Origin of the sequence: Pseudoalteromonas fuliginea (assembly GCF_000690055.1) — a bacterium.
Classification (GTDB): Bacteria; Pseudomonadota; Gammaproteobacteria; order Enterobacterales; family Alteromonadaceae; genus Pseudoalteromonas; species Pseudoalteromonas fuliginea.
Genome location: NZ_JJNZ01000028.1, coordinates 1 through 57,671, shown reverse-complemented (window position 1 = coordinate 57,671; position 57,671 = coordinate 1). Strand labels below are relative to the sequence as shown.

Genomic DNA, 57,671 nt, shown 5'->3' with positions numbered 1-57,671 from the left:
TTGAAATGATTGGCTCGGGTGCTTTTGGTTTTGTGTTTGCAGGTGATGACGATAACGGCTTACCTTGGGTATTTAAGTTTTCGCGTATTACACTTGCCCAAAGTGTACGTGACCGCCTAGAAGACGAAGCGTATATGCTTTCGCAAATTAATAACCCCTTAGTCCCTACCTTTTATGCATTTGAGCGAATTAAAAAACAAGGGATTTTAATGATGGCGCGCGCCATTGGAGAGGACCTTGAAAAAGTATCGCTTAAAACAGGGCGCTTTAGTGCAGCGCAAATAATGGCGTTAGCTGTTAGGTTACGTAATGTATTAATTGATTTACGCAACCACAAAAATGGCATTAGCCCACAACCTATAGTGCATGGCGATATAAAACCTTCAAACCTTGTTTGGGATGCAAACACTGACGCGCTTTCGTTAGTTGATTGGGGCAGCTCTGTGTATGCACAGCTCGATAGTGATGGTAACCCTGTTGCGAGTAACTTTATGGATTTAATGTCGGGCGATTTAAGCACAACGAATGCCCGTATGGGCGATGTGTACTTTATTGGTGAAGCGCAAATGTCGGGGGAGCAATCATCCCCACGATTTGACGAACAAGGTGTAGCCGCTACGTTGTATGCGCTTGCGTCGGCGCAGTCGTGTCGCTTTGGTGCACAAGCCATTCCTGCAAGCAGCTTAGGGCTCCCAAAAGAGCTGGCTAAGGTGATTGATGGCATGCTGTCTAAAAGTAAGGCCATACGTGATGGTGCTGGTGATTACTTTATGCGTAACATTACAACTATGGCCAAAATGTATTTACCTGAGCTTGATAAAAAACAAAGAAAAGCAGATATCCCTTTTTGGTATGGCAACGACGAGCAGCCCGACACGGTTGTATATAGTTCACGAAAACAGTTTTTACGCCAAGCCGATCATAACCAGCAATTACTAGATATAAACGACGCGCAACTTGACCGCTATTATAAAGAGTTTTTGTTTGATACAGGCGATACCGAAAAAGCATTTTTGGCATCAATAAGCCGATTAGCTAAGTACCCTGTAGTAGGTGGGCTTAGTTTTCATTGGAAGGATGAGTCAATGTTTGTCGAATCGTCTTTAATTATGCATGACGAATCATTGGGTGATGCGTTTAGTGATGCGATTAATAACATAGTGATGCTTGCGCAAGCGATTAATCAAAAAGGGTTATTTAAGTGTTGTTTGTTTGATGCCCGTAAAACTATTCAGTTAGAGCGAGATGGCACCGGTGCATTTAAGTTTGATAGCCTACCAGAGCTTGAATACGAAGTTGTAAGCATGAAAGCAAACGACATAACCCGCCCGCATTCATACTTTGAAGACGGTAAAGACCCTGATGAGCAACTACAGCTACCTAAAAAAGTTATTAAATGCGTATTTGAGCTTAACCAAATTCATCATACTGGGTGTATTATTTTTGAAGCGCTGCCCGACAGAATGAAGATTCACCATTACTACCGCTTACTCGATTCGAGCAAAGAGATTGAGTTTAAACGTTTGCTAAATAAACTTATGCAATACGCGGTAAATATTACGGACGTGGGTGTTGCGGGCTTTATGAAACTCCCATATAAAAACACCCGTGAGTTTAGTTTATGTGAGCAGCAACAAGAGCATTACTTTCCTAAAAACCCCAAGCTTGTATCTTTATAGAAAGAACCCTTCACTAAAGAGTGTTAAATAAGAAGACAAAGATAAAAAAGAGCACAAATTGGTTTAACTTGTACTCTTTGCCACTTAATTATTTAGGTAAGTATTACTAATTATTAAACACCTTACTAAAGGGCGACGTTGGTGATAGCTCAAATTGATGAGTTAGCTTTTGCGTTTTATTAGTCGCTGTAATTTGATAATGCTGCTTGTGCTCATTGTTACTAAATAGCTTAACGTTAAAGTTAACTTTGGTTAGTTTACTTGGCAAAGAGTAGCGCCCAGTAATGCTTACTTGGTCTATATTGTCGCTTTTATGTTTATGCGACGCTTCTGGGTTTAGCAAAAGTCCGTCAATAGTAAATTTATACTGATGATCCGCTAAATAAACGTTCTTTTTAACTCGTTTAGTTATTAGCTTTTTATGAGCGTAAAACTCAATTATTGACACTTTGCCATCCTTGTTTTCATCAACCCATTTAAAAGCCGACATAGGGATTGAAAGTACAATAAACACGTTATTATCAACAAAATTCAGCGTACCGTGCTCTGCAACCATTAAATGCGCGTTTGCTAATGTTGATGTGCTCAATAAGCCCAATGTGGTCACACTTAACAGATAATTTTTCATATAAGGCATAACTTACTCCTAATTAAACTTCGCCTTTAACGCAGCGTTGAAAAAACGGGTAAGTGTCTGTTGCGTAGTAGTGGTATATCCCTTGAGGAAACTCAGGTGTTACGCCAACGCGGCCATTACATTCATCTAAATCACCAGAGTCTGCTACGTATTCCCAATCTTGTGCAAATGTACCTAATGGGTATATATCGGTAGAAGGGCGGTTTGCGCTTACAGATGTTATGTGTTGGTAGCTGCCGGTCATTACGGTTAGCGCTGAAGACGCATCATTTGAGTCTGCATAGCCGTAACGTGCATAAATAGGAAAGCCGTCTGCTGCCCAGCCTATTAGAGTCATAGTGGAGCTATTGCCACCTCGCAGTGTTACAAAGCCTTCAGGCATACCATGATAATGATATGTGCCATCGGGTTGTACGTGTGCATTGTTGTCGTCTGTTCCAAAACTAAACGTGTCTTGGCTTAAGGCTTCTATATTCCAATTACCGCTGTTGTCGCCTAAATCACAATCGGTGCCTGAATCATCGCAACTTCCGCCTGTGCCGGCGTCTATTTTAATGCCGTTAAGTACAACGCCTATCATTCCACGAGGCCCCCCAAGCATGGTTGCTTGTGTTGTTTCTACAGGCTCAAGTGTGTAGCTTTCATTTACTGATTGTTCAGAAATAGTATTTGGGTTATCGGCATTAGGGAATGTACCTACTTCGTGATCAGGTATGCCATTAGCGACTAAGTCGCGTGTAGTTCCTGTGCATGACCAATCTGCAGCGCTGGTGGCTTGTACTGATTCTGACTCGTTATATTCACTGTAGCTATATTCACAAAGCACGCCTTCGGTTGAGCTACTCGTACTTGTTCCGTTATCTGTGATACTTTGAGATGAATCTGTAGTTGTTGAGGTATCAACTATGCCTTCTCCACCTCCACAAGCAACTAACGATGAAACAACTAGAGCCAAGGTGCTTAGCTTTATAGCATTTACCCGATTTGAGTTTTTAATATTAACTGCGTGTAGTTTCATTGCTGCTTACCTGATCAATTAAGTTACTCAAACAATAATCAGCAATTGTGCAAATAGTGTGTAAACAATGATGACAAATTAGCAATGATGTAAATAGGCGAAGTATTAAAGCTAAGTTGAGATTTAACTTTATTGGATTGTGTTTTATTTTAAAATTTCAAAAAGTTAAACTAATGCAAAAATAGCTAATATAAAAGGTTACCTTAATGGCTAAAACAAAACCTGAAGTGACGTTACAAAGTCACGGTATTTACTCTAAGTGGGACAGCGAAAGTAAAGCATTGCCACAAATAGAGCAATTTACAACAAATGTAATAGCTGAGGTAGATGTTGAGTTTGGCTTAATCGTAAATATTAAAAAGGGTAAAGGCGAAAAGCTTCACTATTGTATATACCATCCAGATATACCAGACAGTAAAGGTGATGTAATGGACCCCTTTGAAGGCGATGTATACGTTAAAAACAGTGATTGGAACTTTTATTTAGGCGACACGCTTTGGTTGCCAATAGAGAATAAATTGGGTGATTGGCGTATGACTATTGAGCTAAATGGGAAAATTATTGCTGATAAAACTTTTAAGGTGGCATTAGAGGCAGAGCGTACTGAAACAGATTTTTGGAAAAACCGAGGGTATTGATTTCTATTTGTTAGCTATATGGTGTGGATGTAATAAAAATTAATAAAAGAGAATTGTAGAGCCATTTAAAATAGCTCTACAAAATTAAATTAGCGTGTTTAGTTACCCCAAGGGTTACTAGAGTTAGAGCGTTGTTTACGATCGCGAGCACGTTGCTTTGATGCTTTTTTTTCTATAATACGTTTAGCATCAACAAAACTAAGTTCACACGGCTCCCCCGGTTTATGATCAGCTGGGATCACGCGATCACGTGGCGGTAATTCGTATTGAACATCATCAGGCTTAGGTAAGTTTTTAAGGCGATAAAGGTAAAAGTTATCTACTTTTTCTTGTGCCCATTGTGTTTTACGTAAAAATTTAACCGCTGACTTTATATCAGGATTGTTTTTAAAGCAGTTAAGTTGTAAATAAGCGTGTAGGAGCTCCCACCCGTATTGTTCAACCAGCTCTTCAACCACTTGTTCTAATTTAACGCCTTGCAGTGGGTTATTACTGAAAAGTTCTTGGTTGCTCATAGGTGTTGCCTCGTTATTAAAATACAAATTGCATTATAAATTTAATAACGAGGCTTTAACAGAGTAAATAGCTTAACTTTGACAATTAACTACAACACGACCGCGAATTTTGCCTTGCATTAGTAGCTCTGCGTTATCAATTACGTGTTCTAGTGAAATTTCAGTCGAAATTTTATCTAAGTAATCAGCGTTTACTAATTTAGCTAAACGATCCCACGCTTCAATTCTGTCGGCTTTAGGGCGCATTACGCTATCAATGCCTATTAGTGACACACCACGTAGTATAAATGGGGCAACTGAGGCAGGTAAATCCATGCCTTGGGCAAGTCCGCAGGCCGTTACTACACCCCCATACTTTAATGATGCACAAATATTAGCAAGTGTATGGCTACCTACAGAATCTATTGCCGCTGCAAAGCGCTCTTTTTGCAAAGGCTTACCCGGGCTTGAAAGCTCGTTTCTGTCAATTACTTGTTTAGCACCTAACTCTTTTAAATATTCACTTTGATCTAATCGACCCGTAGCTGCTGTTACGTTGTAGCCAAGCTGGTTTAATAAATAAATAGCAAAGCTGCCTACGCCACCATTGGCACCAGTTACCAGTATTTCGCCAGATTCAGGCGTAATGCCTTGTTTTTGAAGTGCTATAACACTTAGCATAGCGGTATAACCAGCTGTACCTATTTGCATCGCTTGTTTTGGAGAGATACCTGCAGGCAAGGGGATTAGCCAATCGCTATTAAGTGCCGTTTTTTGAGCAAGCCCGCCCCAATATTTTTCGCCTACACCAAAGCCATTTAATATTACGTTATCGCCATTTTTAAATTCATCGCTGGTGGAATTTGTAACCGTACCCACTAAATCGATACCTGGCACCATAGGAAAACTGCGTACAACGGGGCCTTTCCCCGTAATTGCTAAACCATCTTTATAGTTAAGTGTACTGTATAGCACGTCGATAGAGACGTTTTCGTTTGGTAAATCACTATTTTCGATAGTCGATAATGAGGCGCTGTAGTTATTATCTTCTTTATTAATAACAATGGCTTTAATTGGGTTACTCATGGGATATCCTTTTAGACCGATCGTCTTTTAATTGGTAAATAAAAACGCATTAGGTTAATAATGCGCGTAAAAACATTTCTGTATATAAAGTAAGTGGAGTATTTGATTTTGTGAGCTTGGCGCGCATTACCGCACCTTCCCAACCAATCCAAAAGTACTCACTCATAAGTTTTGTATTTACATGGCTTGCAATTGTGCCTTGTTGTTTAGCTTGATTTAAGCAAACCTCTACCTGGTTTTGCCAAGCGGTGTAGCTTTGCATTAACCTGATTTTAAACTCTTCACTTAAATGGTTAAGCTCTTGATTTAAGTTACCTACTAAACACCCACGTTTGTAATCGTATTTTTTCATCCCTTTAATTGCGCTTTGGGTAAAATTAACGATCCGCTCAAGTGGGGGAACATCTTCTTGTTGCAGGTAGTGGGTAAGCTTGGCAATAAAGTAACTGTCGTATGCATCAACTAACGCAATGCCGTAGGCTTCTTTACTTTTAAAGTAATGATAAAAGGAGCCTTTAGGTACAGCCGCTTTTTTTAAAATAGTATCGAGCCCCGTGGCGCTAAAGCCAAATTCAGTTAATGTTTCTAGACCTGTGCGAATAAGTAACGCTTTGGTATCGGCGTTCTCTCTGGCTATTTTAGGTGGGCGACCACGGCGTATTGGTGTTGATGTATTTTTGTTCATGCACACATATTAGACCGGTCGACTTTAAATAATCAAGTATAAATTCAAATTGTTTAAAAATACTTCAAGTTAGGGGCGTGCTACTAATTTAAGATTAATGAAATAAAAGTGTCACGATTACATTTTTGTTTGGAACTTAGTCTATATTAGTCGGTCACAATTAAAGCACATAAGTGCTTTTTAGCGATTATTGAGTCGCATTTTATTTAGCATAAAACCGGTCAAATTGAATGTTGTATGACCACTTACTTTTTTAAATGTTAATTCATTTTTGCATCAGCAGCTTAGTTAAAGTCAAACAATTTAATTGCTTTTATGATTTGAATTTTACATTTTTATTAACTATTCATTAAATGTAGATTTCACTAATGCTACACAATATATAAATAAAAAAGGTGAGGATATTACCGATGAAGAGACAGAAAAGAGATCGTTTAGAAAGAGCTCATTCTCAAGGTTTTAAAGCAGGTTTAGCAGGTCGCTCAAAAGAGCTATGCCCTTATCAACAAGTAGATCCCAAATCAGAGTGGTTAGGAGGTTGGCGTGAAGCGATTGAAAACCGCAACATGTACAAAACCTAAAATCAATAATCGAATTTAAGCAAAAAGGCCTCCACGTTGGAGGCCTTTTTGTACGCATTTAAAAATTAAAACGCGCTAGTGTCTTGGAACAAGCCCACTTTTAAATCTTTAGCTTCGTAAATTACTCGGCCATCTACTTCTACAGTGCCATCTGCAACACCCATGAACAATTTACGTTTAATTACGCGTTTCATTACAAGGCGGTAAGTTACTTTTTTATTAGTTGGTAAAATTTGGCCAGTAAATTTAACTTCACCCACACCTAGCGCACGGCCAAGACCAGGGCCACCAGACCAACCTAAGTAAAAACCAACTAGTTGCCACATAGCATCTAAGCCTAAACAACCTGGCATTACTGGGTCGCCTTTAAAATGACAATCGAAAAACCAAAGGCTAGGGTCAATATCAAGCTCAGCAACAATTTCGCCTTTCCCATGAATACCGCCATCAGCAGTAATAGAGGTAATGCGATCCATCATTAACATGTTGTCACTTGGTAAACGGCAGTTACCTTCACCAAACATTTCACCTTGACCACACAGGATCAACTCTTCTTTTGTATAGCTATTTTTAGGTTCCATAACACTTATCTTCGCTTAGAAATTGCCAAGTACTTTAGCGTACACTTGTACGCTAAACAACTCGGAGCAGTTAAAAAATCAAAATATTGCATATTAAATCATCAATCAATCAGCGCGATTGGTTTTTGCACTATAAAACCGCGCAATTACAATCAGAAATCATTATAATTAACGCTGTCTTATAACCAGTCTAAAGGAAGTTTATGATCCTTTTTGTTAACTCACTAACTGTGATTGATTTTTCTTACTTATGTAACAAACGCGGCGCCGTTGGCGAGAGCTGGATTGTTGATTTAACTTTGCACGGTAAACTTAACGAAGAGTCTATGGTTTTAGACTTTGGTTTAGTTAAAAAGCAAATTAAAGGCATTATAGATGAGTGTATTGATCACCGTTTAGCAATTCCTACAGGGCTTAATGGCACTGTATCTGAATTTGACGAGCATAAAACACTCGACTGTACATTTGGTGAAAATAATCACTTAGCTATGAGCGCTCCTCATCAAGCTTATTGCATGATTAACGCAGACGAAGTAACTGTTGAATCGGTTACCGAATTTTTAATTGCGACTATTTTACCGAAGCTACCAGATAACATTGAAAAAATTGAGCTGTCTCTTAAGCCTGAACATAGCCAAAGTTTTTACTATCATTACAGCCATGGCCTTAAAAAGCATGACGGTAATTGCCAGCGTATTATTCATGGGCATCGTTCTCAAATTGGTATTAGCCTAGATGGTATCTCTATGCCGCGCTTGCAAAAAGAATGGTCTCAAAAGTGGGAAGATATTTACTTAGCCACCAGTGAAGATCAAATTAACGCAGCTGATTTAAAACACATACCAGCCAAAGCTGGTGATGTATGTTTTGCTTATACATCGGCACAAGGCTATTTTGAAATGGCTATTAGCGAGTCTCGTTGCGACATTTTGCCAGTAGATACTACTGTAGAATGTATTGCTGAACATGTAGCTGGCCAAATTAAAGCCCAATACCCAGAAAAAGCAGTGAAAGTGACCGCTTATGAAGGTGTTGGAAAAGGATCGATTAGTTATGTTTAAAACACTTTTAGCAACAGCGCTTGTTGCCTCTGCTAGCTTTAGTGCTATGGCGCTTGAGTTAAAAGGACATTTAACACAAGGCGGTTTAGTTACTGGAAAGCTAGAAAACGCTAAATCAGTAAGCTTAGATGGCAAAAGCTTAAAACTTTCACCAAAGGGTGATTTTGTATTTGGTTTTGGGCGTGACGCTGAAACTACTCATACTTTAAAATGGGTAGATAACAATGGTAAATCGCATTCACAATCAATAGCTATCACTAAGCGCGAATATAAAATTGATAAAATTACCGGCGTAGCTAAAAAGTATGTATCTCCACCAAAAGAGGTTAGTGCGCGTATAAGCCGCGAAGCAGTTGCTGTGCGAAAAGCGAGAGAAGTAGAGTCTGATTTATTGTACTTTTTAGACCCTGTTTTAAAGCCTGCAGAAGGGCGCATATCGGGTGTTTACGGCAGTCAGCGCTATTTTAATGGCGAGCCACGTCGTCCGCACTTTGGCTTAGACATTGCCAATAAAACAGGCTCTCCTGTTTACGCGCCTATTAGTGGTGCCGTGGTATTTGCTGAACCTGATTTATACTACTCAGGCGGTACATTAATTATTGATCATGGCCATGGTATTACCTCAACTTACATTCACTTAAGTAAGCTTGATGTAAAAGTGGGTGATAAAATTGAGCAAGGTAACAAAGTGGCTGAAATTGGTGCAACAGGGCGTGTAACGGGTCCTCACCTAGATTGGCGTTTTAACTGGAAAGGCGAACGCCTTGATCCAGCATTACTAATGCAAGATACATTAGCAAACAAAAAGTAGAGATTATGACTGACGTAAATCGCGATGCAATAATTGCTCAGCGTATTGAAGACTCAACCACATCGGTAACTAAAACCGTGTTTCCAGGGCGTACTAATCATCACAATACTTTATTTGGTGGTGATGCACTGGCGTGGATGGATGAAGTGGCATTTATAGCAGCGACTCGTTTTTGCCGTAAGCCTTTGGTAACTATATCTTCTGATAGAGTCGACTTTAAAGAGGCCATACCAGCAGGTACTTTTGCAGAGTTAATAGCTAAAGTAGTGCATGTAGGTAACACCAGCTTAAAAGTTGATGTAGATATATTATTAGAAACTATGCACAAAGACGATAAGCATTCAGCCATTAGTGGCAGCTTTACGTTTGTTGCAGTTGATGATAACCACAGACCGACTCCGGTAGTATGCGACAAAATGATTTATGGTTTTGATTAACTTAAAGCTTTGAATATACGCTAAAGTAAATTTATATAAGCACCTTAATTGGTGCTTATATAAAACCATTAAAAGAACACATCATACTAAATATTCATTAAGTATAACCTCAACAACAGAGCTAGTATTAACTAAGAGAAAGTAATCAAACTGGGGGGAATTGATAGGGGTGTGAGTTGCTGGATTTGGATACTAAAAAGGTATGCTTTTAATATACCTTTTTAGTTATATTTAGCTTTTAATCACATTTATTAACACTTATATAAATACATCTTAAAGCACCATTGCTGCAATCCAGCCAAATATTAGCAGCGGAATGTTAAAGTGAATAAACGTTGGAATAACAGAGTCTCTAATATGGTCGTGCTGGCCATCGGCATTTAAACCCGATGTTGGGCCAAGCGTTGAATCTGAAGCAGGGGAGCCTGCATCACCTAAAGCGCCCGCAGTACCAACAAGTGCAGCGGTAGCCATAACAGAAAAGCCAAGGTCTAAACATAAAGGAACAAACAAAGTTGCAATAATAGGCACTGTTGAAAACGAACTGCCAATTCCCATTGTAATTAATAACCCGACTAACAAAATAACACCGGCAGCAAGGGGTTTATTACCATCAAAAAGGGCGGCTGCGCTGTGTACTAAGCTTGCTACATCGCCAGTGGCTTGCATAACCGATGCAAAACCTTGTGCCGATATCATAATAAAGCCAATCATGGCCATCATCGCAACGCCTTTACTAAATACGTCGCCGTTTTCTTCCCACTTAACTACACCGAAAACACTAAATATCATTACACCTACTAAGCCACCTAAAATCATTGAGCCACTTAGGTTTTGTGCAACAAGGGAGGCAAGTACTGCAAAAAGCCCGACAATCATTACTTTTCTAGGGTTTTCGACTTCAGCTGATTTACTCACAGTTGTTAATGGGAGCTCGGTGTATTCACGACGTTTTCTGTAGGTAATAAATACCGCAATAAGTAATCCAACAAACATACCTAATGCAGGAATTATCATCGCCATAGGAACTTGTGTATTTACAATCTCTAAGCCGTTATCGACCAGGTTTTTGTGCAAAATAGAGTATAAATAAATACCGCCAAAACCATAAGGTAGCACCATGTAAGACGTTGCTAACCCAAATGTTAAAATACACGCTATAGCACGCCTGTCTAATCTTAACTGATTAAAAACAACGAGTAACGGCGGGATTAAAATAGGAATAAACGCTATGTGTACGGGTACTAAGTTTTGCGAAGAAATCGCACAACCTAAAATAATTAATAAAATGAAGTAACTTAAAAACGTTTCATTCCCGCTGCCTTTAGTATTTACTTTAGCAAGTAACTTATCAGCGAGAATGCGTGTTAAACCCGACTTAGAAATCGCAACGGCAAACGCGCCGAGCATGGCATAACTTAGTGCAATTTCAGCTCCGGCAGAAAGGCCAGAGTTAAATGCATCAACACTTTCTTTTATACCCAAGCCTGCAGTAAGACCTGCAACTAACGCGCTTATTATCATGGCAACAATGACGTTAACGCGAGCCAGAGATAGCCCGAGCATTAAAATAACGCCTATAACAACAGCATTCATAGTATTCTCTATTTGGAAATTTTAATTAATTTTATCAGATCTTTAGCCTGAGTTTTACGCTCTTTCGTAAAAGGTTTTTTACCATAGCGTACTTGGTTAAATAACTGCCTAAAAGTGTTTATAGATTGTGCAGAATGAGGAAGTTGACCAGCAAAAAAGTCTAACTGCTGACTCGGTGTTAAATTATCGGGTGTATTTATTTTTTGTTTTTTAGCCCATGCTTTTACTTCATAAAACTCTTTAACCATAGGCGCTAATTTAGCTGGGCGTTTTGGTAAGTTTAAATAAATAAAATAACCTATAAAACAAAAACCAGCTGTTAGTAAAACCATTAATGGTACAAGCCAAATGTTTTTACTACCAAAAATTGATTTTAAAAAATCATTTTGTTTTTCTTCGTCAAAACCAAGTACCCAGCTAGACCATTGATAATCGAGATTTTCAAGTTCTAACCTTAACCAATTAATAGCGGGGAAACTACTTAAACTCACGAAACCAAAATCAAGGTTACTTTTAAATTCGTCATTCAGCTCTTCGTTTTGCGAAAGTGAACCATTTAAACGCTCTGGTGCGACAACAGCAGTTGCATCAAAAATAACCCAACCTTCGTTTTGTAAATATACTTCTACCCATGCATGTGCGTCGTACTGGCGAACAGTGAGCGTATTATTATCTTGGTTTAATTCACCGCCTAAATAGCCACTTACTAGTCGAGCGGGTATACCTGCGGTTCTAAAAATGTACGCGGCGGCACTGGCATAGTGGCCACAAAAGCCACGTTGGTTTTCAAATAAAAATTGATCTATGGTGTTATCGCCGCTCATAGGCGTGGGAGTTAATGTGTAAGTAAATCCCGTACCTGCAAAGTATTGTAATAAGCGGTTATAAAAATCGCGATCAGAGTGTGTATTTTGCTTTAAGGTTTTAGCAAGTGATGATGTTTTTACATTCTTTTTATAAGCGAGGTATTTGTAGCGTTTTTCTTCAAATTCGCCAAGCGGTAAAGTTGTGAAGTTAAAGCTATTTACATCGTATTGTAAGTTTTTAGCTTGGCGACTTTTTTTACGCAATAAACCTAGCGAATTACCTTCAACATTTTGTGAGTTACTACTGGAATAGGCTAAACCATAGAGCCATTTTTGTGTAGCAGGCTCTGTAATAACTGAGTAGCTTGCAATAAGTTGCTCATCATTTTCGCTCTGCGTATTTGTTTTTACATTATTATATTTTAAAAAGTCAGACGTAAGCCACGCATTGCCATTAAACTCATCATGGACTATTGCTCGCCAATAATAAGGCGCTACAGGTTTTTCTTCATTAAATTTAGCTCTAAACACAAGTTCATCTGAGTTTGAAAGCTTTGCAATATCGAATGGATCGACTTGTTCAGAAAGCCCTGTTTTAGCAAGCTTAGGCCCAGGAAGCTGCCAAAAGGCGGACATTTTTGGTAAAAAAAGCAGTAAAAATATAGCTAAAGGAAGCGCTAAAAGTAGCAGTTTACCGCTTTGTTTAGAGGCTATTTTTAAATTATGTTTGGACTCGAGTAGGCCAAGTACTGCAAAGTTTAATATGTATAAACTACTTACAGTTAAAGTCGTTAAAATGCTTTGGTTAAATAAATACACCGATGAGAGTGAAAAAAACGTAAGCGTTGTAATTACATGATAGTGTTTTTTGGTTTTAGCCTGCAGCAGCTTAAATAAACTAGCAAGTAGCAGCATGGCCACAAATAAAATAACCGTATCCGACATGCCTACTGTGTAGAGCATTAAACCTAATGACACACCTGCGAGTATATTTGCCAGCCAAGTATTTGGCTTTGGTTTATTACACAGCGTTATGTAAAAATTCCAGGCACAAATAAGTGAAAGTACACCAACAAAAACAAGCGGTAAATGTGATACAAAAAATACAATCAAACATGCATATATAAAAGACAGCGAATAATTTATTACTTTTTCGTTTTTAAGTATGTCCATTACACATCACCATTAAATGAGCATAATAATTCTAAGCATTGCTGCTTATGTTGCTGTCCGGTATTTGTATTTATTGTTTTATTCGGTAGCTTTAACATAAAAGGGGTGTTTTTTTCGGTTGCTTCACACACTAAAAAGCATAACTGGCTTAAGCGCTGCTCTGTATCTCCATTCATTAACGTAAAATCGAGAAGCGCATTTGCTGTTTTAAAGTCTACAAACTCTTTAACTAACAACTGCTGTGTTTTTGCGTAATGCTTCCACGACACTCTTTGCAAGCCCATCTCTGGTAAATGTGGGATAAGAGACTCAAACTCTTCGCTACCAGATTGTGTAGAAATACCTTTATCGGCTTGCTCATCAAGCATAGAAACATGCGCATCACTGTGTACTTGTTCAAGCGACGGATATACAAATACACCTTCTTGTAATTGAATGTAGCTCCAAACAGTTATTAAGCCAAAGGGATAGTTACTCGCTATTTTAATACGTTGCACTGAGTACTTACCGCGTGAGCTGTAGGGTAAGTTGAGTGTAAGTAACTGAGGTTTACTATCAACTTGGCCGGTATGTTTGTGAGTTTGCTCACTACCTTGATATGTTAAATTAATAGATTGGGTAACAGAAGGGCTTTGTAATTCAAATACAATACTCGGTTTTTGAGGAGCGTAGCTACTAAATGCATCTTTAAATTTAACTGTTAAGCCTTTAGCGTTACTGTAGCCCATTAATACAGCAATAATCATCACCACAAACATAAGATAAGACATTATTAAAATTAAATTATTTTGATAATTAATGCCCATCACAAAGTTTAAAATTGCCACAATTACAAAGTACCAACCTAGGGATGATGGCAATACATAAATTGTTCTGTGTTCAAGTGTAATTGAGTTTTTTAAATGTTTATTTTTTAATAACTTATTAAATACACTTTGCTTAAATGACTTAAATAAAGAAGGGCGCTTAGCTGTTTTTTTTGGCATAAAAATTTATACCGGAACTAATATGTTTTTTAAAATATCGTTTACTTGCGCTTCACCTGACTCATTATGCAAACCTAATCGATGCTGACACACACTTGCAAATACGGCTTGAACATCTTCTGGCATTACAAAATCACGACCATCAATAAAGGCCCACGACCTAGCCGCTTTAGCCAGAGCCATACTGGCTCGAGGTGATAACGATGCAGCAAAAGCGTTGCTTGTGCGTGTGTAATTAACAAGCTCTATAATGTAGTCAATAACCGGGCTACTTAAAGTAATTTGGCTTATCTGGCTTTGAATTGCCGCTAACTCTTGTTGGTCAATACGCTTAGGTAACTGACTGTAATCTCGTTTTTGCATATTCAAAATTAAGCGTTTTTCGGCTTCTTTAGGAGGAAAACCTAAGCTAATGCGCATTAAAAATCGGTCTAATTGCGACTCAGGTAACGGGTAGGTACCTGATTGATAAAGCGGGTTTTGTGTTGCAATCACAAAAAATGGATTTGGCAGCGTATATTTTTTTCCATCAACTGTTACTTGTTGTTCTTCCATTGCTTCAAGCAACGCACTTTGTGTTTTAGGGCCAGCACGGTTTATTTCATCAGCTAAAACAACTTGGCTAAAAATAGGGCCTTTATGAAACGTAAAACTGTGCTCGGTAGAGTTAAATACATTAGTACCCAGAATATCAGCAGGCAGAAGATCACTGGTAAATTGTATACGCTGATACGATAAACCTAACACAGCTGACAATGCATGAGAAAGAGTGGTTTTCCCCATACCTGGCAAATCTTCAATGAGTAAATGCCCTTCGCTAAATAAGCATGTAAGTGCCAGTTTTATTTGTTGTTGTTTACCAAATATAACACTCGAAAGATCTTCTATAATCGCAGTAACAGTACTTTGCATGCTAACCTTATTATTATTCTATTAGTTCGAGGCGCTTCATTACGGTGTCTACTTTTTTTGCATTAAATGGTTTCGCAATAAACCCTTTAGCACCTAGCTCCCACGTGTTTTGCACATTTTCAAAACTGTTATGACCAGAGCACATTACAACGTGTGCGTGAGGGTAGGTAATATTAATAAACTCTAGGATATCTGTGCCATCAGAGTCAGGTAAATCTACATCTAAAAATATTACATTAGGCGATTTTTCATCAATAACCGGTTTAGCTGAACTAAAGTCTACACTTTCTAAAATATCTTCATAACCTAGTTCGGTTAAAATCTGGTTTAGGTAATCACGTATTTCTTTAACATCGTCAATGATGAGGATGGGCTCTAGCGGGCGAACAAATTCCATATGTAGGTTACTTCTATTTTGAATACATCTAAGTGCTTTAATACTAAGCTAACCCCTTCATAAGCTCAAGAACGTTACTTAAAAAACACTAATAAATAAACAGTTTATAGGTCTGACCAACAGCCTATTTTAAAAGGATCACCTGCTTTTATATTTTCTACTAACTTATGTTTACATGAATTGTATTGAGCAATAATGATGTATCTACAACAAATTCCTTAATCCAGAACCTTATTTCCTCAAAATTTGATGTAACAAATTTGCTACTTAACTTATTGATTCAAAAATATTTACATATAAATTCGATTTTTTGTAAACGTTTTGTAATAAAAAATCGTTGACCTTCTAAATTCATTCTGTGATTATGCTCACCAGATGAGCTTATGCCCACAAGTGCAATTTCATTAACTATTTAATGTTTTGCTCAATTGGCCTCATCTATACACACTGAATTAATACCAATTTCATTAAATGAATATGCAATTTAATAAAGTTGGCATCACACACCACACTCAATAAAGAGCTTATTATGTTGAATAATAAAAAGACTAAATTTGCAATTTCTCTCATAGCGGCAGCTATGGCTACATCGGCTCCAGCACAGGCTGATATTTCTGAATATTTAGATCGCGTTGACGTAGACTTTTTACTAATGCAAAACTTTCAGTCAATTCAGGCTAAAGACGGTGCATTTCGTCCAGAAGATGAAGAACAAGAATCAGGATTTGGCCGTATTAGAGCAAATCTAATGCTTAAATTTCATATTAACGAGTTCATTACTGCCGATATAGATATTGCAGAAGAGCCTAATGACTTTGGTGGTGAAGATCGTGACTTTTCATTTCACAACGATTTTGCAGGTGTTGAATTTGACTTACTAGGCCTTTATGGCACACCAAAAGAAAACGCAAATTTAACACTGCGTTTAGGTAACATTGGTGGATCGCCTTTTCAATTTAAAGGTTTTCAAGACGGCGCAGATAACCAAAGTAATGCTCTTATTGGTAATGGTATTACCGATTACGCAACCGCAGAAAACGGTGCACAGCTAAGTTACAGCGAAACTTTCGATAGTGGTGTAGTACGTGCGTATAATGTCACAGGTCACATTACGACTTCAAGTTTCGGTGAAGCATTTCAAGAAGACAGAGGTTATAACTACCGACTTCAAGGTACTTTAGAATTTGAAGGTGGCTTTAAAGCAGGTTTAAACTTATTAAAAGCGAATCAAGGCGACCAGTTACGTTTTGAAAATGGCGTAGCAAGTCTTGATGGTGTAACCACAACAAACTATCGCTTTGGCGATGGTGAAAACTATAATTTCTCAGCGTCACCTTCGAATGAGCGTGACACTCACGTTGGCGCAATGCCAGGGCTTGAGCAATCAATCATCCAGCTTAACTTAGCTTATCAACCATCTGACGAAACTAGCTTAATTTTTATGGTTGGTAAATCATCTGATGACTACACGTTTGCAGATGCCGCTGGTAATGCAGTTGCCGGTATTACCTACTTTGGTACAAACGGCATAGCTGATGAAAATGGCACTACTTTTGATTCAAACAGTGTAATAGAAGGCGACTCATCGGTTGAGTACTTCGTGTTTGAAGCACAACAATATCTAATCCCTAAAAAACTATATGTAGCGGCTCGTTATGCAGAAGCCGAAAACACTTCCGACTTAATTGAACAAACAGACAACACAGTAGAGCGTATTCAAGTAGCCGCAGGTTACTGGTTTAACGATAAAACGCTTTTAAAAGTTGAGTATGTTAACCAAGAAGAAGGTGTTAATTCGGGCGGACAAATCGGTAAAGGATTTGACGGCTTCACTTCTGAAATATCTGTTAAATTTTAAATCATTATCCAACTAGTCTAACTATTTAAACAAAGGACCTAAAAAGGCACTTTGCGGGCAGTTTTATGCGTTAAAACTGCCATAAATAGAATTGGTAATAGATTGAAATTTAATAGCACTTGTTAAAACATAACGTGTATGGGGAATACCCGATGAAAAATAAATTAATTATGCTCGCGTGTGGCTTTATAAGCATGGGCGCTGCGGCAAAAGAAACAATTACAATAGCGACTGTTAACAATGGTGACATGATCACCATGAAAGAATTAAGCAGTGACTTTACCAGCCAAAACCCGGATATAGATCTAAAATGGGTCACTCTAGAGGAAAACATTCTTCGCCAACGTGTCACAACCGATGTTGCAACAAAAGGCGGCCAATACGATGTTATGACCATAGGTACTTATGAAGTACCAATTTGGGGCAAGCAAAATTGGCTAAAAGAGCTGGATAATTTAGGTGAAAACTACGATTTAGACGATTTAATTCCGGCAATTCGAAGCGGTTTAACGATTAATGACAAACTTTATGCTGCGCCATTTTATGGCGAAAGCTCAATGGTTATGTACCGCACTGACTTAATGGAAAAAGCAGGGCTGACTATGCCTAAAGCCCCAACATGGGACTTTATACGCAAAGCTGCTAAAGCGATGACAGATAAAAAAGAAGGTGTTTATGGCCTTTGTCTACGTGGTAAAGCAGGTTGGGGCGAAAACGTTGCGCTTATTACATCCATGGCTAATTCGTTTGGTGCGCGTTGGTTTGATGAAAATTGGAAACCTCAGTTTAATACCCCAGAGTGGGAAAATACCCTTCAGTATTATGTCGATGTGATGAAAGAATCTGGTCCTGCTGGTTCATCTGCAAACGGTTTTAATGAAAACCTTGCACTATTTCAAACCGGAAAATGTGGTATTTGGATTGATGCAACCGTTGCAGGCGCATTTGTTACTAACAAAAAAGATTCAGAAGTTGCCGATAAAGTAGGGTTTGCACTTGCGCCAGATAATGGCCTAGGTAAACGCGGTAACTGGTTATGGTCTTGGACTTTAGCCGTACCGGCAAGCAGCAAAAAACCAGATGCCGCAATGAAATTTATTAGCTGGGCAACATCTAAAGAATACACTCAACTTGTAGCCGACAAAAAAGGTTGGGCAAAAGTACCGCCAGGTACACGTAAATCACTTTACAGTAATCAAAAGTACATGGACGCAGCACCGTTTGCGCAAATTACCTTAGATTCTATTCAATCTGCAGATCCTAAAAATCCAACCGTTAAACCGGTGCCTTATGTAGGTATTCAGTTTGTTGCTATTCCTGAGTTTCAAGGAATTGGTACAGCTGTTGGGCAACAATTTTCAGCAGCATTAACTGGCCAAATGACCGTTAAGCAAGCACTTAGTACGTCTCAGCACCTCGTTGAGCGAACAATGCGTAAAGCTCGCTATCCTAAATAGCATGTAATGGGCGGGTAAGTACTCAAACTTACCCAATATTTTATGTCAATTCTATTTACTTGTTAGTTATAAACACTATCAAGGGTTTCTGATTTTCACTTGATAGTTAACAAGTAAATAGAATTGGCTTTTTTAAGGTCACCTTTATGGCAACAACTAACTCGCGCACGCTTGCTCGGTTTATGCTTCTTCCTAGTGTAATTTTATTACTTGCTTGGATGATAGTTCCGCTGTGTATGACACTGTATTTTTCATTTATTGATTACAACTTACTCGTTCCTGGGGATAAAGAGTTTGTAGGCTTTTTAAACTATGAATTTTTCCTAACTGATCCGGCTTTTTTTGAATCATTTTTTAACACGCTTTATCTAGTAACTGGGGTTTTACTTATCACTATATGTGGTGGTATTGGCTTAGCTATTTTACTAGACCAAGCAATATGGGGACGAAATTACGTTCGCATTATGGTACTAGCCCCATTTTTTGTAATGCCAACTGTGTCGGCATTGGTATGGAAAAATATGCTAATGAACCCAGTTAATGGCTTATTTGCACACTTTGCAATTTGGCTTGGCTTTGAACCTATCGACTTTTTTGCTCAAATGCCGTTATTTTCAATCATCATAATTGTGTCTTGGCAGTGGTTACCATTTGCAGCATTAATACTGCTAACAGCAATACAATCATTAGACCGTGAACAATTAGAAGCGGCTGATTTAGATGGAGCTGGGCCATTTAGTAAGTTTTTTTACATCGTTTTGCCGCACTTATCGCGCGCTATAACCGCTGTTATTTTAATCGAAACTATATTTTTACTGTCAATCTTTGCTGAAATATTAGTTACAACTAGTGGCGGCCCTGGTTATTCGTCGACCAATATTACGTACTTAATTTACACGCAATCACTACTTCAATTTGATGTAGGTGGCGGTTCGGCAGGGGGCATAGTTGCAGTTATTATTGCAAATATAGTCGCTATATTTTTAATGCGCTTAATTGGCAAAAACTTGGAGGGTTAATTATGACTATAAAAGATAGCCGTCGTTCCAAACTAATTTATACCATTGCTGCATGGACAATAAGCGGCATGATTTTCTTTCCAATTTTATGGACGTTAATCACCAGCTTTAAGACGGAAGCTGAAGCAATTTCAGCAAGCCCAAGCTTATATGCGTTTGATTGGACGCTCGAAAATTACCGCGATGTACTGTCACGTTCGCCATACTTTAACCATTTTTGGAACTCTGTGGTTATATCGTTAGGTTCAAGTTTGCTGGGTTTATTAATTGCTGTACCTGCAGCTTGGTCTATGGCTTTTGTACAAACTAAAAAAACAAAGCATTTATTAATGTGGATGCTTTCAACCAAAATGTTACCGCCAGTAGGGGTACTTATTCCGATTTATTTATTGTTTCGAGACTTTGCGCTACTCGATACAAAATTAGGTTTAGTGATTGTAATGACACTCATTAACTTACCAATAATGGTATGGATGCTGTACACCTACTTTAGAGAAATACCAAACGAAATACTTGAAGCTTCACGTATGGATGGCGCAACAATTGGTGAAGAAATATTCCATGTTCTATTACCAATAGCCTTACCGGGTATAGCCTCAACGCTATTGTTAAATGTAATTTTGTCGTGGAACGAAGCATTTTGGACACTTATTTTAACCGCTGCAAATGCTGCACCTTTAACGGCATTTATTGCCAGTTACTCAAGCCCTGAGGGGTTATTTTACGCTAAGTTATCGGCAGCATCTGCCATGGCCATTGTGCCAATTTTAATACTTGGTTGGTTTAGTCAAAAACAATTAGTGCGTGGATTAAGTTTCGGCGCAGTAAAATAGGAGAATACACATGGGCAGCATCACACTAAAACAAGTCACTAAAAACTTTGATGAAGTTAACGTAATTAAACCACTCGATCTAGAAATTAAAGACGGTGAGTTTATCGTATTTGTTGGGCCATCAGGCTGTGGTAAATCAACATTACTTCGTATGATCGCAGGGCTTGAAGATACCACCAGTGGTAATATAGAAATTGACGGCATTGACGCTACAAAAACACCGCCTGCAAAAAGAGGCTTAGCAATGGTGTTTCAATCCTACGCGTTGTATCCGCATATGACAGTGCGTAACAATATTGCTTTCCCTTTAAAAAGAGCCAAAGTTAGCCCAGCAGAAATCGAAAGTAAAATTGCTAACGCCGCTAAAATTCTTAATTTGACCGATTATTTAGACCGAAAGCCTGGGCAATTATCGGGTGGTCAGCGCCAGCGTGTAGCGATAGGGCGCGCAATTGTTCGTCAGCCTTCGGCATTTTTATTTGATGAACCGCTTTCAAACCTTGATGCGTCACTACGTGTAAATATGCGTTTAGAAATATCTGAATTACATAAAAGTTTAGCTACAACAATGACTTATGTTACGCACGATCAGGTTGAAGCTATGACAATGGCAGATAGAATCGCGGTATTTAATGCCGGTATTATTGAACAGGTAGGCACACCTTTAGAGCTTTATAAAAACCCAGTAAACAAATTTGTAGCTGGTTTTATTGGCTCTCCAAAAATGAACTTTATAGATGCTCCACAAAATGAAGATGCGAATGTTAGTTGTATTGGTATACGACCAGAGCATATAACACTCTCTACTGAGCAAGGAACGTGGGCTGGTACTGTCGGTGTAATTGAGCATTTAGGATCGGAGAGCTTTTTACATATAAATATTGAAGGCAAAGGGACCGTAACAGTAAAAGCAGATGGTGATTGTCCGTTAAAATATGGCGACAGTATTTACCTAAGCGCACCGGCTGATAAAGTATTAAAGTTTGATAATAACGGTTTAACAATTCGCTAGAGCCAATCTTTAATTACCTTAAATAGCACCTTTATAATGGTGCTATTAACTAAATTCTAATTACATAATCCTATGAAACCTAGGTATTTTTTATTAAGGAATGGTATATTTATAACTATAAATAACAAAAACGTTATTAATAAATAGATACTCCAAAATTAATAAAATAATTTATATAGCAGCACATATAATTGAAATTATGTAATGAAAATAAGGACTTAGTTTTCCTTCTATTTTAAGAGGTTTACGTGGTAAAGCTATCAAATACAGAAATTAGAAAGCTAGATGATGCAGCCAGAGCAGGGTGGTTATATTATGTTGGCGGTAACACACAAGATGAAATTGCTAAAAAGCTAAATATATCTCGCCAATCTGCACAAAGAATGGTCGCATTATCTGTGAGCCAAGGATTAATTAAAGTTAGACTTGACCACCCGATTGCTAAATGTATGGATTTGGCCGAAAAATTAAAAAGCCGTTTTGGGTTAGATTCGTGTGAAGTTGTACCGAGCGATCCATCTGAACCATCATCTACATTAGGTTTGGCTCAAGCTGGCGCGGCAGAAATAGAACGTCATTTAAAATCAGAACAACCCAAAGTACTTGCTATGGGAACCGGTCGAGTTTTACGTTCATGTGTAGATGAACTAAGAACCGTCGATTGTCCGCAACATAAAATTGTAGCCATGCTAGGTAATATGGCTTTGGATGGATCGGCTTCACCTTATGATGTTGTAGTAAGAATGGCCGAACACACCAATGCAAAACATTACCCAATGCCATTGCCAGTTTTACCCAGAAGCATTGAAGAAAAAGAACAGTTACACGCACAACAAAATATTACCGGTAATTTAAAACTCGCTAAAGATGCCGATGTAACATTTGTGGGTATTGGTAGCTTAGGTGAAAAGTCGCCATTACATATAGATGGTTTTATTGATGCGCAAGAACTTAAAGAGTTACAAGATCTTGGTGCTGTTGGTGAAATGATTAGTTGGGTGTTTGATAAAAACGGTAAGCTTTTAGATTGCACAGTTAATCAGCGTGTAGCAAGTACGCCATTAAAAACAAATGCTAACAAACAGATTTATGCGATAGCTGCTGGTGAAGAAAAAGTGTTAGCCATTTTGGGCGCAGTAAGGTCAAACATGATCAGTGGATTAATCACTAACGAATATACAGCTGAGCGTTTATTAAGTATTGATTAAACAAATTGAGAAATAAATTATCTGTATTAATAATACCTGTTATTGTAATAAAATCACTTAATGTCCGATACCGTCTAGTATTGGACATAGCAAGGGCGCATTTAAGCGCTCTTTCTATATATATACATTAACTACCTATAATTTATATTATGTTAAATAGCATAAATAAATACATAACCAAGTTACTCACCTTCATTAATTAACGTATAAACGCGATATTTTGACTGTTTAATAAGCATTAACCTACTTATTTTAAAAATTAATGTTTTTGCCACTTTACGCTATTTGTTACTTAAACATATAAAAATACCGCTTGGTTATTAATATAATCAAGCGGTATTACAATGATTGTCTAATCGCTACTTTACTCAATAAAACCTAACATATTGAAATAAAAAGCTTTTTTAACAAACCTGGTAATTCACTAGAATGTTTTATCATTCATAAATTCACTAATAAGCTCAGACACTTTATCTGGATGTTCGTCTACAACCCAGTGTGCGGCTTTATCTATCCAAACCAATGACGAATTTGGAATTGCTTCTTCTAACATTGGTGCATACTTTGGCTTTTGAAACTCGTCTTCTTTACCCCATATTATGAGTGTTTCATGAGGTAAGCTTTTAAGATCGCCTGTAATAGCTTCGGTATATTCTTTATTGAGCCTGCGCATGTTACTAAATAAAGCGGCTTTTCCTTTTTCATTACTCCATGGTGTTAAGTATATTTTCATCAACTCTTCAGTCATTACGTTCGAGTCGTAAACGCCTTTGGGCATGAAATCTCTTAATGTATCAACAAATTCATCTACAGATGTTTTTTCTTCTACGCCTGGTTCTAGTAAAGGTTCAAATTCTGGTATTGGCCAAGAATCAAAACATACACTATCAAGTAAAACCAACCCGTTTACTTTATCTGGATGATTTACAGCCATTAATTGAGCAACACCACCACCAATATCATGTGCAGCTATATTAACTTTAGAAATACCGAGTTCTTCCATAAACTTACACATTATTCTACATTGCGCATTTATAGAAACATCGGTGTTAATTGGCATATCAGATTCACCAAAGTTTAGTAAATCAGGCGCTATTACTCGATATTTTGATGCAAGTTTTGGCATCACATTTCGCCATAAAAATTTATTAGTCGGAATACCGTGTATCAATAATAAAGGTGTTCCTTGTCCCATTTCTTGATAAGCAATTTGATGACCTTCTACTGTAACGTACTGTGTTTTGCTCATGCTTGTGCCTCGTTAATTTAAAAAATTATAATGTTTATTAAACTATAAAATTTGAATATAGCCTTATAAAGCAAATTCCATCCCAAGATGAGCATTTATTAGTTATTAAAAAATTATAATAATTTAAAGTCAAACCCTTGTGATACCTGGGCTTTAGGCTAAATAAGTTTATTTGTTTTTTATTATTATAGAGTTTGATAATTGTGATTGTTAAACCACTTTAAGAAGTGTGAAACGTTTGCTCTTATATTTGCAACAATTACAAAAGCGAAGTTGCTAATACTTTAAAGGAATAATTTGAAGTAATTATTCTTATTAAAGGATTTTTACAAGTTTAAATAAATTAAAGGTTCATATACACAAAAGCGCTAAATAAATATTAGCGCTTTGAAAATTACAATTTAAGTTTTTAGTAAGCTATAAATAAAAACAGTGAACCGCCCTACTGTTTTTTATAAATCAGTCCAATAAGGATTTAATATTTTCAATAAGCACATTTTTTTTAACTGGTTTTAATAATTGGCCATCAAAACCTAAATTAATATATTTATTTTCACTAAAAGTATGTGCAATAATTTTTGTTGTGGTTTTATCAATGTGCTTTCTTATTTTTAGCATCGCATCTGTGCCCGTAAATTCAGGCATAATTATATCCATTAAAATAATGTCATAATTATTTTGTGAAACCATAATAAGTGCTTCTGCCGCACTTGAAGCAAAATCAACGTTAAAACATTCATCTTCAAGCATTTTTTTTATAACAATCTCAATTAAAAGATCGTCATCTACCAACAATACATTGATAAGTTTATTTTGGCTTTGTGTTATGGAGGAAATGTTATTCGGCATCGCTTTATTAGCTGGCTTTGGTTTTACAAACTCTTTAACATTACTTTCTGATGACATTGATAATTTACCCCTAGTATTTTTTGAGTTTGTAACTTATATAAAATTAATTACTTACTATGTAGGTATATATCGGCAGCTTGAAGAATTTACTTAATAATATATAACCACTGTTCTTTATATAAAGCAATTATTGGCCCAAGTAATTTATGTTTAAAATTAGTAACTTATTTACTGCTCAATAAGATTTTTAATTGTGATTAGCAAATTGCGATGCAAAATTAATTTTATTAAGCTGTTATCCGTGAGGTTCAGAAAGGCGGGTGTTTTTACTGTATAGGAAGTAAAACACAGACTTGATTATCTATGTTTTACAGTTTAACTAAAATAGTTTTAATGCAGTGCTGCCGTGAACGGGATGCTTTTACAGATTTTAGCTTCAGCTATAAGCAATTCTTCTAAACGTATATCCACTTCCTCTTTTTCGAAGTACTCGTAAGCAAGTTCAACAAAAAGATTTTTATGCTTTTCTTCTGATTTAGCGATAGCAACATAAAAGTCTTTTTCTTTACCCTCAGGAAGTGCTTGTGCAACTAAAGAAAAACGCTCGTGCCCTCTTGCTTCAATTACACCGCCAACCAGTAATCGGTCCATTAAAAAACCATCACGACCATGTCTAAACAGTGCACGAATTTGTTTTATATACGGATCTTTTTTGTCATCGCCTAAGTTTACATCACGCTCTAAAAGTAATTTAAGTACTTGTTTAAAATGTATTAATTCTTCTAGCGCTAAGTCGGTCATAGCTTTTACTAATTTACGTTTGTCTGGATAATGCGAAAGCATAGACATAGCCATACCCGATGCTTTTTTTTCTGCAGCGGCGTGATCTTGTAAAAAAGTATTAAAGTCAGCAAGGACAACTTCGGTCCATTCAAATGGGGTGTGATATTTTAATTCAAACATGTTCTATACAACTTAAATAATAATGCGGGGGATTTTAACGTATTTGATTTAAAAAATCTTGTAAGGCAGTAATTTATCTATGCGCCCTTTAGCCGTAGATTCAACTTTTAACGGGTGTTTAATATCGTTCCATGCGGTGACTTTGCCGCCCATATTCATTTTTTCAAAATCAGTTTTATCACTTTTTAATGCTAAAAAGTTGCATAACTTTTTGTAGCTTTCTGGTTTTGCTATATCAATGGATAAAAAATCGTTGTCGCGGTTATTAAAGTACGTTTGAGCGTCATTAAAATGTGTTTTATAGCAGTGAGTTAAATAACTATCGTCGCTAATATTATTAAGCGAAAGCTCACTAAATGTGTTTAAATAACAGCGTTTTATATGAATATTAAAGCCCCCGTCGCCGCGCGTTAAATTAGTGTGCATACGCGTTAAAAGTTGCTTTATTGATGCAAGCCACGCACTCAATTCGCGCTCTAAATAAATAAACTTAGAGTTTGGATAATGAATATCAAGCGCTTTAAAATCGTTAAATATGGGAGTGTCGGCAATTGCGCTGGCATTTTCAAAACAGGCATTAGTATACGCGGTATGCGCCGTTGTAATACCGAGCTCTAAAAATGCGTGGCACACACTGGTTGTGCCGGTACGCGGTAAACCTATTATAAATATTTTGCTCATTAACTTTTCTTTAATTAGCCACGTGTTACTAGCAATACAAAGGCGCTAACAATAATCACTAAAAATGTCGCAATAGTACCAATTTGGCGATATTTCAGGTTTTTTTCTACTATGCCTATATTTTGAAACACACGCCCTATTAATAACGCACCACCTAATATATGACAGTAATGGCTAGCAAGCCCTTGGTATTCTGCCAAAAAAAGTAAAATTAAAGCAATTGGCACGTACTCCATAAAGTTAGCATGGGCACGCACAGCACGTTGCAGCGTTGCGTTACCACTATCACCAAGTGATATCTGCTCCGCGCGGCGCACTTTTATTACGTTAAAGCTCAAATAAATGTAAAACAATGCAAGTAATGCAGCATAAGTTGAAATGATCATGGCGTTTTCCTGTTATTTTATCGCATAAGCATGCGCTTTATTATTGTGGGCGTGATAATAACATATAAATTTGAGCAGCATTATCAGAAGTTTAATAAATGCCTATGCTAAGCTAAGGGTATTAAGTAAGTAGAAAATTACATAAGGATTTTATGTTTGTACCTCGCAAAGTAGCCGACAGTTACCGTGAAATGATTAACAGTATTGGCTTTTACCCTTCTATGCTTTCAGTGGGCTTTTTAGTATTTGCCATTATAACTATGTCGGTTGAATATTTAGCCCCTATTGAGCAGCTAAAATCGTTTATATCGGTTGTACTTGTTGATAGCGCCGAAAACGCGCGTACTATTTTAAGCACTTTAGCAGGCAGTATTATTTCGCTTACCGTGTTTAGTTTTTCGATGGTAATGGTTGTTTTAAATTCGGCCAGTGCGAGTTTATCGCCTCGCGTAGTGCCAGGGCTTATTACGCGTAAATCACACCAAATGGTTTTGGGCTTTTATTTAGGCAGCATAATTTACTCAATTATTATGCTTATAAATATTAATAAGCTTGATGGTGGCAGTACGGCAATTCCTTCAATTGGTGTGTTATTCGCACTTATTTTTGGCTTGATTTCATTAGGTTTATTTGTATTTTTTATACATTCAATCTCTCGTGCTATTCAGGTTGATAATGTGTTAAATGGCTTATTTAGCCAAACTAAAAACGAAATTAAAACAATAATACAAAGGCAATCAGATCACCCAGTTGAAGACTTTCCAGACTTTAGCAAGTGGCACTCTGTTGTCAGTAAAACAGAGGGATATTATAAAGGCGTACATACCGATAAGCTGTGTGCCATTTTGGCAGAGCAAGATATAAAGGTATATATCTCTGTTAACCAAGGTTATTTTACAGTTAAAGGTTACCCGTTTTTAAAATGTAATAAAGATATAGCAAACGATGAAGCGCTGATAAATAAAATTCTCGACTGCTTTATTTTTTATATAGAAGAATACATTAGCGATCATTATCGTTATGGGTTGACGCAAATATCAGAAATTGCGGTTAAAGCAATGAGCCCAGGCATAAACGATCCAGGTACTGCGGTTAAATCAATTTATATGCTGAGCATTTTACTTATTCAAAGGCTTTCAATTAACGATATTAACTACTCGTTTAAGCACAGTGACAATGCCCCATTGCTATACCTTCATGAAACAAGCTTTGACGAATTATTACACGACAACTTTACACCGCTGCGTAATTACGCCAAAGGCGATGCATACGTAATGACAAACGTGCTTGAGGCGTTTAAAAACATTTTGTTTGTTGCCCATAAAGATACCGATGCACGCAACAGTTTATTTAATTATTTAAATGCAATTGTTGATGACATAAATGAACATGTAACTAATGAATACGACAGACGCGAAGTAACTAATATGCTTAACTCAATAGCGCGTATTAGCCAAGAGCAAGGTGAGAAGTTGGTGGCACGTTTTGAGCACCACCAAAAATAAAGTTTAATCTATGTAGTAAACAGCGTAGCTTGAAGCTGTTACTTTAATCTCTCCAGCATGGTAGGCATCAGGTACATAGTTACTTGGTGCGCTATCAGCCATCATTACTTTTTCTGCGCGCATGTACGGCTGCGACTGCACATTAAGTGGACTTAGTGATGCGCTGTACAATCCTTTTAAGTCAACGCCATAATCTTCACTAAATTCTTTTGCCGCATCGCGTGCATCTTTTATTGCTAATTTTTGCGCTTTTTTATGTAGTTCGCTGTAGTTACTTGCTAAAAATTGCGTTTGATTAATTTCGTTAATTCCGTTGTTAACTAAGCTTTGTAGTAACTCTGGGTATTTATTTATATCGCTGAGTTTTACCGTTAATGTGCGAGAAACTTTGAAGCCTTTAAAGTCTTGATTACCGGTTGTGCGGTTATATTGACTATCACGGTTTATTGAAATTTGCCCAGCATTTATATCACCTTCTCTAACCCCTACTTCTTTTACGAGCTTAATTGCTTTAGCGATGGTTAAATCGGTTTTATTTTTAGCTGCAATTAAGTCCTTATCAACTTCGGTAATACCTACACTAAGCTGTACGTAATCCGGCATTGTGGTAAGAGTGGCTTCGCCCTTTACGTAAATATGAGGGGCATCGGGAGTAGCTGCAGCAAGTGAATCAAAGCTAAGTACATTTAAAGCCAGCGCGCTACCTAAAACAAGGGTAAGAGTTTTCATTAAGTCGATCCTTTAATTTTGTTAAACCCAGTAAACACCGTACGCGGTTAATTAAATATGAACAAGCACAAAAAAACAGGCATTTGCCTGTTTTTTTGTTAAGCATTGTAACTGTGCCTACAACGTTATTTATTTTTAATTATGTATAAACCTAATTAAACACTACAACGCTTATAGTTACGGTATTTTGGTAACCAGTAATTTTTGTCTATTGCGGCCCATAAAGCATCATCAGTGATCTCAAGTGCAACACCTTCTTCAATCGCTTTTTTAGCAATAGCAAATGCAATACGTTTACTTAGCGTTTCAATTTCAGTAAGCGCAGGTAACAAACTACCTTTACCTGTATTGGCACGCGGCGACGACTCTGCAAGCATTTCACTAGACACACTTAACATTGCATCCGTAATACGCGTTGCTTTAGCGGCAATAACCCCTAAGCCAATACCTGGGAATATATAACTGTTGTTACATTGTGGAATTGGGAACGTTTCGCCATTGTACTCAACGGGTGCAAATGGGCTACCGGTTGCAACAAGCGCTTTACCATCTGTCCATTTAATTACATCTTCTGGGTATGCTTCTACCTGCTTAGATGGGTTACTTAATGGGAAAATAATAGGTTGCTCACAACCTGCGTGCATTGCACGAATTACCTGCTCGGTAAATAAACCTGGTTGGCCTGAAACACCAATTAAAATATCAGGTTCTGCACAGTGCATCACATCAAGAAGTGATGCGTATTCACCGCTGTAAGTCCAATCACTTAACGAGCCTTTAGGTTGTGCAAGTGCTTGTTGGAAGTCGCGTAAGCCTTCCATACCTTCACTAAGCAAGCCAAAACGGTCAACCATAAATACTTGGCTACGCGCTTGTGCTTCCGTAATGCCTTCAAAAACCATTTGGCTAATAATTTGCTCAGCAATACCACAACCAGCAGAACCAGCACCAACAAATACCACTTTTTGCTGGCTCAGTGTTGAATTTTTAACGCGACACGCAGCAAGTAAAGAACCAACCGTTACAGCCGCCGTACCTTGAATATCATCATTAAAGCTACAAATTTCATTGCGGTAGCGCTTAAGTAATGGCATTGCATTTGGCTGTGCAAAATCCTCAAACTGCAGCAATACATTTGGCCAGCGACGTTTAACCGCTTTAATGAATAAATCTAAAAACTCATCGTATTCGTCTTGAGCAATACGCTTATGGCGTGCGCCCATATACATAGGATCGTTCAAAAGCTTTTCGTTATTAGTACCTACATCAAGCATTACAGGTAATGTGTATGCTGGGCTTATACCACCACACGCTGTGTAAAGTGACAATTTACCAATTGGGATACCCATGCCACCAATCCCCTGATCGCCTAGGCCTAAAATACGTTCGCCATCGGTAACAACAATAACTTTTACTTTACCTTTAGTAGCGTTGCGTAAAATGTCATCAATTTGAAAACGGTCTTCGTACGAAATAAATAAGCCACGTGCACTGCGATAAATGTCTGAAAACTTTTCACAAGCGTCGCCAACTGTAGGCGTATAAATAATAGGCATCATCTCTTCAAGATGGTCACGCACTAAACGGTAGTACAGTGTTTCGTTGTTATCTTGGATTGCACGTAGGTAAATGTGCTTATTCAAATTTTCGGTAAAGCTAGAATACTGCTGATAACAACGCTCCACTTGCTCTTCAATTGTTTCAAAGCGTGGAGGAAGTAAACCAGCAAGATTGAAATTTTCGCGTTCTTTTTTACTAAAGGCACTGCCTTTGTTTAATAGCGGCGTTTCAATTAGGCCAGGGCCAGAATGATGAATATATAAGTAGTTAGGATCAGTATTTGTTGTCATATTTCCAAGCTTTAACGGAGTCTTAAGTTATGATCTGTCATTATCATTGTTAGAAGTTTAATTGCAATGACAATTAAGTTGGTCAGACCATTGAGAAAAACACTTGCAAGCCGCACTGCCTGCAAGTGTATTATACATAAATTAAAATTTGATAGTGACGTGATTATCAGTTAAATCAGATAATGCAACACCTTCACGGCGCGGATCGGCGCCGCCATACAATTTGTTATTTTTAATTTCAACGGCATGTAAGCCTGAGTTCAAATCGAGAACACGTACATTGTGTCCGCGTTTAGCAAGCAAAGGTGCAATAGCTTCAAGCGTTGTGCCTTTTTCAAGGCTGGTGTAATCGTTACGATTTGTTGTACGTGGTAAGTTTATAGCGTCTTGCGCTGATAAGTTCCAGTCAATAACGCCAACAACCACTTGCGCAACATAATCAATAATGCGACTACCACCAGGAGAACCCACAACTAAACGTAAGCTGCCATCTTTGTTAAATACCATTACTGGTGACATAGAGCTACGCGGGCGTTTACCAGCCTCTACACGGTTTGCTACAAGCTTGCCGTTTTTGCGTGGCGAAAGCGAAAAGTCAGTTAGTTGGTTATTTAAAATAAAACCATTAACCATAACCGTAGAGCCAAACGCCATTTCAATTGAACTGGTCATCGAAACTGCATTGCCTTTACTATCTACAACAGATACGTGTGAGGTAGAAGGTAATTCGTATGAATCATCCATTGCATAACTTAAGTACCCTACAGGATTACCAGCTATGGCTTTTTGATCTGTTTCTGTAATTAATTTAGCGCGCGAGGCAATGTAATCTTTGTTTAGTAGCTCTTTTGTAGGTACTTGAGTAAAATCGGGATCGCCCATGTACATATCGCGATCGGCAAATGCTATGCGCGAAGCTTGGCTAAAGTAATGAATCGCCTTTTCGCCGTTTGGCTTAAGTGCGCTCATATCTTTATGTTCAAGTAAGCCTAGCATTTGCAGTACCGCAACACCGCCACTGCTTGGTGGCGCCATAGAACACACATTATAGGCACGGTATTGTATACATACCGCATCGCGTTCTTTGCTTTTGTAATCTGCTAAGTCTTGTACGCTTAATTTGCCTGGGGCAATTTTAGAGCGCTGTACAGCATTAACCATTTGTTTAGCGTTTTCGCCTTTGTAAAATGCATCAATGCCTTGCTTTGCAATGTCTTTGTATAAATCTGCAAGCGGTTGATTCTTTTTAATTGTGCCCGTTTCAATCAGTTTACCATTTGGGTAAAAGTATTCGTTAATTATTGGCATGCTCATTACACCGGGGTTTAACTGGCGGGCTAATAAGCCATGTAAACGCGGCGAAACTACAAAGCCTTGCTCAGCAAGTTCAATAGCGGGTTTAAAAAGTTCTTCCCATGGCAATATACCGTATTGTTTGTGCGCACTTGCAAAGGCATGCAAAATACCGGGTACACCAACAGAGCGTCCGCCTACAACCGCTTCAATCCACTTAACGGCTTTACCGTGCTTATCTAAAAACAGCGTTTCGTCTGCGTTTGCAGGTGCGGTTTCGCGGCCATCAAAACTAGTCAGTTTATTGTTAGCTTTGTTGTAATACATCATAAATGTACCACCGCCAATACCAGAGGATTGCGGCTCAACTAAAGTAAGCACTAGTTGAGTTGCTATTGCAGCGTCAACGGCACTGCCGCCTTGGGCTAAAATTTGTTGACCGGCTCTTGAAGCATACGGATTTGCCGCTGCAACCATGTACTTGTCACCTACCACAACTTGCTTGTGACTAAGGCCCGTTGCGGCTTCTGGTTCGCGAGTTTCTATCGGTTGCTGTGCAAAAGAAGGCAATGTTATTGCGCACAGTCCAATAGCAAATAATGAGTTAAGTTTAAAATGCATAAAAAGTCTAAAAACACTTAATAACGATAAGGTAATTGGCATCTTAAAGTTAAACGGGCACAATATGCAAAAATTTATACTAAAAAATTATAATAAAATGCTTAATTTACCTATTCAACCTCGTTATATATTACCGCCTATTATTCTGCTGCTTTTTAGTACCATTTTTGCTGCATTTGATTTAAATAATTTACTTGAATTTAACCGAGAGCTAATTAATCAAGGCGAACTGTGGCGAATTTTTTCTAGCCAATTTGTTCATGCTAATTGGGCTCATTTGGGATTAAATGCCAGTGGTGTTTTATTAATTTGGTTACTGCATGGCGAATACACATCACCTACTCGTTACGCCGTTAATATAAGTGTGCTGGCACTGTGGTGTGGACTTGGCGTGTATTGGTTTTGCCCAAGCATACATATTTATACCGGATTAAGTGCTCTACTGCATGGCGTAATTATTTGGGGGGCAGTTAAAGATATAACTGTAGGGCTTAAGTCGGGTTATTTATTATTTATAGGCGTATGGGTTAAAATAGCGTTTGAGCAATTTAGCGGCCCTAATGCTGATATAGGAAAGCTTATTAACTCAACTGTAGCTATTGATGCACATTTAATTGGTGTTATTGGCGGGACTCTGCTTGCCATACCACTGATTATAGAACTCTTTAAAAAGAATTTTAAAAAGAAAAAATAAAGTTAGATTTTGTTCAATCCAATAAAAACGCCGCATTAGTTTAGTCAACCAATGCGGCGTTTTTGTTTTTACAATTTAAGCGTAAAAATTAAAGTGTTTCTTTAAATAACTTATAAATACGGCGGTATTCGTCTAACCAACTTGAAGGCTGTACAAAACCATGTGGTTCAACAGGAAATATAGCTGTTTCAAAGTTTTGTTTTTCAAGCTCTATTAAGCGCTGTACTAAACGTACTGAGTCTTGAAAAAACACATTATCGTCAACCATGGGGGCATTAATGAGTAAACGCTTGTTTAAACCCTCAGCGTAATAAATTGGCGAACTGCGCTCATACGCAATCGGGTCAACATCAGGATGGTTTAGTATATTAGCCGTGTAACCTGTGTTGTAATGCGCCCAATCGGTAACAGGGCGTAGTGCTGCACCTGATTGAAATAACTCAGGCGCAGTAAACAATGCCATAAAGGTCATAAAGCCGCCATAAGAGCCACCATAAGTACCGACTGCTTTGGTATCCACGTTGGCATTTTGCGCCATCCATTTAACGCCATCGGCTAAATCTTGTGTTTCAGGTGTGCCCATTTGACGATAAATCGCAGTACGCCAATCACGCCCGTAGCCTTTAGATGCGCGGTAATCCATATCCATTACTATATAACCTTCATCAGCGAGCAATGAATGAAACATAAATTCACGAAAATAAACCGAAAACCCCATATGTGAGTTTTGCAAGTAACCCGCGCCGTGGTTAAAAATAACCGCTTTGCGATTTTTACCTACTTCACCTTCAACGTAATCAGCTGGGTAGTATACTTTTGCGTATATAGGTTGTTCAGTATGGCTCGATGGCACGGCAACAATTTTAGGTGCAGTTAGTTTTTTAGCTAAAAACTCATCCGACACTGTGTGCGTTAAGCGCGTTGCTTTTGCGTTGGCTTGTGCGTCTGCTACATAAAGCTCATTAGGCATGGTAATAGTAGAGTGCTTAAGGAGTAACTTGGTTTCATCAGGGCTTAACGTGTAATCGGTCATGCCGTTTAAATCAGTAACTTGCTCACTCTTACCGGTTTGCGGGTTAACACGGTAAATTTCGTACAGGCCTGGGTGTTCAACATTCGCTTTGTAATAAATTGCGCTGTCGTCGCTGGTAAGCGTTAAGTTAGAAACCTCAAATTGGCCTTGTGTAAGCGCAGTTGCACTACCATTGACTGGCTTTTTATAAAGCTGGCTGTAACCAGATTCTTCTGAAAGGTAATAAAGCGTGTTTGAGTTATGTAACCAACCAAAGTCGTTAAATGCGTAAGCAATCCATGCATCGTCATGTAGGCGATGTTGCGACACAAGTTTGTTGTTTTTAAAATCGACAGACGCAAGCCAGCGATCTTTGTTGTCCCACGCTTCAAGCATGACAGCCACTTGTGAGCCGTCGTCGTTCCATACTATTGGGCTTTGCTCAAAACCCCAGTCCATAATAACGTTAATGCCACGAGGCGCCTTTTTAGACTTATATGTTTTACCATCACGTGCATAATTTTCTTTTTTAACTGCGGCTAAAACATCTTCATCAAAACCTGGTAAGGTATTAAAGCTAAGTGATGTTTGCTCTTTGTTAGTTAAATTGATGTAGACAAGCTGTGAGGTTTCTTCTTTAGCGTCAGCTACACGGCGGCGTGCTTTTTTAGGCTCAATAGTTGCATCATTAGTGATGTAATTTGGCATAATATCGCCATCTTCGCGCCAATCAGTTTTTTCTTTAACTACGACTAATAACGCATCACCATTTGGCGAAAGCTGTGCCTCTGCAACTTTATTACCGTTACCTAAGTAGTAAGCCGTGTTAACAATTGAATCATTTTGTTCATTAATTTGCTCATTGCGTGCTTGCTTATCTTTTTTATTTTTTTGTTGAAGCGCCACAAATTTAATCAGTTTATGCTGCTCTTTAGCAATATACGTGCTTGGCTCTTCAATCCCTTTAGGCTTATCAGCAAGTTTTAAGTTAGCAAGTTCATTGGTTAACCCTGTTTTTAAATCAACTTTAAAAAACACATTACCTTGGCGGTAAACTAAATCACCATTGTTTAAAAATTGTGGTTTAGACTCACTTGTTGATGTCGCTGTAATTTGTTTAAGTTCACCTGTTTTTAGGTTTTTAACAAATACATTGCCTTTAAACGTGTAGGTAGCCATTGTTTTATTTTTAGAATAAACAGCTTTATTTGAACCCACAGTATGAAGTTTATTAAGTGCTACCTGCTCTGCTGTTTGGCTGTTAACAGATTGGCTAAATAAATTGCGTAATGTATTACCTTGCTCTTTTTGAGCATAAATAATAGTAGCTGAATCGCTTGCCCAATAAGCGCTCTCTGGCTGATTCCCCATCCAATCGGGATCGGCCATTGCTTGTTCTAGCGTTATTTTTTGTGAGCCGATATCTGCTGGTATGTTTACAACCGCAGCAACCTTGGTTGCTGGTAAAACACTTTGCTGTGTTGAAGAGGTGTTAGCGGTAGCGCTACAACCTGCAAGCATGATACTTGAGGCAACGGCTAAGGCCACTAATGTTTTAGATGAAGAAAAATTAAAAATCATAGTGCTTCTATACGGTTATTATAATTAGGCCGTATTTAAGCAGAAGCACTCAAGTTATTGCAATTATTTAAGATAAATAGCCATTAAACAGGGTAAAGCTCAGTTTACTAATTGTAATAGACGTTATTCAATTACTAAATCAAGCCACACCAGTCGATGATCGCTTGATGCGTTTCTGTCTTTAATTAAACGGTATTCATTACTGGTTTTAGTTGGCCAAAATACCCCACCGTCCTTAATTTTTAAGCCATAGTTTGACGGTAAAACGTAATCAACACGGGCTTGCCAATTAGCACTGTAATTTTGTGCATAAGGCACATCATACTGCTCTTTAGCACCTTCACTTTTTGGAACAAAGTGAGCATTTATTAATGGGTTTTTAAGTAATTGGTCGGTGGTATTTGTACGGGCTTTATCGCCCTCTGGGGCTGCATTTAAATCACCTAAAATAACAAAACGAGAGCGAGCTTTTAAACCGCCTTTTTCGCCTTTATCGTCGTAAATATACTTAGCATTTGAAACGTAATCGGCTATTAACCTTACTTCATCGTGGTTACGCTTGCCGTTTCTGTCCTCTTCACCGTCAAATACAGGCGGTGTTGGGTGAGATGCAATAACATGAATGGTTTTATCGTTTACGCTAATAGGTAAATCCCAAAACGATTTAGAGCTTAGTCTAAGTGCTTGCCATTCTTGTGCGTTATACCAGTTTTCGCCTGTTTTAGGCATTACAGGCATTTGAGCATTTGGCATGTCTTTATATTTAAAAGTTTGAAGGGTTCTTACTTTATCAAAATCGATTGGGTATTTTGACAAAATAGCCATACCATAATGCCCTTCAAAAAAGCCAAAGCCTTGTGCATCGCCCATCACGCCATTTTTTTTGCCATCATTATCTAAATCAAACTCGGTGGCTAGGCCTGTATTTACTGGGGCTATATAAGAGTAAGGATAGTTAATAGCGGCTTGTTCTTGCTGACCTACATTTAAATAATGTTTATTAAAGTATTCAATGCCCTGCTCTTTTGGGATGTAATCAAATTCGTTAAGTAAAATAATATCAGGGCGAACACGCTGAATAATTTCCGCTATGTTCTTAATTTGCTGGTGGTTTGCTTTAAGTGAGTTAACTAAGGCATCACTTTTAACTTGCTCGCCTTTAGGTGTGTGATTAGTTGCATCCATACTTACATTAAAAGTAGCAACACGAAGAGAGTCTGATGCAAATGTATTTAAGCTAAATAATGCAGTAATGGCTAGCACGCCAGATATTGTTTTTAGTTTCATTGTTTTACTTCACAAATTTAAAATTAGACTTTAACAGTATTACATATTCAAAGCCCATTTTTATGACAAAAAAATACCGGCTTAAGCCGGTATTTATATAAAGGTATGATAACTATTCACTGAGTAGTAAATTGGCAGCTGCTTTTAAAATACCAGGGTACTCTTGTTCAGGTAGGTATTCTGAAAGTTCGCCAAGCTTATCGGCGAGTTCATTTATATTTGTAGCCGATACATTTATATGGCCCATTTTACGCCCTGGCTTTGCTGTTTTTCCGTACCAATGACTTGTAACATTCGCTATATGTAAAATTTCACTCGGTATACTTGATTGTCCTAATACATTAATCATTGCTGTAACGTGTTTAAGTTCTGTATTACCAAGCGGTAAACCTGCAACAGCACGCATGTGGTTTTCAAACTGGGAGCAATGGCAACCTTGTTGCGTCCAGTGGCCAGAGTTATGTACGCGCGGTGCAATTTCGTTAACGAGTAATGTGCCTTGTACATCAAAAAACTCTATAGCCAATACGCCAACGTAGTTAAGCTCGTTTGCTATTTTTGTAAATGCATTGTTTGCTTGAGCTTCAACATTTTGATTATTTTTACCGGCAATAGAGAGCGTCAATACACCATTGGTGTGCTCGTTTTCTGTTAGCGGATAAATAGCAACATTACCGTGTTTGTCGCGCGCACCAATAATAGATACTTCACGATCAAACGGGATCATTTTTTCAGCAATTATCGTATGTGGCGCAAGCTGCGTGCCTGATGCAATAAAATCAGCCATTTGTGACCAAATTTCATCTATTTGATCATCCGATTTTAAACGCCATTGGCCTTTTCCATCGTAACCCGCTTGGCATGTTTTAATTACAAGTGGCTTACCTAGGGTTTTAACGGCAAGTTCTAAATGCGCTTTTTCAGTAATTAATTGGTACGGCGCACAAGTTACGTTTGTTTTATCAAGCAATGCTTTTTCAAGCGAGCGATCGCCACCGGTTTTAATTGCAGCTTTACCTGGGTAAAACTTATTGCTGTTACAGCAAAGTGTTAGTACGTCATCAGGAATATGCTCAAACTCGGCAGTAATGGCATCAGCGTTTGATATAGCTTGCTCAAGCGACGTGCTATAAACATCGCCTGTTAGTGGGTGCTTAATTTGCTTGCTGCCTACATCGTACGCCACAACGTTTAAATTAAGCGGCGCGCCGGCAAGACTCATCATACGTGCAAGTTGCCCTGCACCTAATATTAAAATATTCATTATTACTCTGCAGGGTTTGGATTAGCTAATATAGTGTCGGTTTGCGCTTTACGAAACGCTTCAATTTTTGCAAAAATTTCTGGATTTTGACACCCTAAAATTTGTGCAGCTAATAACCCCGCGTTTGCTGCGCCCGGCTCACCAATTGCTAGCGTACCTACTGCAACGCCTTTAGGCATTTGGCAAATAGATAAAAGTGAATCAACACCATTTAATGCTTTTGATTTTACAGGCACGCCAAGTACAGGAAGCGACGTAAAAGCAGCTGCCATACCTGGTAAATGCGCAGCGCCGCCAGCGCCAGCAATAATAACTTTAATACCACGTTCTGCGGCTGAACTTGCGTAATCAGCAAGTAATTGAGGAGTGCGGTGTGCAGACACGACTTTGGTTTCGTACTTAATACCAAAATGCTCTAGCATAAGTGCTGCATGTTCCATGGTTGGCCAATCTGATTTAGAACCCATAATAATGCCAACAGTCATAAATACTCCTCAGTAATGTATTTTAAAAATAGCGGACTTATGTCCGGTTTTAGGCGAGTATTATACCCAAACCAAGTTTAATTGCGACTCACAAAAACAAAAAAAGCCATGTTTAAACATGGCTTTTTAGAGTTAACGGGTAAATAGCTAATTAAGCTTCTTTACTCGCTAGGTATTCTGCGTAGTTGCCTCTAAAGTCGATAACTTTACCGTCTTTAATTTCCCAAATACGGGTCGCAACCGATGATACAAACTGACGGTCGTGCGAGACAAACATCAATGTACCTTCATAAGCTTCAAGGGCTAAGTTAAGCGCTTCAATAGATTCCATATCCATGTGGTTGGTTGGCTCATCCATTAGCAATATGTTTGGTTTATGCATCATAATTTTACCAAACAACATGCGGCCTTGCTCACCACCTGAAATTACTTTAACTGATTTTTTAATATCGTTTTGAGAGAATAACATACGGCCTAAGAAGCTACGAACCACTTGCTCGTCGTCGCCTTCTTGTTGCCATTGCTCCATCCACTGAAACAAGTTCATGTCGGTTGCAAACTCATCAGCGTGATCTTGCGCGTAGTAACCAATATTCGCGTTTTCAGAAAACTTAAACTCACCAGCTTTAGGCGCTATGCGCCCTGCTAATGTATTAAGTAATGTTGTTTTACCAACACCATTTTCACCAATAATAGCAATGCGTTCGCCAACTTCTACTAAACCTTCAAGTCCAGAAAACAACGTATTGTCGTCAAAACCTTGTGTTAGGTTTGTCATTTCAAGCGCGTTTCTGAATAACTGCTTTTCTTGGTCGAAACGAATAAATGGCGTTTGACGTGAAGATGCTTTAACTTCGTCTAACTGAATTTTGTCGATACGTTTAGCACGCGATGTTGCTTGCTTAGCTTTAGATGCGTTAGCAGAGAAACGAGATACAAACTGTTGAAGTTCAGCAATTTGGTTTTTCTTTTTCGCGTTTTCGCTAAGTAGCTGCTCACGTGCTTGCGTTGCTGCAAACATGTATTCGTCGTAGTTACCTGAGTAAATCCGTAGCTCACCGTAGTCAATGTCGGCCATGTGAGTACACACAGAGTTTAAAAAGTGACGGTCATGCGAGATGATTATCATGGTACAGTCGCGTTGGTTTAACACGTCTTCTAACCACTTGATGGTGTAAATATCCAAGTTATTGGTAGGCTCATCAAGTAGCATTATATCTGGGTCTGAAAACAACACCTGTGCAAGTAGCACGCGAAGTTTAAAACCAGGTGCAATTTCTGACATAGGGCCAAAATGTTGGTCAGTGCCAATACCTACGCCTAATAGAAGCTCGCCTGCTTTAGATTCAGCAGAGTAACCATCCATTTCAGCAAACTCAGTTTCAAGATCGGCTACTTTCATACCGTCTTCTTCACTCATTTCTGGTAAAGAGTAAATACGGTCACGTTCTTGTTTTATTTTCCACAGCTCTTTGTGACCCATGATCACAGTATCAATTACTGAGTATTCTTCGTAGGCAAACTGGTCTTGGTTTAGTTTAGCAACACGTTCATTTGGATCAGTACTTACATTACCTGAAGACGCTTCGAGCTCACCACTTAGAATCTTCATAAATGTTGATTTACCACAACCATTTGCACCGATTAAACCGTAACGGTTACCATCGCCAAATTTTGCTGAGATATTTTCAAATAATGGTTTAGCACCAAATTGCATGGTGACATTAGCTGTACTAATAATAGCGCTACCCTCCAAAGGAGTAATGATGTATTTAAATTGCGCGCAGTTTAAACCAAAATGGCCTGTTTTTCTATGAAAGTTTAAAGGCAGACCACTACGTTTTAGCCATTTATTATGACTATCTAGTTGGTAGCTAAAATAACGGATTAGATTTAATGGTTTCGTTAATTTTTATGCAAATTAAAATCCAAAAATTATTTTTTATAAACAGGCATGAGGGGTTAGAAATAGGGATACAGATTAGAGTAAAAGCACTTTTAACGTGTTTGTGTGTTTACTTAACTCATTTTGCTGCAACCTATAAGAATAAAAAGTTATATTTATGAAAATAAAGCGATTTTAGAGCTTTTGCACTAGTTACTATTTTTTAACCAAGATGAAATTAATTCAAATTATAATTTTAACACACCACTTATTACCAATCCTTTTTCCCTACAAAACAACTAAAAAAACAAACCTCAGCAACACTTGAAAAACAAAATTAACCTTTAGTGAATATCTATTAAGTTTAACGCTTAATTTTAGTGAGTATTTTTCACTTTTGAGCTATTATTGCTTTGTTAACCTTTGAATCTGAATTTTTACCTACGTAAAAAACTGACCAATTTACACAGGGCAACACACAAGATGAGCAAAAAATTAGCAACACTTATTAGCGCAAGTATTGTAATCGCACCCGCTGTTTCGGCAGTAGAGTTATACAAAGATGATAAAAACACTGTTGAAGTAGGTGGATATCTTGATGTACGTGTAATTAATACACAAAACGAAACCGAAGTTGTTAACGGTACTTCGCGCATCAACTTTGGATTTACCCGAAAGCTTAAGAAAGACTGGACTGCCCTTGCACTCGTAGAATGGGGTGTAAACCCTGTCGGCAGCAGCGATATTATTTATAACAATCGTTTTGAGTCTATTCAGGACGAGTTTTTGTATAACCGTTTAGGTTACGCAGGCCTTTCGCACGAAAAGTACGGGCAACTAACTATTGGTAAACAATGGGGTGCATGGTACGACGTGGTTTACGGCACAAATAATAGCTTTGTATGGGATGGTAATGCGGCTGGTGTTTACACCTATAACAAAGACGATGGCGCTGTTAATGGCACTGGCCGTGGAGATAAATTAGTGCAGTACCGCAATCGCTATAACGATTTTAGTTTTGCAGTACAAGCGCAGCTTAAAAACAGCGAATTCTATACCTGTGACATAACCGACATTTCAGAAGAAGAATGTGAAGCGCTATGGAACTCTGGCGATAGTGCAGCCCAAGAAGTTGAATTTAATTACACATTTGGTGCGTCTGTAACTTATACCCCAACTGACATGCTAACACTTACAGCAGGTGTTAACCGTGGTGAGTTTGATTTAACGTTTGGCGATGGTTCTACTCGCAATGTTGAAGATTTAATTTATGGTGCAGGTATTATGTGGGGCAACATTAATAAGCCCGGCCTATACGTTGCTGCGAACGTAAATAAAAACAAAAATCACGACACAGATAACATTGGTCGCTTAATTAAAGACGCAATTGGTATAGAAACATTTGCATCTTACCGCTTTGATAACGATTTTCGCCCTTTTATTGCCTACAACATGTTTGATGCCGGTGATGATTACGTAATTCAGCCAAACTTTAACGCCGACCCAGACGATGTATTTAAGCGTCAGTTTGCTGTTATTGGCCTTCACTACTTAATTGATGAAGACACTATTGCCTACGTAGAAGCGCGTAAAGACTTTAGCGACTTTGAAAGCGATAACGACGATCAACAAGCACAAATGGAGCAGTCGGAAGATGACGGTATAGCATTTGGATTTAGATATAAGTTTTAAAAAAGACTACAACTTCCCTAAGCACAACCCTTTTAGCCCTTTTAACTTTTTTAACTGGGCTTTTTTTATTTTTCTATACTTTTTTGAATGCTTGGCTTAGCGTTTAAGACTATTTTAACAAATGCATTAACAGCCGCATTGGTATCTGCTTTTTTAACTTGTAATAGCACCAATCACGATGCCCCTATTTTTTACGTTTACCGTTTTGCTGCTCATTACAATGAGCGAGGAAAACTTTAATTAATCACTCATAGTTCACACTCGGCATTTATATTTTTAGTGGATGTAGTTATCGCAGGCTTTATTATTTTGACTACCTCTTTGATTACTTTTTTTTAATTTGACTCTATTGCTAAGTTTAGCATTATAACAATATTTAGTATGATGTGTTCTTTTGCTGTAAAGCCACCAGCCAATTTATGTTAAGTTGATTTAAGCGTAGAAACTATATTGAAATTGCAAAGTACTTACACTGCTTATTGCTGATCACAAATACGTAAGGCTGATTAAAAGCAGTAACAAATAGATGTGTATATGCTCATAGGTACTGACTGCATTCTAACTCAACAGTCATGTACTGTATATAAACACAGTTCGCGTATTTCCTGACAAAAATAATTTAAATTAGCTTAATTTTGTAAGTCGTTGATAATACCAAACTAAGTAAAGTACTATAAAGCTAATTAAGCATTCTAAATACACAGAACAGCGTTAACTGTATATGCATACAGTTAACGTTTTAAATCAATCTAACCTACTTTTTAATAAACGTACTATAACCAGCTAATGCCTTAGCTACACTAAGTGGTGGATTATCTGAGTGCTCAGCACCTTCATTTACAGCGCTTTGCCACACAAGGTTATTATTAGGGTTGGCTGTTAAAGCGGTCTCTAAATTATTAAACGCTTTTAACATTAACGGGTGCTCTGCCCCACCAACCGATAGATATAAATAAGTAGGCACCTTAACTTTGTTTGCTTGAGTAGTTAAAAATGCTTTTACATTATTAACTACGGTCATGTCGTCGTACCAAGCAGCTGGGCTAAATGCAAAGTAGCCATTAAACAGCTCAGGCTTTGTATGCAGTGTATAAAGTACAAAGCTACCACCTGCCGAAAAACCACTTAATACACGATTATTACTAAGCTTATATTTTGCTGATAAATAAGGGAGTAACTCAGTTTCAATAAACGCTAAAAATTTGTCGGCTTCGCCATTTGGTTCAATCAGTGTTTCGTGCTCTGGACGCGCTTGTGTATTTACATCTTGGCGGGCATAAGGAGGCACTAAATCGCGATTACGTGTATCCGTAAAAAACAAATTAGGAATAGACACCAATATAGCCTTATCCCCTTTTTCGCTCTTAGCTTGTTTTGTAAGTGCTTTGTCCCATGTATCTAAATTAAAGTTACCATCGGTTTTAATAATTAACGGATACGCTTTTTTTGGATTGTAATTAGCGGGCAATCTTATAAACACTTTGCGCGACTCATTAAGCACGCTTGAGTTAATTGTTACATCTGTATAGGCCGATACATAATGGTTGTAATAACGTATGGCTAAAATACCAATAGCAAAAATGACTACGGCTAAACTTAAATTAATAAAAGAGTGTTTTGTTATTTTTATTGTCATGCAGCATTCCTTTCAATGTTTAGGAGTTATTTAATCGAGCTTAACCCATTGTTTTATTTCCAGCGCGGTCATAATAAGCTCAACCGAAAACGCGGCTAAAATCATGCCCATCACTCGCGTTAAAATAGACGCGCCGCCAGTACCAATTAGCTTAATAATTTTACCCGAAAGCAGCAACAGTATTAAAGTAATACCCAACACACCAAGTGTAACAAGCGCTGTGCCTATTTGAGTAGTAATTGGGTGAATATGGTTGTCGGTAAGTAGTATTACCGCCAAAATAGCGCCAGGAGTCGCCGTTGCAGGTATAGCAAGCGGAAACACCGCAATATCGTGATCGGGGTCTTGTTTAGCTTTGTTAGAATCGTTTCCAAAAATCATTTGCAGGCCAAACAAAAATAATATAATTCCGCCCCCTAACTGAAACGACACCAACCTAATTCCCATCGCATTTAGTATTAGTTGTCCTATTAAAATAGAACCTAATAATACGCCCCCGGCATAAAGCACCGTTTTAAATGCAGTTTTACGACGTTGTTGATCAGTTAAATGAGAAGTAAGCGCAGCAAACAGCGCCATAGTGCCTATTGGGTCAATGGTCGCCCAAATTACAAGCGCATCTTGAGAGAGTTTTTCTAGCATATAAAATCCTTGTTAAGCGTAAATGTTTAATAAAACACGGGTAACAAATTCATTTGCTTACGCTTAACTATAATAGAAAGCCGCTATTTTTTGTATTTTATTTACTGAGCTTTAAGGATTGAGGATTGAGGATTGAAAAAAGGTAAGCACTTATAATTGCCGTCTTGAGTTAAAGTGATTTATGCCAAATAGAATTTTCTCTTAAACTAAAGCCCAGTTTCATAAGTAAATTATGGGAACGTGCATTATGTGCACTCACCTCAGCAGACAAATGTTTAAGCGGAATATGCTTAACTAGAGTTTCAATAAAACCGGTCACCACCTCAAACATTACGCCCTTATCCCAAAAGTCAGGATGCAGCTCAAATCCTATAAACGCACTACTTTTACACGGGGTTAAATTATAAAGCCCACAAGTACCCATTAACTTCCCTGATGTATTATGTTCAATTGCGACTCTAATCACTTCGCCTTCGTAGTAGGCACTAATATCATCTTGTATTAATTGTTTGATTTGTGTTTTGCTAAGCGGTGTTTCGTAGTCGTTAAATTCTGACACATGCGGGTGGTTTAAAATATTAAATAAACACGCAGCGTGTTTGTGGGTAATTAAACGCAGCGTAACGCGTTCAAGCTTTGTGGTATTAAACATTTTATTTAAGTGGTTAGTTAAATTAGCTCTTTATGGGCACGCATTATTAACTTACCATACCCCATTAACAAGCATTATCTTTAAAGCAAAAAGAGTGGATAACGTAATGAGTGACGATTTTAAAGTAATACAACCCACTACCACAGTATATTGCCCAAAGCGCGGCGAAGGCTGGACCTTAACAGGCATTACTAATATTAACGAGTTTACCTCAGTAATGTTTGACGGCACACGCTATACACTTCCAGCACGCGAAATAGTAGAAGAACTTCTCCCTAACCAATTAGCGCGTGAGCAAAATAGCTAACCAAACACATACACAGTAAAAAGGCTGCAATTTTGCAGCCGACTATCTAATTAACGAGTTAAAATGCATCGTCTTCGCTGTAAACATTAACGTTTAGTTCGTCATCATTTTCAAATACCACAAACGAAATAGGCTTACAGCACACTTGGCAGTCTTCTATGTATTGCTCATCAATATCTGCTGCATCAAGTAATACTTCTATACTTTCTCCACAATAAGGGCAGCTTATTGATGTTTCTGTTAACTGGTTCATTTATCACCTGCTAATTTATATCACGAATGTTGTCACTTTAATGAACACGTAAGCATAATTCAACACCCCATTAAATAACGCATACTTGGCTAACCCAATTAAACCGTGCTACTAACTTAAATAGTGATCTTACTACTAGTCTTATCCATATAACTTGTCAAAGCACGAAATAGTATTAGCACTTAGCGGGTCTAACTTCTTAAGTATTTAAACTCACACTTCAGGTGGATAATTTTATGAAAAAATCACTCGCATTAGCATTAACATCTGCCGTTATTTTGTTTAGTACATTTACTCATGCAGCTAAAACCGAAAAAGCCATTCTAGCTGGAGGTTGTTTTTGGTGTATGGAAAGTGATTTTGAAAAGCTAGAAGGCGTAACCGATGTAATATCGGGCTTTACTGGCGGTAAACTTAAAAACCCGACATACAATGGTAATCATAAAGGCCATTACGAGGCCGTAGAAATTACTTACGATCCGGCCATAGTAAGCTATCAAGGTATACTTGATCATTACTGGGTAAATATTGATCCTTTTGATGCAAGAGGCCAATTTTGCGATAAAGGCCCTAGTTACTTAAGCGCTATATTTGTACAAAACGACGAACAACGTAAATTAGCTGAAAAAACAAAAGCAGCTGTTGTAGACGAGTTTCCTAATCAAACTGTGGTTACACCTATACTAAACGCAAGTACCTTTTACCCTATTAAAGGTAGGGAAAGCTTTCATCAAGATTATTACAAAAACAACCCAATCCGATACAACACTTATCGTTGGCGTTGTGGTCGCGACAGCCGTCTAGAAGAAATTTGGGGCGACAGAGCAACTCACTAGTATTTATTAAGCAACTTAAATTACACCAACAAAAGGCTGCATATTGTGCAGCCTTTTACTTATCTACAAAACTAGCTTTCTCTGCTTCAAATGAGTATACAAACCTTCATTATCAATAAATAGTATATTCTGTTTCCCAAAGCAGGCTGTTTATCTACTAAATCAAATGCAATAAATTGCACTCCTAGATTGATATAAACCAAATTCAACAACTGGAGTGACACAAAATGTTTGCCAACCAATTACAGCTAGCGCGTGCTCTAGAATTACCAACACGACAAGCCATGCTTTACCGTGAACAATCAGTACAACACTTTTGGAATAGCAACACCGACCTAATTACAAACGCGTGGATCGAATGGGAAACAACATCAATAGATAGCTCAACGTTTACGCTTGACGACACACTACTTGATAAAAACCTACGTGAAGCAGTAAAACAAGCATGGGACGATCCATCAAAAGAGCTGGCCGTAAAAGCGTTATTACACGAAGTTGCGCCTGATGTGTTTCAATTTCAATTTTTTGATCCTGAGCGCCTAGCAGTATTACGCGGATATTTAGAACAAGTATGGAATTCGCAAATTCCTATGCGCCCGCCATACGGCATAGTGTTAAATCGCCGTGGTGCCATGCTTGATAGCCGATCAGAAGGTTATTTAGCAGCGCCAAGCTTTCAGGCATTTTATAACGAAATACTAAACACTTATATGCGCCCTATTTCGCGCTTATTGTTTCCTGAAATAATTGGCTACGATACACAATCATTTGGCTTTTCTATTTATTACGACCCAAGTACAGATGCGTCAATTCGCCCACATACCGACGCATCAGCTGTAACGCTTAACATTAACTTAAATTTACCAAGTGAAGAGTTTACAGGGTCAGAAGTTGACTTTTATCACCCGTACACAGGTGACATTAAATCACTTACGTTTAAGCCAGGTACTGCCATGTTACATCGTGGCAATATTGCACACGCAGCTAAACCTATTACCAGTGGTGAGCGAACTAACTTTGTATTGTGGCTGTATGGAGAGCACGGTCGATTACCAGCACAAGGGGCTCCACGGATTCCTATTGATACTAAACAGCGCTGGATTAACCCTAAAAAAACTAACGACGGCTATGCACCGTTTTAATTGAGTTTTTAACTAAGTTTTTAACTAAATAAAAGGCCGCTTAATTTAAGCAGCCTTTTTGTTAATATCGTTTTAGTTTACGTTTAAAATTTATACGTTGCAGATAGCCTTACACTTCTGGGGGTGCCCGGTTGAACCCACGCATCAGCAAATGAGTTAGTGTAATAGGTTTCATCAAACAGGTTATCTACCTCTGCACGCAAGCCAATTGCTTTGGTTACATCAACATCTATAAATGTACGTGCTGTTAAATAGCTTGGTAGCTCAAAATCGGTACCAAAAAAGCCGTTTCGAGAGTCTACATAAACTAAACCTGCGCCAAACTTAATTGCTTTGCCATATAACTCGGCTGATTTAACAAGCTGTAAACTGAGTTGATGCTTAGGAATATTTAATAAAGAACTACCCGCTTCAACGGTATAGCCAAAGTTAGCATCAAAAAATGAGTTTTCAATAGTTGCATCAACATACGCATACGATAGCCATAGGCTTACATCATCCGTTAGCTCACCGTTTATATCAATTTCTATGCCTTTGCTTTGTGCTTCGCCGATTGCAGCAAAAGTAAATGCAGTAGGATCGTCAACCACCAGCATGTTGTCTTGTTCCACTTTAAACATCGCAATGGTGCCAAATAAAGCGCCATCGTTTAAAGTAAATTTAACCCCCAACTCTGTTGAAGTAGATTGATTTGGTTCAAACCCATCGCCATTTGTATCAGTGCCCGATAAAGGCCTAAAGTTTTCGCCATAAGCAGCATAAACAGATACAAACTCGCTCGCCTCATACACAACACCCAACTGGGGGCTAACACGTGACTCATTTTGTTTTGATTGCGTATCAGCTAAACGATTATTAAGTGTTTGTTCGTAATCATCAAAACGTACACCAACGCGAATATCAAGCTTATCGGTTAGGCTTATTTGGTCTTGTATAAATACACCTAACGACTCTTGAACTTCTAACTTATCGGTATTGGCCGTCGGCGTAGGTAACTCATACGCCCCATATACAGGATTAAAAACATTTATATACTGATCGCCACGAACACGAAGAACAAATTGATCATTTTCGAACTTATCAGAATCAACACCTACTATTAAGCGGTGTTCTAATCCTGCAACCTCTAAATTACCCGTCACTTCTGCTCTAAACACCTGATATTTTGCATCGTAATCACGGTAACGTCTAAAGCGATTTACCTCTGCATCAACTACACCCGCAAAACCGGTTTCGGTAGCAAACCCTTCAAGCGACGTATCACGGTAGTTAGCGCCCAGTAATACGCTCCAATTATCATTAAAGTCATGAATAAACTCCAATTGATGACCCAGTACGTCAGCCTCTATTGGACCATCACCTGGCTCACCTAAAAAGCGACTTTCAGGAATAAGCCCAAGCTCGCCATCTATTGCTAATACGCCTCTATCAAAAGGAACTTCTTGGTCGCTGTATTCAAGCTCATATATTAATTGGCTGTTGTCATTAATGTTCCATGTAATTGAAGGGCTAAAGCCCTTTTTTGTTGTTTCTATCGTATCTCGAAAACTTTTGGCATCTTCATAAAAACCAACCAGCCTAATTGCTACGTCGTCATTAAGGGGGGTTGTGTAATCTACATCAGCGCGGTAGGTATCAAAGCTTCCTACGCTTAGCTTTAGCTCGCCGCTCGTATCAAACGTTGGGCGTTTAGTTACTAAGTTTACCGTACCGCCAGGTTCACCACGGCCAAATAAAGCAGCACGTGGACCTTTTAACACCTCAACCGATTCAATACCCGACAAATCACGTGAGCCACCAAAGCCACGCCCGGCATTAAACCCATTAACAAGGTAGTTACTTGGTAAGTTTTCATCGCCGACAAAGCCACGTAGCGCAAAGCTATTCCAAAGTCCGCCAAAGTTATTTTGACGCGCTACCGACGCCGATAAATCAAGCGCTTGATTTAAATTTATCGCACCCGCGTTTTCAAGTGCTTCTAAATCTATTTTTAATTCTGACTGCGGCGTTTCTAAAGGGCTAAAATTTCCTTGATAAGCTTGGCGTGTTCCAGTAACAGCAAACCTTTCAATAACACTCATATTTACACTATCAACTTGCTCACTTTTATCAGCTGCTATTACCTGACTGCTAAATAAACTCACTAAACATGTGCTTAAATAAGTAAGTTTCAGCCCTTTTTTATTTGTATTCATTATAAACCTTGTTAATTAGTTGACTCATAAATTTTATTTTAACTGAACGCCTATGACCTCAGGCTCATCCTTTTCATTCAGTATTGTTTTACTAAAACTAGGCATGTTGTTAAGCGCAGCTTTAGTGGGCTCACCTTTAATAAATAACCAAGGGTAGTAAAATTCCCTTAGGCATTTATGAAACCCTCGTATTTGATGCTCGTATCTAAATGCCGCTATTGCATCTGTTTTGGCTTTTCGCGTTAAGCTGCGTTGTAACAATAATGCAGGCGAAAACCACGATACCATTCCAGCTAACTGATACTTTTTGCGTGCTGCATCGCGGTACGCATGCGAAAGTTCAGCCGCTTTTTCATCCCCTACTTGTTGAAAGGCGTAATACCATTTCCACTCAAACTCGCTTTGCATATCAACATGATCTTTCCACTGTGGATTTGACGCTACAAAAGCATCCATTGTAATTTGTTTTGGTAAGTCCCATGCATCGTTAACCGCCTCTCGCTGGGTAAGTACAATTTCGCCACCTTTAGGTGAATGCACTATTTTGTTAATCGCTAAATCACCTAAAATAGGAATAATAAAAGCAACTAGCACCCATATACCTATTAAAGCGGAGGCAACACGCGGCGCACTACTTGCTTGCTTGCCCATCCAAATACAAAGTGCAGCCCAAAAAACTAGATAGGCAACACACATAGTTGTTATCAATAAAACATCATAAATTGAACTACCAGCTACATAAGCGCCACCATAGAATGGCAACATTAAACACACGAGTAATAAAATAAACCTCACCAATATGCGTGCGCCCCATAAAGCAAAGTAAGAGCTCGACGTTGTGACTAATAAATCGTAACGACCACTGGTACGTTCGTTGGCAAATAAATCATGGAACAGCAAAATCACTATCAGCGGTGCCAAAGCACTTAACACAAACGCAAAATCAATTTTACCTGCTTGGGCAAGCTCAGGGTTTTGCGCATCGCTTTCGTAAATTTGTCCCTCCAGAGCGAGTAAGTTTACGCGGTGTTTCCATGGGTAAATATCGCGTTCACCCAAAGCAGCAAACGCTAAATTTGAAGGCGCTGAATACGTTAAATGAAAAGTATAATAAGCCAACATACCTGCATCAGTTTGCTGCGTTTGCACATTTAATCGTTCGGTTAGATCAGCTGATTTTAAACGTTCAATAGTTTCGCGTTGCTGACTTACTTCACTCAACCCACTGATAACGGCAAAGGCAGACACAGCAAATGTACAAAGTAAAAGCACCACTAAATATTTTTGACGAAGTAAAAAGCCAAATTCTCGCTTGAGGTGTAAAAATAAATAGCTCATAACAAACGTTTCCCTACAAACTTAATACCGCCGGCCAACACTGCAATCCACAGTAATAGCTGTAAAAATGCAGATGTACTTCGATGGGCTCGCACCAACGCACTATCGCTATGAAAGGTAAAGTTTTGCAGTATTTTCCAATTATCAGCGCTAACACGTGCTTTTTTAGTGGCTGCGGCATCAGCATTGCGGTTCATGTCGTCTTGGTAATCAAGTTCTTCAATATGAACTTTGTTAAGCCCTTGCACAAAATCAAAACGTAGCTGCTCGGTTTCGCGTAAAAAGCGATGATGCGTTTCTATACTTGTACCAACCACAATCATAGAGAGCGAGCGAATCGCTACCATTGGTGAAACCCAACCAAAATAACGCGATACCTGCGTTTGCTTAAGCTCAGCTTGCATACGTTGCTGGGCAAATTGATTAAGTACTTCAGTTTGCTTAGCCTCTGATTCGCTTGCCACTAACCCTCTAAAGTTTACCGGCAGCTCGTCAATGCTATTTACGTTGTACTTTTTAAGAAGTGATTGTTTAAATTGCTCAAAGGCAGGGTCGTTAGTGTTATGGCCATCGCCTAGCTTTCTAAGATCGGCTTTTACAGCAAAATCTGTTTCTATTTTACCGGCAGATGGCACAACTATAGCTGCTGTCGTACTCGCTACGCGTGGCATAACAATACACAGTAAAATCCATACAAAGGCAAGTGCGGTAAAACTTCCACTGTTTTTACTAAACACACTAGAGGCCAGTAAAATAAGTAATACCCACACAGTTAAATATAAAGCGTAGCCAACAACAAAACTTACAACTGCCAGTAAGCTTTCATCTGTACCAAGTGTGAATAAAGCCGATACCGTAAGCGGAGTCAAAATTAAACCCACAACAGAAAGTAGCGCTAATCCTTTACCTGCAATTAGCGTTACACCCGATGTACCTTGCGATAACAAATACGAAAGCGTTTGCGATTCGCGCTCTCGGCTAATACCGCTGTAACCAATTAAAATCAGTAATAACGGCGCTAATGTTTGCACTATAAAGGCAGGCGTTAAACTGCCTAATTTAGTTAATGCAGTCCCTTGGCGACTATCTGCAAACATTGCGCTATTTTGTCTGTGCCCTTCTAAAAATATAGAGTTGCCTGTGTAAGCGTCAATACCGGGGTCGAGCGTACTAAGCGGCGCAGGCGTTCTAAACGCATAATGCCCGTAATGCACCATTCGGTGAGGATGTCGGTCGGGTTGATCAACAAAGCTTTTATCGCTTGTTGTTTGCAGTTCGTGCCTAGTATGGCTTAATTCCAGCATGGTAATGGCCGTTACAACTACCGAAGAAAGTGTAAGGATCAAACCAATAGCAAGCACAGTGACTGCCAATTTAGAGCGTAGCCAATAACGCCATTCATCCTTGGCTATTAGCACTACTTTTGAAACGTTGTTTATACTCATTAATTGCCTCGGCTCTTATAATCACCAAAGGCAGCATGAACTTGTTCGGTATTAATACGCCCATTCTCAGGGGCATTAAATTCTCCTACCAGCTCGCCATTTTTTAATAAACCAATGCGATTAGCAACTTGGCAAGCACCATAAACATCATGCGTTACCATTAAAATAGTCGCACCAGTTAATGCAAGTTCACGTACAAGTTGATTAAATTCATCAATAGCAACTGGATCAAGGCCTGAGGTTGGCTCATCAAGTAAAAAAATCGGTGCTTCACGCAGTATCGCAAGTGCAATCGCTGTTTTTTGTCTCATGCCTTTTGAATAAGTTTGCATGTTGCGATCCCACGCATCTTGCTGCAATGCAACACGATTAAAAGCCGCGTTAATTTGCTCATCTGATTTTTTAATATCAGCGAGTGATAAAAAATATTCAACATTTTCACGAGCAGTTAAATGGGGATATAACGTAGCCGACTCTGGCAAATACGCGGTTTTACCTCGTACAAAATCAAGCGCTTTACTCACCTCTTTACCCACGACTTTTACAGAGCCTTTATTGGGCTTATTAAAACCCAATAACGTTTTTAAGGTGCTAGATTTACCCGCACCATTTCCTCCTAGTAGCGCATAAACCTCACCTGCCGCCACGCTGAAGCTTAAGTTTTTTAAAATGATGTTGTTTTTAATGCTAAAATTTAACGAGTCTACTTCAATAACTGCTTCGTTTTTAGTGGCTTGGGTCGTATTTGATGCTTTATTACGTGTTTGTTCCACACGCTGAGGTTCTATTGGTGATCTTTGATTAATTGCTGTTGATGTTGTCACATTCAAACTCTATTAAGGGGAAATTAGAATACCGTGAATGTTATACTATATCAAACACCAATTGCAACACTATAACATATTAATAGCTAACAATAGATACATCGTGCTGGGTTTCATTAACGAAAAGTTGTTCTATCCAAAATTACCATTTAGTGGAACAACTAAGCACAATAAAGAATAAGAATTGTAAAAAGCAGCAACTAATCAAAGTGATAAAACATATTTAAAGACCAATCTATAAAGAATAGTGAACAATAAACTTTTCAATTGTTAGAATGCCCACCTATTTTATTATCAAGAGATACAATGGCAAATTTCAATACTCATCTTAATACTGCCGTAATCATCACAGGCTTATGCTCTGCCACCTTATTATCTGCAGGCCATATTGATTTAAAGGGCGCACTCTGGTTATGGTTTTTAGGCTCAATTGGCGGCTTATTACCCGACATAGATTCAGATAACTCCACGTCACTCGATACTATTTTTAACTTATTTGCACTGAGCGCTGTATTACTGGTACTGCATTACATAACTACCGAGCTCATTATTGAAATTAGCTTTATCGAGTTAATTGTAGTGCCGTTATTGGTTTACGGATTTATGAAATACATTATTAGACCCATTTTTGAATGGATCACAGTACACAGAGGTAGTTGCCACTCTTTACTATTTATACTGTTATGCGCGCTAATAACGACTCAAGTAACATGGAAACTGAATGACCAATCAACCACACAAGCAGCCGTCTTTGCCTGGTTAACGGGTGGGTTTATTTTACTCGGCGGATTAATTCATTTATTACTGGATGAAATTTACAGTGTGGATTTAAGTAATGTCACAATTAAGCGCTCCTTTGGCACCGCTTTAAAAATAGCTGACTTCGATAATAAACTAATTACGCTAGCTTCAATTATTGCCATTGTAGGTTTGATCTATGTTGCCCCTCCCACAGAACAAACTATTACAGCGTTAAGTGACTGGTCTCATTTTACGTTTTTATCTTAACGCCATAAGTAATAAGCCGTTTAACCACATACTCAAAATGTGTGCCCTCTTGGTAATCAAATGTTGATTTACTAAGAGGGCATGAGGCACTGCGCTTTTAGAGTCATGCATGGCTAAACCAAAGCGGCTTTGCAAAGTTAGGTTTAATTAAAAGCAATAGCCTGAGCCTGTTTGTTATTAATTAATACTTTTATAGGTTTAAGTGAAATAATTTACTCGCTTTACCTGTCTTATACCTACAACGATAAACGCTATTTAATACAAATACTAAGCAGTTTGATACATTCAAATCCGCAACAACTGTTGAAAGCGTCAAATATAAAATCAAAAGAGGTCCATAATGGAATTTACACATAAACGCACCACCCTAATTGCAGCATCGTTATTGTTGGTATTGGCGATATCACAAGGTATTTACTCAGCCCTTTACAGTGCTGAAATTAGTTTTTCAAGGCAGGTGGCTTGGGGGCTAGAAGCACTGGTATTTACTTTACTTGTTGCCTTTGCAGGCGCAGCTATGGTGCAAGCAAAAAACGCACAACTAGGCTGGTCGGCTATCGCGTTTAGTGCAGTCCTTAACATAGTACAGGTAAGCGTTGGACTTACTTTGTTTTCTACATTTGGAAAAGTTGCGGGCACAGTAGAAGGCGCACAACCTTTAATTGGTGGCGTGGTGTCTCTATCATTCATGATTTACTACGCAGCCAAGGTACTATTAGGGTTAGCAGCACTTGTTTTTGGCCTGTCTTTTATCGCTAAAGGCGGCAAAGCAATTGGTAGTATTACAGCCCTTGCAGGCGCAATTGCAATGCTTGCCAATGGTATTTTAATTACCTTTGGCCGTGATGGATTTCTACCATCAGGTGTTGCTGGCGCTTCAGGCATGATTGCAACGTTACTTTTAGCAATCTGTTTAATAAGCCTTTACCGCAAAAAAGACTAAGGCTTAATAGCTTACAAATAATGTGCTCATTTAAATAAGTTATAAACATCGGCGTGTATTAGATTGCTAATCCGCCGATGTTTTACGTTTAAAGCATTCGCCTAGCGTATCTCAAGCTAATGCGCTCTTTCGTAAACAAAGATTAATTCACAAAGAGGATATGAGGCGCTGCGCTTTTAGAGGGTATAAATTGCTTAAATCAAAACGCTTTTGCTAATTTAATTTTGATGTGTGAAGTCAAAGTTTGGCCCCGTCTATCTATTCTTTCAATACCGTTTATTAGTTATTAATAACCTCTACATGCTAAATCGTATGTAGGTAAGTCGGTTATCTCTCTGTGTTTACCACTTTCTGTTCGAATTCGTGCATCATAATTTACCCATAATAAATTTGAATCATTTTTATCAACAATGATGCTATTTATCCTAAAGCTATGCACTGTATTCACATACTTATCAGTTGTTTTATTATATGGGGCTAGATTCTTCTCTACGCATTGTTCTGCTAAGGATTCCTTACTTGGAATAAATAAATAAATAATAGCCGACTACCCCACCGAACAGAGCAAAGCAAGCCCAAACAGAGATTTGAAACTTTGATATATCTGTATCTAATTTTTCAGAAGCCCATTCATCATCATTTTTGGCTAAACTATCGTTCAGAATTTCCAAGCCACGGCTGAATATGACATCATGATTTGTTTTAGCGGAATACAGTAGAGAGGTTTCACTAACCTAAACTAGACAGCCACTTTAATTGAACAAACAAAACAATGCCAAAAAATTCGCTCTTCAGGTTAAGAATTTATCTTTTATAACTGGGTCACTTTATTTCATCCGTTAAATAAGTCATTAGCCCTATTAAACCTAAATTACACGCATGAAAATAACTGCATAATGCAGTTGTGATTTATTACTGAATAGTTTTACTGAGTAGCTTAAGCTTTATGCAAGTAGCTTTTCGCAATTGCTAATATTTGATCGCCGTTTACGCTTTAAATTTTCACAGTAACTTGCTTGTGAGGCTGGTCTGCCTACTGCACCATGAAATACGCGCGTAAATTGGGTTGTAAGCTTTAACCAGTTTTCTGGGGAGATATTAAGCCTTTCTAACAAAGGTAGGTTCATATTATCAATATACCCGCGTTTATCCTCTCGTATTATCCGCCCTGTTAGCTCAACAAGTTCAAGGTACGATTTAAGCTCAAACGGCAGCCCTTTGGGCATAATCTGACGAGACATACCTGCAAAACGTAGTAACTGTTTAGGCTGTTTACCCTCTGCCGCGCATGTTAAGCGCTTTTGTACACTGGTATGGTCTGACTCTTCGGGCGTATCAGCCATTTTCGCTCTAATAGGGTTTAAATCGACATACGCCATACAAGCAGCAAGTGCTGCTTCATCTAATAATGCTTGGGACATAAATCGCCCTTCCCAGAACCTACCTGTGCAGTTATCTT

At 38.3% G+C, this 57,671-nt stretch carries 52 protein-coding genes and 1 pseudogene (1 of these 53 running past the window's edge); 20 read left to right on the top strand and 33 right to left on the bottom strand.

The window, feature by feature from the left end:
• Positions 1–1,679 carry the 3' portion of a protein kinase domain-containing protein gene (locus DC53_RS10720; RefSeq protein WP_033029620.1) on the top strand. 139 nt of this gene lie to the left of the window's left edge, so the window shows 1,679 of its 1,818 coding nt (coding positions 140–1,818); its start codon lies beyond the left edge, outside the window; the stop codon is at positions 1,677–1,679.
• 106 nt (positions 1,680–1,785) lie between these two features.
• On the opposite strand, the gene DC53_RS10725 is transcribed toward DC53_RS10720, so the two are convergent.
• Positions 1,786–2,316 (bottom strand): hypothetical protein, encoded by a 531-nt coding sequence (locus tag DC53_RS10725; RefSeq protein ID WP_033029618.1) that lies wholly within the window; start codon positions 2,314–2,316, stop codon positions 1,786–1,788.
• A 13-nt stretch (positions 2,317–2,329) separates the two neighbouring features.
• Positions 2,330–3,334 carry a YHYH protein gene (locus DC53_RS10730; protein WP_033029616.1) on the bottom strand — a complete coding sequence of 335 codons (1,005 nt, stop codon included), beginning with the start codon at positions 3,332–3,334 and terminating at the stop codon, positions 2,330–2,332.
• 206 nt (positions 3,335–3,540) lie between these two features.
• Between DC53_RS10730 and DC53_RS10735 the strand changes: the two genes are divergently transcribed.
• A complete protein-coding gene (locus tag DC53_RS10735) occupies positions 3,541–3,972 on the top strand; it encodes a DUF3859 domain-containing protein (RefSeq protein ID WP_033029613.1) in 432 nt (143 codons plus the stop codon).
• A 98-nt stretch (positions 3,973–4,070) separates the two neighbouring features.
• Here DC53_RS10735 and DC53_RS10740 read toward each other — a convergent pair whose 3' ends face one another.
• The 3 genes from DC53_RS10740 to acuR all read right to left on the bottom strand — a co-directional run bounded on the left by DC53_RS10740 (position 4,071) and on the right by acuR (position 6,237).
• On the bottom strand, positions 4,071–4,487 hold the full coding sequence (locus DC53_RS10740) for a VF530 family protein (protein ID WP_007377141.1): 417 nt from the start codon (positions 4,485–4,487) through the stop codon (positions 4,071–4,073).
• 72 nt (positions 4,488–4,559) lie between these two features.
• A complete protein-coding gene (acuI, locus tag DC53_RS10745) occupies positions 4,560–5,552 on the bottom strand; it encodes an acrylyl-CoA reductase (NADPH) (protein WP_033029611.1) in 993 nt (330 codons plus the stop codon).
• 49 nt (positions 5,553–5,601) lie between these two features.
• Positions 5,602–6,237, bottom strand: coding sequence for an acrylate utilization transcriptional regulator AcuR (gene acuR, locus DC53_RS10750; protein ID WP_033029609.1), 636 nt, complete (start codon positions 6,235–6,237; stop codon positions 5,602–5,604).
• A 410-nt stretch (positions 6,238–6,647) separates the two neighbouring features.
• On the opposite strand from acuR, the gene rmf reads away from it, so the two are divergent.
• Positions 6,648–6,818 carry a ribosome modulation factor gene (rmf, locus tag DC53_RS10755; protein ID WP_002960897.1) on the top strand — a complete coding sequence of 57 codons (171 nt, stop codon included), beginning with the start codon at positions 6,648–6,650 and terminating at the stop codon, positions 6,816–6,818.
• 65 nt (positions 6,819–6,883) lie between these two features.
• Here the strand turns inward: rmf and fabA are convergent, their stop codons facing one another.
• Entirely contained in the window at positions 6,884–7,399 is a 516-nt protein-coding gene (fabA, locus tag DC53_RS10760) for a bifunctional 3-hydroxydecanoyl-ACP dehydratase/trans-2-decenoyl-ACP isomerase (RefSeq protein WP_002960896.1), read from the bottom strand.
• A gap of 203 nt (positions 7,400–7,602) precedes the next feature.
• Here fabA and DC53_RS10765 point away from each other — a divergent pair, with 203 nt between their 5' ends.
• From DC53_RS10765 to DC53_RS10775, 3 genes are read left to right on the top strand one after another with little or no spacing between them, the layout of a single operon-like run.
• Complete coding sequence (locus tag DC53_RS10765; RefSeq protein ID WP_002960893.1) at positions 7,603–8,460, top strand: 6-carboxytetrahydropterin synthase; 858 nt, start codon at positions 7,603–7,605, stop codon at positions 8,458–8,460.
• Positions 8,453–9,271, top strand: coding sequence for a M23 family metallopeptidase (locus DC53_RS10770; RefSeq protein WP_007377144.1), 819 nt, complete (start codon positions 8,453–8,455; stop codon positions 9,269–9,271). Before DC53_RS10765 ends, DC53_RS10770 begins: the two co-directional genes overlap by 8 nt.
• Before the next feature lie 5 nt (positions 9,272–9,276).
• A complete protein-coding gene (locus DC53_RS10775; protein WP_002960891.1) occupies positions 9,277–9,708 on the top strand; it encodes an acyl-CoA thioesterase in 432 nt (143 codons plus the stop codon).
• Positions 9,709–9,981: 273 nt separating this feature from the next.
• Here the strand turns inward: DC53_RS10775 and DC53_RS10780 are convergent, their stop codons facing one another.
• The 5 genes from DC53_RS10780 to DC53_RS10800 are packed head-to-tail and all read right to left on the bottom strand — an operon-like array spanning position 9,982 to position 15,578.
• Positions 9,982–11,304, bottom strand: coding sequence for a Na+/H+ antiporter family protein (locus DC53_RS10780; RefSeq protein WP_033029606.1), 1,323 nt, complete (start codon positions 11,302–11,304; stop codon positions 9,982–9,984).
• A gap of 8 nt (positions 11,305–11,312) precedes the next feature.
• On the bottom strand, positions 11,313–13,283 hold the full coding sequence (locus tag DC53_RS10785) for a transglutaminase TgpA family protein (RefSeq protein ID WP_033029604.1): 1,971 nt from the start codon (positions 13,281–13,283) through the stop codon (positions 11,313–11,315).
• Positions 13,283–14,269, bottom strand: coding sequence for a DUF58 domain-containing protein (locus DC53_RS10790; protein WP_007377147.1), 987 nt, complete (start codon positions 14,267–14,269; stop codon positions 13,283–13,285). The genes DC53_RS10785 and DC53_RS10790 overlap by 1 nt, the downstream gene beginning before the upstream one ends.
• A gap of 6 nt (positions 14,270–14,275) precedes the next feature.
• Complete coding sequence (locus DC53_RS10795) at positions 14,276–15,181, bottom strand: AAA family ATPase (protein ID WP_033029601.1); 906 nt, start codon at positions 15,179–15,181, stop codon at positions 14,276–14,278.
• Positions 15,182–15,194: 13 nt separating this feature from the next.
• Positions 15,195–15,578: a response regulator gene (locus tag DC53_RS10800; protein WP_007377149.1), complete on the bottom strand. Its 384-nt coding sequence runs from the start codon at positions 15,576–15,578 to the stop codon at positions 15,195–15,197.
• Between the two features lie 529 nt (positions 15,579–16,107).
• Between DC53_RS10800 and DC53_RS10805 the strand changes: the two genes are divergently transcribed.
• The 6 genes from DC53_RS10805 to DC53_RS10830 all read left to right on the top strand — a co-directional run bounded on the left by DC53_RS10805 (position 16,108) and on the right by DC53_RS10830 (position 22,965).
• Positions 16,108–17,436 (top strand): hypothetical protein, encoded by a 1,329-nt coding sequence (locus DC53_RS10805; RefSeq protein ID WP_007377151.1) that lies wholly within the window; start codon positions 16,108–16,110, stop codon positions 17,434–17,436.
• Positions 17,437–17,588: 152 nt separating this feature from the next.
• Complete coding sequence (locus tag DC53_RS10810) at positions 17,589–18,893, top strand: ABC transporter substrate-binding protein (RefSeq protein WP_007377152.1); 1,305 nt, start codon at positions 17,589–17,591, stop codon at positions 18,891–18,893.
• A 146-nt stretch (positions 18,894–19,039) separates the two neighbouring features.
• The gene (locus DC53_RS10815; RefSeq protein WP_007377153.1) at positions 19,040–19,912 is read left to right on the top strand and encodes a carbohydrate ABC transporter permease; all 873 of its coding nucleotides are present in this window, start codon (positions 19,040–19,042) and stop codon (positions 19,910–19,912) included.
• Positions 19,913–19,914: 2 nt separating this feature from the next.
• Positions 19,915–20,745: a carbohydrate ABC transporter permease gene (locus DC53_RS10820; RefSeq protein ID WP_002960878.1), complete on the top strand. Its 831-nt coding sequence runs from the start codon at positions 19,915–19,917 to the stop codon at positions 20,743–20,745.
• 10 nt (positions 20,746–20,755) lie between these two features.
• Entirely contained in the window at positions 20,756–21,757 is a 1,002-nt protein-coding gene (locus tag DC53_RS10825) for an ABC transporter ATP-binding protein (protein WP_033029599.1), read from the top strand.
• A gap of 248 nt (positions 21,758–22,005) precedes the next feature.
• Positions 22,006–22,965 (top strand): sugar-binding transcriptional regulator, encoded by a 960-nt coding sequence (locus DC53_RS10830; protein ID WP_002960874.1) that lies wholly within the window; start codon positions 22,006–22,008, stop codon positions 22,963–22,965.
• 424 nt (positions 22,966–23,389) lie between these two features.
• Here DC53_RS10830 and DC53_RS10835 read toward each other — a convergent pair whose 3' ends face one another.
• The 5 genes from DC53_RS10835 to DC53_RS10855 form a co-directional block, all read right to left on the bottom strand.
• The gene (locus DC53_RS10835) at positions 23,390–24,214 is read right to left on the bottom strand and encodes an alpha/beta fold hydrolase (RefSeq protein WP_033029597.1); all 825 of its coding nucleotides are present in this window, start codon (positions 24,212–24,214) and stop codon (positions 23,390–23,392) included.
• A gap of 459 nt (positions 24,215–24,673) precedes the next feature.
• Positions 24,674–25,120 (bottom strand): response regulator, encoded by a 447-nt coding sequence (locus DC53_RS10840; protein WP_007377156.1) that lies wholly within the window; start codon positions 25,118–25,120, stop codon positions 24,674–24,676.
• A 333-nt stretch (positions 25,121–25,453) separates the two neighbouring features.
• Entirely contained in the window at positions 25,454–26,026 is a 573-nt protein-coding gene (locus DC53_RS10845) for a MiaE family protein (protein ID WP_033029595.1), read from the bottom strand.
• A gap of 48 nt (positions 26,027–26,074) precedes the next feature.
• The gene (locus DC53_RS10850) at positions 26,075–26,707 is read right to left on the bottom strand and encodes a sulfotransferase (protein ID WP_033029593.1); all 633 of its coding nucleotides are present in this window, start codon (positions 26,705–26,707) and stop codon (positions 26,075–26,077) included.
• 14 nt (positions 26,708–26,721) lie between these two features.
• Positions 26,722–27,093 (bottom strand): MAPEG family protein, encoded by a 372-nt coding sequence (locus tag DC53_RS10855; protein WP_008133520.1) that lies wholly within the window; start codon positions 27,091–27,093, stop codon positions 26,722–26,724.
• A 152-nt stretch (positions 27,094–27,245) separates the two neighbouring features.
• On the opposite strand from DC53_RS10855, the gene DC53_RS10860 reads away from it, so the two are divergent.
• A complete protein-coding gene (locus tag DC53_RS10860; RefSeq protein ID WP_033029591.1) occupies positions 27,246–28,598 on the top strand; it encodes a DUF2254 domain-containing protein in 1,353 nt (450 codons plus the stop codon).
• 3 nt (positions 28,599–28,601) lie between these two features.
• Here the strand turns inward: DC53_RS10860 and DC53_RS10865 are convergent, their stop codons facing one another.
• From DC53_RS10865 to ggt, 3 genes are all read right to left on the bottom strand, one after another.
• The gene (locus DC53_RS10865; RefSeq protein WP_033029589.1) at positions 28,602–29,327 is read right to left on the bottom strand and encodes an SIMPL domain-containing protein; all 726 of its coding nucleotides are present in this window, start codon (positions 29,325–29,327) and stop codon (positions 28,602–28,604) included.
• A gap of 155 nt (positions 29,328–29,482) precedes the next feature.
• Positions 29,483–31,177 (bottom strand): NAD-dependent malic enzyme, encoded by a 1,695-nt coding sequence (locus DC53_RS10870; RefSeq protein WP_007377162.1) that lies wholly within the window; start codon positions 31,175–31,177, stop codon positions 29,483–29,485.
• A 141-nt stretch (positions 31,178–31,318) separates the two neighbouring features.
• Positions 31,319–33,091, bottom strand: a complete 1,773-nt coding sequence (ggt, locus tag DC53_RS10875; protein ID WP_033029647.1) for a gamma-glutamyltransferase — start codon at positions 33,089–33,091, stop codon at positions 31,319–31,321.
• A 64-nt stretch (positions 33,092–33,155) separates the two neighbouring features.
• Here ggt and rrtA point away from each other — a divergent pair, with 64 nt between their 5' ends.
• Positions 33,156–33,785, top strand: coding sequence for a rhombosortase (rrtA, locus tag DC53_RS10880; protein ID WP_081824558.1), 630 nt, complete (start codon positions 33,156–33,158; stop codon positions 33,783–33,785).
• A gap of 88 nt (positions 33,786–33,873) precedes the next feature.
• Here the strand turns inward: rrtA and DC53_RS10885 are convergent, their stop codons facing one another.
• From DC53_RS10885 to DC53_RS10905, 5 genes are all read right to left on the bottom strand, one after another.
• On the bottom strand, positions 33,874–36,378 hold the full coding sequence (locus DC53_RS10885) for a S9 family peptidase (protein ID WP_033029588.1): 2,505 nt from the start codon (positions 36,376–36,378) through the stop codon (positions 33,874–33,876).
• 123 nt (positions 36,379–36,501) lie between these two features.
• Positions 36,502–37,665, bottom strand: a complete 1,164-nt coding sequence (locus tag DC53_RS10890; RefSeq protein WP_008135168.1) for an endonuclease/exonuclease/phosphatase family protein — start codon at positions 37,663–37,665, stop codon at positions 36,502–36,504.
• Between the two features lie 112 nt (positions 37,666–37,777).
• The gene (locus DC53_RS10895; RefSeq protein ID WP_007377167.1) at positions 37,778–38,929 is read right to left on the bottom strand and encodes a 5-(carboxyamino)imidazole ribonucleotide synthase; all 1,152 of its coding nucleotides are present in this window, start codon (positions 38,927–38,929) and stop codon (positions 37,778–37,780) included.
• Positions 38,930–38,931: 2 nt separating this feature from the next.
• Positions 38,932–39,414 (bottom strand): 5-(carboxyamino)imidazole ribonucleotide mutase, encoded by a 483-nt coding sequence (gene purE / locus DC53_RS10900; protein WP_002962540.1) that lies wholly within the window; start codon positions 39,412–39,414, stop codon positions 38,932–38,934.
• Positions 39,415–39,565: 151 nt separating this feature from the next.
• Positions 39,566–41,155, bottom strand: a complete 1,590-nt coding sequence (locus DC53_RS10905; RefSeq protein WP_081824560.1) for an ABC-F family ATPase — start codon at positions 41,153–41,155, stop codon at positions 39,566–39,568.
• Between the two features lie 627 nt (positions 41,156–41,782).
• On the opposite strand from DC53_RS10905, the gene DC53_RS10910 reads away from it, so the two are divergent.
• The gene (locus DC53_RS10910; RefSeq protein ID WP_033029583.1) at positions 41,783–42,991 is read left to right on the top strand and encodes a porin; all 1,209 of its coding nucleotides are present in this window, start codon (positions 41,783–41,785) and stop codon (positions 42,989–42,991) included.
• Between the two features lie 754 nt (positions 42,992–43,745).
• On the opposite strand, the gene DC53_RS10915 is transcribed toward DC53_RS10910, so the two are convergent.
• The 3 genes from DC53_RS10915 to DC53_RS10925 form a co-directional block, all read right to left on the bottom strand.
• Positions 43,746–44,627, bottom strand: coding sequence for an alpha/beta hydrolase (locus tag DC53_RS10915; protein ID WP_033029581.1), 882 nt, complete (start codon positions 44,625–44,627; stop codon positions 43,746–43,748).
• Between the two features lie 30 nt (positions 44,628–44,657).
• Positions 44,658–45,269, bottom strand: a complete 612-nt coding sequence (locus DC53_RS10920) for a MarC family protein (RefSeq protein WP_033029579.1) — start codon at positions 45,267–45,269, stop codon at positions 44,658–44,660.
• 169 nt (positions 45,270–45,438) lie between these two features.
• Positions 45,439–45,921, bottom strand: a complete 483-nt coding sequence (locus DC53_RS10925) for a GNAT family N-acetyltransferase (protein ID WP_033029577.1) — start codon at positions 45,919–45,921, stop codon at positions 45,439–45,441.
• Positions 45,922–46,027: 106 nt separating this feature from the next.
• On the opposite strand from DC53_RS10925, the gene DC53_RS10930 reads away from it, so the two are divergent.
• Positions 46,028–46,228 carry a hypothetical protein gene (locus DC53_RS10930; protein ID WP_002962626.1) on the top strand — a complete coding sequence of 67 codons (201 nt, stop codon included), beginning with the start codon at positions 46,028–46,030 and terminating at the stop codon, positions 46,226–46,228.
• A gap of 58 nt (positions 46,229–46,286) precedes the next feature.
• Here DC53_RS10930 and DC53_RS10935 read toward each other — a convergent pair whose 3' ends face one another.
• Positions 46,287–46,481 carry a CPXCG motif-containing cysteine-rich protein gene (locus DC53_RS10935; protein WP_002962627.1) on the bottom strand — a complete coding sequence of 65 codons (195 nt, stop codon included), beginning with the start codon at positions 46,479–46,481 and terminating at the stop codon, positions 46,287–46,289.
• 236 nt (positions 46,482–46,717) lie between these two features.
• Here DC53_RS10935 and msrA point away from each other — a divergent pair, with 236 nt between their 5' ends.
• The gene (gene msrA / locus DC53_RS10940) at positions 46,718–47,317 is read left to right on the top strand and encodes a peptide-methionine (S)-S-oxide reductase MsrA (protein WP_033029575.1); all 600 of its coding nucleotides are present in this window, start codon (positions 46,718–46,720) and stop codon (positions 47,315–47,317) included.
• Between the two features lie 227 nt (positions 47,318–47,544).
• Positions 47,545–48,459 (top strand): 2OG-Fe(II) oxygenase family protein, encoded by a 915-nt coding sequence (locus DC53_RS10945; protein WP_033029573.1) that lies wholly within the window; start codon positions 47,545–47,547, stop codon positions 48,457–48,459.
• Between the two features lie 83 nt (positions 48,460–48,542).
• Here the strand turns inward: DC53_RS10945 and DC53_RS10950 are convergent, their stop codons facing one another.
• From DC53_RS10950 to DC53_RS10960, 4 genes are read right to left on the bottom strand one after another with little or no spacing between them, the layout of a single operon-like run.
• Positions 48,543–50,654: a TonB-dependent siderophore receptor gene (locus DC53_RS10950; protein ID WP_033029570.1), complete on the bottom strand. Its 2,112-nt coding sequence runs from the start codon at positions 50,652–50,654 to the stop codon at positions 48,543–48,545.
• 33 nt (positions 50,655–50,687) lie between these two features.
• Positions 50,688–51,992, bottom strand: a complete 1,305-nt coding sequence (locus tag DC53_RS0120525) for a DUF3526 domain-containing protein (RefSeq protein ID WP_007377180.1) — start codon at positions 51,990–51,992, stop codon at positions 50,688–50,690.
• Positions 51,989–53,437: an ABC transporter permease gene (locus DC53_RS10955; RefSeq protein ID WP_033029568.1), complete on the bottom strand. Its 1,449-nt coding sequence runs from the start codon at positions 53,435–53,437 to the stop codon at positions 51,989–51,991. Before DC53_RS10955 ends, DC53_RS0120525 begins: the two co-directional genes overlap by 4 nt.
• Entirely contained in the window at positions 53,437–54,210 is a 774-nt protein-coding gene (locus DC53_RS10960; protein WP_045984402.1) for an ABC transporter ATP-binding protein, read from the bottom strand. Before DC53_RS10960 ends, DC53_RS10955 begins: the two co-directional genes overlap by 1 nt.
• 357 nt (positions 54,211–54,567) lie before the next feature.
• On the opposite strand from DC53_RS10960, the gene DC53_RS10965 reads away from it, so the two are divergent.
• Positions 54,568–55,269, top strand: a complete 702-nt coding sequence (locus DC53_RS10965) for a metal-dependent hydrolase (RefSeq protein WP_033029566.1) — start codon at positions 54,568–54,570, stop codon at positions 55,267–55,269.
• 340 nt (positions 55,270–55,609) lie between these two features.
• Positions 55,610–56,212, top strand: a complete 603-nt coding sequence (locus DC53_RS10970; RefSeq protein WP_033029564.1) for a hypothetical protein — start codon at positions 55,610–55,612, stop codon at positions 56,210–56,212.
• A 944-nt stretch (positions 56,213–57,156) separates the two neighbouring features.
• Here DC53_RS10970 and DC53_RS10975 read toward each other — a convergent pair.
• Positions 57,157–57,671, bottom strand: a pseudogene (locus tag DC53_RS10975) (transposase); the annotation flags it as partial.

Coding starts and splice junctions, on each gene's coding strand:
- DC53_RS10725 (WP_033029618.1), bottom strand. CDS start 2,316: ATGCCTTATATGAAAAATTATCTGTTAAGTGTGACCACATTGGGCTTA.
- DC53_RS10730 (WP_033029616.1), bottom strand. CDS start 3,334: ATGAAACTACACGCAGTTAATATTAAAAACTCAAATCGGGTAAATGCT.
- DC53_RS10735 (WP_033029613.1), top strand. CDS start 3,541: ATGGCTAAAACAAAACCTGAAGTGACGTTACAAAGTCACGGTATTTAC.
- DC53_RS10740 (WP_007377141.1), bottom strand. CDS start 4,487: ATGAGCAACCAAGAACTTTTCAGTAATAACCCACTGCAAGGCGTTAAA.
- acuI (WP_033029611.1), bottom strand. CDS start 5,552: ATGAGTAACCCAATTAAAGCCATTGTTATTAATAAAGAAGATAATAAC.
- acuR (WP_033029609.1), bottom strand. CDS start 6,237: ATGAACAAAAATACATCAACACCAATACGCCGTGGTCGCCCACCTAAA.
- rmf (WP_002960897.1), top strand. CDS start 6,648: ATGAAGAGACAGAAAAGAGATCGTTTAGAAAGAGCTCATTCTCAAGGT.
- fabA (WP_002960896.1), bottom strand. CDS start 7,399: ATGGAACCTAAAAATAGCTATACAAAAGAAGAGTTGATCCTGTGTGGT.
- DC53_RS10765 (WP_002960893.1), top strand. CDS start 7,603: ATGATCCTTTTTGTTAACTCACTAACTGTGATTGATTTTTCTTACTTA.
- DC53_RS10770 (WP_007377144.1), top strand. CDS start 8,453: ATGTTTAAAACACTTTTAGCAACAGCGCTTGTTGCCTCTGCTAGCTTT.
- DC53_RS10775 (WP_002960891.1), top strand. CDS start 9,277: ATGACTGACGTAAATCGCGATGCAATAATTGCTCAGCGTATTGAAGAC.
- DC53_RS10780 (WP_033029606.1), bottom strand. CDS start 11,304: ATGAATGCTGTTGTTATAGGCGTTATTTTAATGCTCGGGCTATCTCTG.
- DC53_RS10785 (WP_033029604.1), bottom strand. CDS start 13,283: ATGGACATACTTAAAAACGAAAAAGTAATAAATTATTCGCTGTCTTTT.
- DC53_RS10790 (WP_007377147.1), bottom strand. CDS start 14,269: ATGCCAAAAAAAACAGCTAAGCGCCCTTCTTTATTTAAGTCATTTAAG.
- DC53_RS10795 (WP_033029601.1), bottom strand. CDS start 15,181: ATGCAAAGTACTGTTACTGCGATTATAGAAGATCTTTCGAGTGTTATA.
- DC53_RS10800 (WP_007377149.1), bottom strand. CDS start 15,578: ATGGAATTTGTTCGCCCGCTAGAGCCCATCCTCATCATTGACGATGTT.
- DC53_RS10805 (WP_007377151.1), top strand. CDS start 16,108: ATGTTGAATAATAAAAAGACTAAATTTGCAATTTCTCTCATAGCGGCA.
- DC53_RS10810 (WP_007377152.1), top strand. CDS start 17,589: ATGAAAAATAAATTAATTATGCTCGCGTGTGGCTTTATAAGCATGGGC.
- DC53_RS10815 (WP_007377153.1), top strand. CDS start 19,040: ATGGCAACAACTAACTCGCGCACGCTTGCTCGGTTTATGCTTCTTCCT.
- DC53_RS10820 (WP_002960878.1), top strand. CDS start 19,915: ATGACTATAAAAGATAGCCGTCGTTCCAAACTAATTTATACCATTGCT.
- DC53_RS10825 (WP_033029599.1), top strand. CDS start 20,756: ATGGGCAGCATCACACTAAAACAAGTCACTAAAAACTTTGATGAAGTT.
- DC53_RS10835 (WP_033029597.1), bottom strand. CDS start 24,214: ATGAGCAAAACACAGTACGTTACAGTAGAAGGTCATCAAATTGCTTAT.
- DC53_RS10840 (WP_007377156.1), bottom strand. CDS start 25,120: ATGTCATCAGAAAGTAATGTTAAAGAGTTTGTAAAACCAAAGCCAGCT.
- DC53_RS10845 (WP_033029595.1), bottom strand. CDS start 26,026: ATGTTTGAATTAAAATATCACACCCCATTTGAATGGACCGAAGTTGTC.
- DC53_RS10850 (WP_033029593.1), bottom strand. CDS start 26,707: ATGAGCAAAATATTTATAATAGGTTTACCGCGTACCGGCACAACCAGT.
- DC53_RS10855 (WP_008133520.1), bottom strand. CDS start 27,093: ATGATCATTTCAACTTATGCTGCATTACTTGCATTGTTTTACATTTAT.
- DC53_RS10860 (WP_033029591.1), top strand. CDS start 27,246: ATGTTTGTACCTCGCAAAGTAGCCGACAGTTACCGTGAAATGATTAAC.
- DC53_RS10865 (WP_033029589.1), bottom strand. CDS start 29,327: ATGAAAACTCTTACCCTTGTTTTAGGTAGCGCGCTGGCTTTAAATGTA.
- DC53_RS10870 (WP_007377162.1), bottom strand. CDS start 31,177: ATGACAACAAATACTGATCCTAACTACTTATATATTCATCATTCTGGC.
- ggt (WP_033029647.1), bottom strand. CDS start 33,091: ATGCATTTTAAACTTAACTCATTATTTGCTATTGGACTGTGCGCAATA.
- rrtA (WP_081824558.1), top strand. CDS start 33,156: ATGCAAAAATTTATACTAAAAAATTATAATAAAATGCTTAATTTACCT.
- DC53_RS10885 (WP_033029588.1), bottom strand. CDS start 36,378: ATGATTTTTAATTTTTCTTCATCTAAAACATTAGTGGCCTTAGCCGTT.
- DC53_RS10890 (WP_008135168.1), bottom strand. CDS start 37,665: ATGAAACTAAAAACAATATCTGGCGTGCTAGCCATTACTGCATTATTT.
- DC53_RS10895 (WP_007377167.1), bottom strand. CDS start 38,929: ATGAATATTTTAATATTAGGTGCAGGGCAACTTGCACGTATGATGAGT.
- purE (WP_002962540.1), bottom strand. CDS start 39,414: ATGACTGTTGGCATTATTATGGGTTCTAAATCAGATTGGCCAACCATG.
- DC53_RS10910 (WP_033029583.1), top strand. CDS start 41,783: ATGAGCAAAAAATTAGCAACACTTATTAGCGCAAGTATTGTAATCGCA.
- DC53_RS10915 (WP_033029581.1), bottom strand. CDS start 44,627: ATGACAATAAAAATAACAAAACACTCTTTTATTAATTTAAGTTTAGCC.
- DC53_RS10920 (WP_033029579.1), bottom strand. CDS start 45,269: ATGCTAGAAAAACTCTCTCAAGATGCGCTTGTAATTTGGGCGACCATT.
- DC53_RS10925 (WP_033029577.1), bottom strand. CDS start 45,921: ATGTTTAATACCACAAAGCTTGAACGCGTTACGCTGCGTTTAATTACC.
- DC53_RS10930 (WP_002962626.1), top strand. CDS start 46,028: ATGAGTGACGATTTTAAAGTAATACAACCCACTACCACAGTATATTGC.
- DC53_RS10935 (WP_002962627.1), bottom strand. CDS start 46,481: ATGAACCAGTTAACAGAAACATCAATAAGCTGCCCTTATTGTGGAGAA.
- msrA (WP_033029575.1), top strand. CDS start 46,718: ATGAAAAAATCACTCGCATTAGCATTAACATCTGCCGTTATTTTGTTT.
- DC53_RS10945 (WP_033029573.1), top strand. CDS start 47,545: ATGTTTGCCAACCAATTACAGCTAGCGCGTGCTCTAGAATTACCAACA.
- DC53_RS10950 (WP_033029570.1), bottom strand. CDS start 50,654: ATGAATACAAATAAAAAAGGGCTGAAACTTACTTATTTAAGCACATGT.
- DC53_RS0120525 (WP_007377180.1), bottom strand. CDS start 51,992: ATGAGCTATTTATTTTTACACCTCAAGCGAGAATTTGGCTTTTTACTT.
- DC53_RS10955 (WP_033029568.1), bottom strand. CDS start 53,437: ATGAGTATAAACAACGTTTCAAAAGTAGTGCTAATAGCCAAGGATGAA.
- DC53_RS10965 (WP_033029566.1), top strand. CDS start 54,568: ATGGCAAATTTCAATACTCATCTTAATACTGCCGTAATCATCACAGGC.
- DC53_RS10970 (WP_033029564.1), top strand. CDS start 55,610: ATGGAATTTACACATAAACGCACCACCCTAATTGCAGCATCGTTATTG.